Source organism: Pararhodonellum marinum, assembly GCF_015354735.1.
Lineage (GTDB): Bacteria > Bacteroidota > Bacteroidia > Cytophagales > Cyclobacteriaceae > Pararhodonellum > Pararhodonellum marinum.
Window position 1 is genome coordinate 57,672 of record NZ_JACEFJ010000013.1, and the last position, 57,671, is coordinate 115,342.

The 57,671-nt window shown below is 42.1% G+C and carries 55 protein-coding genes and 2 tRNA genes (1 of these 57 only partly in view); 23 read left to right on the plus strand and 34 right to left on the minus strand.

Features of this window, described 5'->3' with window-relative positions; translation table 11 throughout:
* On the minus strand, nt 1-41 hold the start of the coding sequence (locus H1A14_RS19150; protein WP_194777910.1) for a hypothetical protein. It extends 832 nt beyond the left edge of the window; 41 of the gene's 873 nt are visible here — the first part of the coding sequence; its start codon is at nt 39-41; the stop codon falls past the left edge of the window.
* A 230-nt stretch (nt 42-271) separates the two neighbouring features.
* On the opposite strand from H1A14_RS19150, the gene H1A14_RS19155 reads away from it, so the two are divergent.
* A complete protein-coding gene (locus H1A14_RS19155; RefSeq protein WP_194777911.1) occupies nt 272-421 on the plus strand; it encodes a hypothetical protein in 150 nt (49 codons plus the stop codon).
* 100 nt (nt 422-521) lie between these two features.
* On the opposite strand, the gene H1A14_RS19160 is transcribed toward H1A14_RS19155, so the two are convergent.
* The 14 genes from H1A14_RS19160 to H1A14_RS19220 form a co-directional block, all read right to left on the minus strand.
* Nucleotides 522-1,316 carry an acetolactate decarboxylase gene (locus H1A14_RS19160; RefSeq protein ID WP_228527881.1) on the minus strand — a complete coding sequence of 265 codons (795 nt, stop codon included), beginning with the start codon at nt 1,314-1,316 and terminating at the stop codon, nt 522-524.
* Nucleotides 1,317-1,755: 439 nt separating this feature from the next.
* Nucleotides 1,756-3,279, minus strand: a complete 1,524-nt coding sequence (locus tag H1A14_RS19165; protein ID WP_194777912.1) for an ArnT family glycosyltransferase — start codon at nt 3,277-3,279, stop codon at nt 1,756-1,758.
* Nucleotides 3,280-3,352: 73 nt separating this feature from the next.
* Nucleotides 3,353-4,000, minus strand: coding sequence for an AAA family ATPase (locus H1A14_RS19170; protein WP_194777913.1), 648 nt, complete (start codon nt 3,998-4,000; stop codon nt 3,353-3,355).
* 363 nt (nt 4,001-4,363) lie between these two features.
* Nucleotides 4,364-4,888: a DinB family protein gene (locus H1A14_RS19175; RefSeq protein WP_194777914.1), complete on the minus strand. Its 525-nt coding sequence runs from the start codon at nt 4,886-4,888 to the stop codon at nt 4,364-4,366.
* 11 nt (nt 4,889-4,899) lie between these two features.
* A complete protein-coding gene (locus tag H1A14_RS19180) occupies nt 4,900-5,292 on the minus strand; it encodes a hypothetical protein (RefSeq protein WP_194777915.1) in 393 nt (130 codons plus the stop codon).
* A gap of 2 nt (nt 5,293-5,294) precedes the next feature.
* Entirely contained in the window at nt 5,295-5,681 is a 387-nt protein-coding gene (locus H1A14_RS19185; RefSeq protein ID WP_194777916.1) for a VOC family protein, read from the minus strand.
* 338 nt (nt 5,682-6,019) lie between these two features.
* Nucleotides 6,020-6,304 carry a hypothetical protein gene (locus H1A14_RS19190; protein WP_194777917.1) on the minus strand — a complete coding sequence of 95 codons (285 nt, stop codon included), beginning with the start codon at nt 6,302-6,304 and terminating at the stop codon, nt 6,020-6,022.
* A 368-nt stretch (nt 6,305-6,672) separates the two neighbouring features.
* Nucleotides 6,673-7,368, minus strand: coding sequence for a hypothetical protein (locus H1A14_RS19195; RefSeq protein ID WP_194777918.1), 696 nt, complete (start codon nt 7,366-7,368; stop codon nt 6,673-6,675).
* 305 nt (nt 7,369-7,673) lie between these two features.
* On the minus strand, nt 7,674-7,934 hold the full coding sequence (locus tag H1A14_RS19200) for a P-loop NTPase family protein (protein ID WP_194777919.1): 261 nt from the start codon (nt 7,932-7,934) through the stop codon (nt 7,674-7,676).
* Between the two features lie 90 nt (nt 7,935-8,024).
* On the minus strand, nt 8,025-8,675 hold the full coding sequence (locus tag H1A14_RS19205) for a hypothetical protein (RefSeq protein WP_194777920.1): 651 nt from the start codon (nt 8,673-8,675) through the stop codon (nt 8,025-8,027).
* Nucleotides 8,676-8,832: 157 nt separating this feature from the next.
* Complete coding sequence (locus tag H1A14_RS19210; RefSeq protein WP_194777921.1) at nt 8,833-9,501, minus strand: DUF4272 domain-containing protein; 669 nt, start codon at nt 9,499-9,501, stop codon at nt 8,833-8,835.
* 392 nt (nt 9,502-9,893) lie between these two features.
* The gene (locus H1A14_RS23310) at nt 9,894-10,022 is read right to left on the minus strand and encodes a hypothetical protein (protein WP_262893975.1); all 129 of its coding nucleotides are present in this window, start codon (nt 10,020-10,022) and stop codon (nt 9,894-9,896) included.
* Between the two features lie 199 nt (nt 10,023-10,221).
* Nucleotides 10,222-10,296, minus strand: a tRNA-Pro gene (locus H1A14_RS19215).
* Between the two features lie 90 nt (nt 10,297-10,386).
* Nucleotides 10,387-10,459: transfer RNA gene (locus H1A14_RS19220), tRNA-Lys, on the minus strand.
* A gap of 190 nt (nt 10,460-10,649) precedes the next feature.
* On the opposite strand from H1A14_RS19220, the gene H1A14_RS19225 reads away from it, so the two are divergent.
* Entirely contained in the window at nt 10,650-11,267 is a 618-nt protein-coding gene (locus tag H1A14_RS19225) for a hypothetical protein (protein ID WP_317174910.1), read from the plus strand.
* Here H1A14_RS19225 and H1A14_RS19230 read toward each other — a convergent pair.
* A complete protein-coding gene (locus H1A14_RS19230) occupies nt 11,256-11,882 on the minus strand; it encodes an LON peptidase substrate-binding domain-containing protein (RefSeq protein ID WP_194777923.1) in 627 nt (208 codons plus the stop codon). The two genes, H1A14_RS19225 and H1A14_RS19230, sit on opposite strands and share 12 nt — an antisense overlap.
* Before the next feature lie 250 nt (nt 11,883-12,132).
* Nucleotides 12,133-12,807: a hypothetical protein gene (locus H1A14_RS19235; RefSeq protein ID WP_228527882.1), complete on the minus strand. Its 675-nt coding sequence runs from the start codon at nt 12,805-12,807 to the stop codon at nt 12,133-12,135.
* A 198-nt stretch (nt 12,808-13,005) separates the two neighbouring features.
* Between H1A14_RS19235 and H1A14_RS19240 the strand changes: the two genes are divergently transcribed.
* The 6 genes from H1A14_RS19240 (at nt 13,006) to H1A14_RS19265 (ending at nt 18,892) form a co-directional block, all read left to right on the plus strand.
* On the plus strand, nt 13,006-14,115 hold the full coding sequence (locus H1A14_RS19240) for a Gfo/Idh/MocA family protein (RefSeq protein WP_194777924.1): 1,110 nt from the start codon (nt 13,006-13,008) through the stop codon (nt 14,113-14,115).
* A gap of 734 nt (nt 14,116-14,849) precedes the next feature.
* A complete protein-coding gene (gene moaA / locus H1A14_RS19245; RefSeq protein WP_194777925.1) occupies nt 14,850-15,830 on the plus strand; it encodes a GTP 3',8-cyclase MoaA in 981 nt (326 codons plus the stop codon).
* Between the two features lie 38 nt (nt 15,831-15,868).
* On the plus strand, nt 15,869-17,047 hold the full coding sequence (locus H1A14_RS19250; protein ID WP_194777926.1) for a molybdopterin molybdotransferase MoeA: 1,179 nt from the start codon (nt 15,869-15,871) through the stop codon (nt 17,045-17,047).
* Between the two features lie 58 nt (nt 17,048-17,105).
* Nucleotides 17,106-17,336, plus strand: a complete 231-nt coding sequence (locus H1A14_RS19255) for a MoaD/ThiS family protein (protein ID WP_194777927.1) — start codon at nt 17,106-17,108, stop codon at nt 17,334-17,336.
* Nucleotides 17,337-17,346: 10 nt separating this feature from the next.
* Nucleotides 17,347-18,468 (plus strand): HesA/MoeB/ThiF family protein, encoded by a 1,122-nt coding sequence (locus tag H1A14_RS19260; protein ID WP_228527883.1) that lies wholly within the window; start codon nt 17,347-17,349, stop codon nt 18,466-18,468.
* A complete protein-coding gene (locus H1A14_RS19265) occupies nt 18,455-18,892 on the plus strand; it encodes a molybdenum cofactor biosynthesis protein MoaE (RefSeq protein WP_194777928.1) in 438 nt (145 codons plus the stop codon). The genes H1A14_RS19260 and H1A14_RS19265 overlap by 14 nt, the downstream gene beginning before the upstream one ends.
* Nucleotides 18,893-18,939: 47 nt before the next feature.
* Here H1A14_RS19265 and mog read toward each other — a convergent pair whose 3' ends face one another.
* From mog to H1A14_RS19295, 6 genes are all read right to left on the minus strand, one after another.
* On the minus strand, nt 18,940-19,473 hold the full coding sequence (gene mog, locus H1A14_RS19270) for a molybdopterin adenylyltransferase (RefSeq protein WP_194777929.1): 534 nt from the start codon (nt 19,471-19,473) through the stop codon (nt 18,940-18,942).
* A 46-nt stretch (nt 19,474-19,519) separates the two neighbouring features.
* The gene (locus H1A14_RS19275) at nt 19,520-20,422 is read right to left on the minus strand and encodes a sugar phosphate isomerase/epimerase family protein (protein ID WP_194777930.1); all 903 of its coding nucleotides are present in this window, start codon (nt 20,420-20,422) and stop codon (nt 19,520-19,522) included.
* 79 nt (nt 20,423-20,501) lie between these two features.
* Nucleotides 20,502-21,068, minus strand: coding sequence for a gluconate 2-dehydrogenase subunit 3 family protein (locus H1A14_RS19280; RefSeq protein WP_194777931.1), 567 nt, complete (start codon nt 21,066-21,068; stop codon nt 20,502-20,504).
* A gap of 19 nt (nt 21,069-21,087) precedes the next feature.
* The gene (locus tag H1A14_RS19285; RefSeq protein ID WP_194777932.1) at nt 21,088-22,767 is read right to left on the minus strand and encodes a GMC oxidoreductase; all 1,680 of its coding nucleotides are present in this window, start codon (nt 22,765-22,767) and stop codon (nt 21,088-21,090) included.
* 37 nt (nt 22,768-22,804) lie between these two features.
* Nucleotides 22,805-23,686: a hydroxypyruvate isomerase family protein gene (locus H1A14_RS19290; RefSeq protein ID WP_194777933.1), complete on the minus strand. Its 882-nt coding sequence runs from the start codon at nt 23,684-23,686 to the stop codon at nt 22,805-22,807.
* Nucleotides 23,683-24,936 (minus strand): nucleoside permease, encoded by a 1,254-nt coding sequence (locus H1A14_RS19295; RefSeq protein WP_194777934.1) that lies wholly within the window; start codon nt 24,934-24,936, stop codon nt 23,683-23,685. Before H1A14_RS19295 ends, H1A14_RS19290 begins: the two co-directional genes overlap by 4 nt.
* A 286-nt stretch (nt 24,937-25,222) precedes the next feature.
* Between H1A14_RS19295 and H1A14_RS19300 the strand changes: the two genes are divergently transcribed.
* The 4 genes from H1A14_RS19300 (at nt 25,223) to H1A14_RS19315 (ending at nt 28,678) form a co-directional block, all read left to right on the plus strand.
* Entirely contained in the window at nt 25,223-26,383 is a 1,161-nt protein-coding gene (locus H1A14_RS19300; protein WP_194777935.1) for a Gfo/Idh/MocA family protein, read from the plus strand.
* 73 nt (nt 26,384-26,456) lie between these two features.
* Nucleotides 26,457-27,509, plus strand: a complete 1,053-nt coding sequence (locus tag H1A14_RS19305) for a sugar phosphate isomerase/epimerase family protein (RefSeq protein ID WP_194777936.1) — start codon at nt 26,457-26,459, stop codon at nt 27,507-27,509.
* Between the two features lie 21 nt (nt 27,510-27,530).
* The gene (locus tag H1A14_RS19310; RefSeq protein ID WP_194777937.1) at nt 27,531-27,953 is read left to right on the plus strand and encodes a c-type cytochrome; all 423 of its coding nucleotides are present in this window, start codon (nt 27,531-27,533) and stop codon (nt 27,951-27,953) included.
* A gap of 5 nt (nt 27,954-27,958) precedes the next feature.
* Nucleotides 27,959-28,678: a 3-keto-disaccharide hydrolase gene (locus H1A14_RS19315; protein WP_194777938.1), complete on the plus strand. Its 720-nt coding sequence runs from the start codon at nt 27,959-27,961 to the stop codon at nt 28,676-28,678.
* A gap of 59 nt (nt 28,679-28,737) precedes the next feature.
* Here the strand turns inward: H1A14_RS19315 and H1A14_RS19320 are convergent, their stop codons facing one another.
* Together H1A14_RS19320 and H1A14_RS19325 are read right to left on the minus strand one after the other, a co-directional pair.
* Nucleotides 28,738-29,538 carry an alpha/beta hydrolase gene (locus H1A14_RS19320; protein WP_194777939.1) on the minus strand — a complete coding sequence of 267 codons (801 nt, stop codon included), beginning with the start codon at nt 29,536-29,538 and terminating at the stop codon, nt 28,738-28,740.
* Nucleotides 29,539-29,599: 61 nt separating this feature from the next.
* The gene (locus H1A14_RS19325; RefSeq protein WP_194777940.1) at nt 29,600-30,472 is read right to left on the minus strand and encodes an AraC family transcriptional regulator; all 873 of its coding nucleotides are present in this window, start codon (nt 30,470-30,472) and stop codon (nt 29,600-29,602) included.
* Between the two features lie 144 nt (nt 30,473-30,616).
* On the opposite strand from H1A14_RS19325, the gene H1A14_RS19330 reads away from it, so the two are divergent.
* From H1A14_RS19330 to H1A14_RS19340, 3 genes are read left to right on the plus strand one after another with little or no spacing between them, the layout of a single operon-like run.
* Nucleotides 30,617-34,123 (plus strand): PVC-type heme-binding CxxCH protein, encoded by a 3,507-nt coding sequence (locus tag H1A14_RS19330; protein WP_194777941.1) that lies wholly within the window; start codon nt 30,617-30,619, stop codon nt 34,121-34,123.
* Nucleotides 34,124-34,135: 12 nt separating this feature from the next.
* Complete coding sequence (locus H1A14_RS19335; protein ID WP_194777942.1) at nt 34,136-35,002, plus strand: sugar phosphate isomerase/epimerase family protein; 867 nt, start codon at nt 34,136-34,138, stop codon at nt 35,000-35,002.
* A 38-nt stretch (nt 35,003-35,040) separates the two neighbouring features.
* A complete protein-coding gene (locus H1A14_RS19340) occupies nt 35,041-36,153 on the plus strand; it encodes a Gfo/Idh/MocA family protein (protein ID WP_194777943.1) in 1,113 nt (370 codons plus the stop codon).
* Nucleotides 36,154-36,345: 192 nt separating this feature from the next.
* On the opposite strand, the gene H1A14_RS19345 is transcribed toward H1A14_RS19340, so the two are convergent.
* The 9 genes from H1A14_RS19345 to H1A14_RS19385 all read right to left on the minus strand — a co-directional run bounded on the left by H1A14_RS19345 (nt 36,346) and on the right by H1A14_RS19385 (nt 50,615).
* On the minus strand, nt 36,346-37,338 hold the full coding sequence (locus H1A14_RS19345) for a Gfo/Idh/MocA family protein (protein ID WP_194777944.1): 993 nt from the start codon (nt 37,336-37,338) through the stop codon (nt 36,346-36,348).
* Nucleotides 37,339-37,347: 9 nt separating this feature from the next.
* Nucleotides 37,348-38,349, minus strand: coding sequence for a 3-dehydro-L-gulonate 2-dehydrogenase (yiaK, locus tag H1A14_RS19350; RefSeq protein WP_194777945.1), 1,002 nt, complete (start codon nt 38,347-38,349; stop codon nt 37,348-37,350).
* Between the two features lie 11 nt (nt 38,350-38,360).
* Complete coding sequence (locus H1A14_RS19355) at nt 38,361-39,689, minus strand: alpha-L-fucosidase (protein WP_194777946.1); 1,329 nt, start codon at nt 39,687-39,689, stop codon at nt 38,361-38,363.
* 108 nt (nt 39,690-39,797) lie between these two features.
* On the minus strand, nt 39,798-40,373 hold the full coding sequence (locus tag H1A14_RS19360) for an META domain-containing protein (RefSeq protein WP_194777947.1): 576 nt from the start codon (nt 40,371-40,373) through the stop codon (nt 39,798-39,800).
* A gap of 169 nt (nt 40,374-40,542) precedes the next feature.
* Complete coding sequence (locus tag H1A14_RS19365) at nt 40,543-43,479, minus strand: family 16 glycoside hydrolase (RefSeq protein ID WP_194777948.1); 2,937 nt, start codon at nt 43,477-43,479, stop codon at nt 40,543-40,545.
* Between the two features lie 79 nt (nt 43,480-43,558).
* On the minus strand, nt 43,559-44,737 hold the full coding sequence (locus H1A14_RS19370) for a DUF4861 family protein (protein ID WP_194777949.1): 1,179 nt from the start codon (nt 44,735-44,737) through the stop codon (nt 43,559-43,561).
* Nucleotides 44,738-44,754: 17 nt separating this feature from the next.
* The gene (locus H1A14_RS19375; protein WP_228527884.1) at nt 44,755-45,978 is read right to left on the minus strand and encodes a glycoside hydrolase family 88 protein; all 1,224 of its coding nucleotides are present in this window, start codon (nt 45,976-45,978) and stop codon (nt 44,755-44,757) included.
* A 78-nt stretch (nt 45,979-46,056) separates the two neighbouring features.
* Nucleotides 46,057-47,571, minus strand: a complete 1,515-nt coding sequence (locus H1A14_RS19380; RefSeq protein WP_194777950.1) for a RagB/SusD family nutrient uptake outer membrane protein — start codon at nt 47,569-47,571, stop codon at nt 46,057-46,059.
* Nucleotides 47,572-47,597: 26 nt separating this feature from the next.
* A complete protein-coding gene (locus H1A14_RS19385; protein ID WP_228527885.1) occupies nt 47,598-50,615 on the minus strand; it encodes a SusC/RagA family TonB-linked outer membrane protein in 3,018 nt (1,005 codons plus the stop codon).
* Between the two features lie 223 nt (nt 50,616-50,838).
* Here H1A14_RS19385 and kduI point away from each other — a divergent pair, with 223 nt between their 5' ends.
* The 8 genes from kduI (at nt 50,839) to H1A14_RS19425 (ending at nt 57,291) form a co-directional block, all read left to right on the plus strand.
* Complete coding sequence (gene kduI / locus H1A14_RS19390) at nt 50,839-51,675, plus strand: 5-dehydro-4-deoxy-D-glucuronate isomerase (RefSeq protein WP_194777951.1); 837 nt, start codon at nt 50,839-50,841, stop codon at nt 51,673-51,675.
* Between the two features lie 2 nt (nt 51,676-51,677).
* Nucleotides 51,678-52,463 carry a gluconate 5-dehydrogenase gene (locus H1A14_RS19395; RefSeq protein ID WP_194777952.1) on the plus strand — a complete coding sequence of 262 codons (786 nt, stop codon included), beginning with the start codon at nt 51,678-51,680 and terminating at the stop codon, nt 52,461-52,463.
* Nucleotides 52,460-53,506 (plus strand): LacI family DNA-binding transcriptional regulator, encoded by a 1,047-nt coding sequence (locus H1A14_RS19400; RefSeq protein ID WP_194777953.1) that lies wholly within the window; start codon nt 52,460-52,462, stop codon nt 53,504-53,506. Before H1A14_RS19395 ends, H1A14_RS19400 begins: the two co-directional genes overlap by 4 nt.
* Nucleotides 53,507-53,656: 150 nt before the next feature.
* Nucleotides 53,657-55,066 (plus strand): tagaturonate reductase, encoded by a 1,410-nt coding sequence (locus tag H1A14_RS19405; RefSeq protein WP_194777954.1) that lies wholly within the window; start codon nt 53,657-53,659, stop codon nt 55,064-55,066.
* Between the two features lie 254 nt (nt 55,067-55,320).
* Entirely contained in the window at nt 55,321-55,812 is a 492-nt protein-coding gene (locus tag H1A14_RS19410; RefSeq protein WP_194777955.1) for an RNA polymerase sigma factor, read from the plus strand.
* Nucleotides 55,802-56,224: a hypothetical protein gene (locus tag H1A14_RS19415; RefSeq protein ID WP_194777956.1), complete on the plus strand. Its 423-nt coding sequence runs from the start codon at nt 55,802-55,804 to the stop codon at nt 56,222-56,224. The genes H1A14_RS19410 and H1A14_RS19415 overlap by 11 nt, the downstream gene beginning before the upstream one ends.
* Before the next feature lie 10 nt (nt 56,225-56,234).
* Nucleotides 56,235-56,774 (plus strand): DUF4252 domain-containing protein, encoded by a 540-nt coding sequence (locus tag H1A14_RS19420; RefSeq protein WP_194777957.1) that lies wholly within the window; start codon nt 56,235-56,237, stop codon nt 56,772-56,774.
* 34 nt (nt 56,775-56,808) lie between these two features.
* A complete protein-coding gene (locus H1A14_RS19425; protein WP_194777958.1) occupies nt 56,809-57,291 on the plus strand; it encodes a DUF4252 domain-containing protein in 483 nt (160 codons plus the stop codon).
* Nucleotides 57,292-57,671 lie beyond the last annotated feature (380 nt).

The window sequence follows — 57,671 nt, forward strand, 5'->3', positions numbered from 1 at the left end:
AAGGCCAAGAGAAAAGTTGCGAGGGTTGGGAAAATTTTCATCGGAAGGTGGCGGTAGTTTTAATACAAAAACAAAAATTAAAATGTAAAATCCTATTAAAAATCAAGGTATGAACAAACCAAAATAAGGCCGCCTTAAAAAATCGAGCTACTGAATGGATATTTTTGGAATAAGTACCAATATGGCGAGTATAAACTCTAGCAACGACTGGACTGAAGGAAAAAACCATTTACGAGTGCCGGGCGGTGCTGGTTGACATATAAGTAAGATCGTGGCTTCCAGTCCAGATCCATTTCCTTTTGACAGGATTCAGAGACGCAAAGAAATCAAGTCTTTAATCAAAACGACCCGAACGTTGATCGAAGTGGATCTGGTGGATGATGCCCGGGTGATGTGCAGGTTTTGGAGGGGTATGGGGTGAAGATTTAGTTTGCCTGACTTCATATACCAAATTCTTGCATTCAAATTTTTTTTGCTCCTCGCCCTTATAAATATACAAGGGTCGGGTTTTCGTTGTTATCTCATTCTGTTGGCAAGTAAAGTTTCACAGTTCCTTTTTTAAACAGCACTTCGTCCAAATGTCCCATTTTTTGTCGGTCATTTGTCATTAAGTGCATATGGAGATAAGTGTCGTGATGTGTGAAAATTGCCTTATGATCTGTTGAGAAGAAACCGATTAATTCCGATTGTTCATTGTTAACTTGATAATTCACTTGTCCTTTATGTGCTTCATCTGGAGAACTAACTTTTGAACCTTCCGGTAAATTCACGATATGGATTGTCGCCTGTTCAACTATTCCGTCCATTTTAAACATATAAGGTCGAGTTAGATTTTTAGTCACTTCGTCGAGATATATTTCTAGTTGTTTAATTGTCTGAATGCTATCGGGTAGGAACTGCTCTTTCCACTTGGAAATGTTGGCGTAGCCAAAAAATGGGGCTTTAATGTCATAAGTTTCTTCAATTTTCATTGTCTTGTCTGAAACAACTGTTGATTTATAAGATTTACCGTCTATAATTATGATTTCTCCTGCTAGGTATTCGACTGGTCCAAGTCCGTATAAATTTGTCTTGTTGGCAATGGTATCAAGGTTAATGTTTCCATAAAGTTGTCCTTTCAACATTACTTTTTTCATCTCTCCAACAATTTTTACTTCGTTTGTTGAATGTTGGGCCTTGTTTATGCAATTTGTTAAAGTCAAAATAGTCAGACCGAGAAGCGCTTTTTGGAAATTCATTTTTTTCGTTTTGTTTTTTTTACTTGTCTTGAAACAATGAAGCATGTACAGCTTCCCCGAGTTTGGAATGGTGGTCATGTTTGTGGGTTCTTTCGGTATGATTATGCGCTGTGTGTTCCCTGTTTTTTGTTTGCTACTCTATCGTTTGAGTTGCCGTCTTAGCATTCTGACTAACGTCGGTTATTCAAAAACCTCCGTTGATTACAGGCTAAATATAGCTCTGTTACCTTGGATTTAAGCGGAAAACTGAAAAATGAAAATTCAGCAACCCTAAAATATCAGAGAGCAGTATAGGTGGATTTTCAAAGTAGCCTTTAAAAATATCACCCTATATTTCCCATAGTTGAAGTGCGAAATTTAATCTCCTCTTGAGCAGGGTTTTTAGACATTCTGACGGTTTCCAGCTTAGAAATGTGGGGATTTCAAAATACTGTCCTATCCGTCCGTGACACAGACAGCCATGAAGTGACAAACCTTTCTGAATCCACTGTTCGCCCCATGGTTTCTCGGGTGCTGTTTAGCGAAAGTTTTTGACTTCTTCTATCTCGATTTTTATTCTTTCATTAATATCAACCTTGGTATCGATAAATGCAAAAATGGTTGTTCCGTATTCACGTGCAAAATGATTGGTTACTGAGTCTGCGATCAGTGCGGTATGGAAATAAGGACTTGTTTTTTCCCATTCCATTTCTCTTTCTGAAGACCTCTTGATTCTTATGAGGTTAATATATTCTTGGTCAAGGTTAAACCAGTTGATGTAATCTGCATTGAAAGACACTGCTCTTATTCCTTGGGTTGAATAATAATTTATCGCACCGGCTTGTCCATAATTATCGCAAAGAATTAGGGTCATTTCCTGGTTAGGAAGACTTGAGTAAACTTTATCAACTTTGTATGCCAACTCTTTCCATCCTAACATATCTGCATAATCCTGAGGCAATTCATAGTCATTTCCATCCTCCCAACGTAGTAAGCCCAAAGTCTTCAATCTTTGTCCATTTTCAGCAAAGTATTCAGGACTTTTATTGGGAAAGGCTACATGGTACATCGGGATGAAAAACAATATGGGAACCGCAATGGCAATTGGTTGTAAGATTTTTATCCGACGTCTTTCAAATAAGTCCGCCAGATAAACAGCTCCAAAAGCAATATAAATCGGATAAATGCCAACCGCATAATAGTCCTTTGCCCTAAAATACATGAATACGATAAGTGTAAAAATGATTGACCAAAAAAATGGCCTGTACTTTCCATAGGGTTCATAAGACCATAAAGCAATTAATGCTGAAATGATTACAAACAGTGAACCCGTAAAAAACAGCAATTGTGACTTTAAGAAATCCCATCTGTTGACATTTACCAATTGAAGTTCGGACAATTCTCTCAGATGATTAAAAACAGGGAACTGATTATTGTATTGCCAAATCAGATTGGGTAGAATCAATAACAGGAACAATGATATTGCAATTAAAAAATTTTTGTTTAACAACAGTTTACGTTGCGCTGTCATCATAAAGGCAGGAAATAGCCCGATAAGCAAAAATACAATATTGTACTTGTTCAGGAAACCAATGGCTAACACTACAGCGCCTACATAAAGCCATTTGGGTTTTTCCGTATTGATATACTTGATGACAACAAAATAAAAAGCTGTCCAACATAGCACGTCCAATGAATTGGGCTGGTAAAGCGTATTGAGTCTTAACAAAATGGAAAACAGTACGCAGGTAGCTCCCAAGGTTAATGCAAATAAATTTCCCCTAAGTTCTTCAATGGTTTTCCAAACCACTAAAATTGTCATGGATCCAAAAAATGCAGGGAAAAATTTAATCCAAAATACTGAATTGCCCAAAAACTTAATTATATATGATATCCAAGAAGTAACGGGCGGAACGGACAAATATCCAAATGCCAAATGATTTGCCTGATCAAGATAAAGGTACTCATCTCGCTGTAAATCATATGCAGGGCTAATCAGAATGTATTGCAATATAAATTTTAGAACAATGAATCCTGTTAAAATCAAAGTTTTCTTTATCATATGGTTTCGATTCTAAAATTATTGCTAACATGATTCAACTACCCTAAGGTTGCGATTTTAGATTACTTCACTGTCAACCAAGCCCAAACTTTGATAGGTTCAAAAAGCTTGTTTGAACCATTGAACCATCACTTTTGGATAGATGCTGTAGTTCTCGTCTTTTGTCAAGTGTCACTATCTTTTTATTTACTAGTTCGTCCAATATTAGATTTAGTTTCTCGTCCAATGTTTTGTTTCCAATAATTTTCAAGACAGGATTTTTGGCCTGTGCTAACCAAGTATTGTGAGCATCTAAAGTTCTGTTAGCAAGTCCTGTGTTGTGGTCATAATCTGTTGCCCAGGCAATAAATTCAGTAAATTGTTTTGCTCTTTTTGGATCTGTGTATATGGTGTCACCATATCTTTCTAATTCACGTTTTTTAAGCCTTTCAATTCTTATTTCATTTGGTAGGTATAGAAATATTATTAAGTCAAAATCTGGGAAAAAATTTTCTCCCCAATTAATGATTGAACCGCCCAATATCCAATTTTCTATTTCACTTATATCTTTGGCAATAAGATGGTTTCTTTCGTTTGGATCTCGTCTTTGGGTGAAAGGTGGTTCTGTTTTAATCCAAAAATAGTCATCACTGTCAAAATATTTCAAGCCTAATTTTTTAGCCAAAAATTTTCCTAACGTTGTTACCCCACTCCCTGATGCTCCAAAAATATGAAGTTTCATTGTCTTAGCTGTTTTGCCAAAATTACCAGGACATTTTAAAGTTTAAAAACCCCAATCACCGGGTAGGGGATTTTATGTCCAAAATAGAAATTATTTACCATAAACCAGCTTATCAAACGAACCAAAAAACATAGATGTCTATCAGCTGGCATACTCATCCACCTAGCAGCCGTTTCACCATGCGGATGTCAATCAACAGCCTAGACAAATGCAAAGCATTCATGGGTCCCTAAAAAACAAATTCTATATCCATAAAAAGCCCTGAAAAATGAAAGCATCAATCAGGGCTTTTTTTCTGGGGCTTTTCTCTAGTGGGCTAAATGTTAGCGGGTCGTTGTTTTTCTTCTCCTACGCTCATAATCTTCATATTTGCATGTCTCCCGCTCTAAATGACCATTCCAAATGTTTGTCTATATCTTGCCTTAATAGCATATTCAATTGTGCTGTATGATGTTGGGTATGTCTCATATTGTAAAGCAAAATCTCTAAAACAGGATAATCCATATCATTTGGTTCGTTTCCTTCTTTAAATCTTTTATTTTGATTTTCGTACGTCAATGAGTAAATAAGTTGTTTACATTTTTCACGACTTTGTCTAAGGTATTCCACAATTTCTTGCTTGTTATAAATTTTTTTGGGGATTAAATCATCAATAGCCTCCTTTGGTTTGTCTTTCTCGTCCTTATGAGTAAAATCAAGTATCGGCTTAAAATCTTTTGGCGGAATTGTCAAATAGTAGTCCAAAAATATTGCACTGTGAAAAGCGATATAATAAAATCTCCGATTTTGTTCTAAATAGTTGACGGGGCAATTTGAAACCACATTGATAAGCATATCAATGCTTGCACCAAATTGGTTCCACACTATTGCTTTTGTTGATTCGTCCATATTTTGCCCTTTTAATTTACTGAATTGGTCGTTGTCTTCCTTTCTTCAAATTCTTTTAATCGTTTCTTGGTTGCAAGCCCTTTCCAACTGAGTTCAAGGACTTCCATTAAAAGTTTCTTATCGTAATTATGTATCCACATACAGATATATGGATAAGATTTGAAATGCTCGGGCAAATGAAAAATCTCTGGGTGACTGTCCAAATATTTGTCTCGTAGTTCGAAGTCAAGTCGTATTGGGATGAATTCTCCACTGTCGTGAAGTCTGCACATCAATTTGCCACGAACTTTTACCGATGGTGTTCCTTCGTGGGATACGCTTTCTTCTGTATCGGGGAAAGTTAAAGCAATATTCTTTACTGCTTCAAAATCCGAGTAGTTAAAGTTTACTGCTTTGTTATTCATTGTCAATTGGTTTGAGTGCTTACTGCCCAATAATTTCCTGCAAAATCATAGAAAGAACCCCTTGTATCTGGGTCGCCTTGTTTGTTAACTGGTTTTTCAATCAATTCACAACCGTTCTCAATAGCTTTGTTAAAAGTCTCGAATACATTCGGCACATAAATATGAAGCATTGTCTTATTAGCTTCATAACCTTCATTACTATCACTAATCATTATCACAGAATCATCTAATTTCAATTCGATATGAGAAATTTTCCCGTTTTCGTGGTCAAATCTCCTTAAAGTCTTAGCTTCAAAAATAGTAGTCAATAAGTCCACTAATTTTTGAGCATTGTCAACAATTAGATAGGGTGAAAGCGAATTGTAATTTCGAGGTTTATATTGTTTCATTTTCTTGTCTGTTTTTTTTGTTGAGGTTTTCGTTACAATGCCCGCTAACTAGTAAATAACTCGAACACATTGAGTTTATATCACTTACAGCATTACCTAATATGAAGGAAAAAGGCGTAATAGGCAATTTTTTGGTGTTTGGAATATCCATCCGTTAGAAAATGGTTGTAAGGGATTGAAAACTGATTCCGCTGGTATGTTTGACAAAGGCCTGATCACTGATTCCAGTGAGTGTTAGCTAAACTCTGTCTGGGTATACCCATTTCCAATCGTGATTGATTGGCTGTGATTCTGGATACTCCTTATTCCTACAGTCTATAAATTCGTTTTGGGTCATTTTAATTCCAACTTATTATGACGTCTGCCATTATTTTCAAAGTTTGTTCATTGACTTCTTTGATATCAAAGCGCTTTCCAACTTCTTTGAATTTCATTAAGTCCTCAGCTTCAACAATCATTATAACTTCATTCTGTAGCTTCCTCATTTCTTCTTCTCCTTCATAAGTTAAATAGTTCTTAACTTGCTCTTCAAATCCTTTCTCTGAAAACTCCGTATTCATAGTTGAAAGCATAACTAACCAATGTTCGAAATATGCTTCTGGGTATTTGTCTTCCAGTTTCATTTTTTAATGTGCTACAACTAGTGAATTATCCCAACCCATTGAAATTACATCGCTGATATCATTATCCAATATGAAGTAAAAAAGCGGAATAGGCAATTATTTGGCCTTTTGGATGATCCGGGAGGAAATGGTTGTAAGCGATTGAAAACTGATTCCACTGGTATTTTTGACAAAGGCCCAATTTCTGATTCCATTTAACACCCCCCTAAAATAAACCCTTATTTAATTAACAAAAAATACTCATTTCAAATCCACCGAAATTCCGACTCAAACCCCATAAGCACTTCAACGTTCCGGATGCTTTCGGGATGAGTTTTCATACTAGGCTTTACAAGTTGCACAAAAACTTAGTTGTTTTAGCCAGTTCTTTATTTATGGCGAATAATATCGTTTATATAATTCCAAAGAGAAATTACTTTCAGGGAATTTATTTTTGTACCATAACTGTAATCCATACCATGTAATATCTCGTGTCTATTTAGTCGGATGGGAAATCTCGAAATATTATCCGTCTTTTCATTTATTCCAGTTGGTTGATTCAGAGGAATTTCAAACCCTTTGATGATAAATTTTTCTTTTTCAGAAATTTTTTCTTCTATTTCTGGTTTGTAAATTTTTTTAGTGCGTTGTAATTGGATATTATTTTTAAAATAAAGCTTTTTTGCTTCATCATAACACAAGCCGTCTATTTGCGTCAGTGATAAAACGATGGATGAAAAAAATCTCTTATTTCTGTGATTTTCAAAGGCTTCTTCAATGATAAGTTTTCGATTTGGATTTCTGTTTACAATTCTTTTCTCCATGTTATCCAATTCTCCTTCGTAGTATTCAATTAAAATCTCATCAACTTCTTTTGAATTGCCTTTTTTTAGTTTTCGACCAAGTTCTACAGGGGCTGTTGGAATAGAATCATAACCTAAATACCAACCATAATTAGATAATTCTAAAATTCCTGAAGGAGTTTCTTTTTCTAAAATTTTCAATGATCTTGCTAGTCTTTCAGGAAAGTTTTTAAGAATCTCTCTTAGTTCATCTGATGGAAAATTTTTGGTTTTACTATTCATTCCATATTCAGTTTTTTTAAAATTGGTTTAACTAGTAATTAACCTTAACATTTGACGATACATCGGTTAATATCATTACCCAATATGAAGGAAAAAGGCGGAATAGGCAATTATTTGGTATTTTGGATGATCCGCTCTTTTACAAATAAAAAAATCCCATAATAGGGTATTTTACCAAAATAGGCCCTGATAACTGTAAAACCTGAGGCGATTCAGTTCTGGTTCGGTGAAAAGAGAGTGGATAAAACGGTTCGATTTGTGCCACCTGTTTCGGTTCAAACAGTGCCAGTTTTCTGATTTAGTTTTCACTTCCTTTTATCCCCCGGGAGAAAGCAGATCGGGTTCATCATTTCGCGCATGCGGGAGCGGATGCGGTCGCCGTAGCGTTTTTCGATTTCGTCGCCGGTGAGGTGGGTGGTGATGTGGGTGATCATTCTTTGGTTGATGAATAGTTCATAGCGGGTAAGGAGGATTTCCGCCATGACGTTATATTCGGTGCCGAAGTATTTTTGGGATACCTCCACCCCCAGGTCATCGAAGCAGTAGGCTTTGGGATGGTATGCCATCAATGTAGGTTCGTCGAAATCAAGCTCCTTTAATACCTGTGGCTGAATGGGAAAGCAAAGAGGTTTGATCTGATTAGGAATGCAATCAGCTTAATTCTTTTTTTCAGTTATTAGAAGTCCTATTTGATAATGAAAGTTAATGGCAATTATCAGCCGAGTTAGTCCGTCATTTAGCTCCTCAGTGGATAAGCTATCATATAAAACCTTAGCAACAAGTCCCGGACTAATATCAATTCCGGTTTTAACAACTTCAAGGTAGTCATTCATGGCCTTGCTGTCATTCTTGTTTAAAAGACAACTGACGTAATTGCCTGTTGGATCAAGCACAATTGGGTCGTATACTTCTTGCTTTTGGATTTCACCGTTCCACGCTGTTAATGGCACTTCAATAAGAGCTTCTTTATCAAAGCTTGAGGTTTTAACCCATGAATTTTGATAGAATTTAGAATTTCGAAATTCATGCATATCTTCCTCAAATGTTGAGTATTTGAAAAAGGTCTGTGAGAAATTGCCTGTTGCTACACTACCTAAATATTGTTTGTAGGATTCGGTTAAGTTCGATCCATAACTATTGATTAAATGTTTTTCAAATTTCTCACTAAGCGAGTTTAAGAGTTCGATATCAGAGGATTCCAAACAGTCTTGGAGTTCGTTTGCATAATTACCGGTTGATTGCGATTGACAACTCGATACTATTCCAATAGTCAATGCAAGAGACAATATTTTAAAGACTAATTTCATTCTGTGCAATTTTGCGGATAACGGTACGGCATATGGCTTGTGGCGCTTTCGAAGATAAATCTTTCATCTCAGGATAATATTGATCCGAAGATCATTTTTCCAATGTAAGAGAATCCCGACATAAGCTATATGCAATGTTGGCAGCTGGCTTCTTTTTTTAAGTAGATGTGTCAGTTTCGTCCCATTCTTCAATGTCCATGAATCTTCGCAACCAATTCAAAGTTTGATGTCTTAGAAACGAAATATTTCGGTCAATATCGGAATTATCCTTTTTACCATTGAACATAAGGTCTCTAAAGTAGGTGGTTGCAAGTTCATGAAATAGGTTTTCATCATAAATTTCAGTTGTATCCCTATAGTTCAATTCGTTCAGAAAGTCACCCAATTCTTCACCGAGAGCAGGAATCACATTCATAAAATCGTCAAGTTGCTGGTCATTTACTTGCTCAGTCGGAGTTGGTGTCTCTTTGATTAAGTTTAGAGCCCAAGCAAGAATGTAAGCACACTCTCTTTGCCAAGAAAAGTCAATTATTTTTTGCTCGTTTTTCAATTTTCCTTCAAGCAGTTCCCGCTCGTCAGGTGAAACATGGCTCAATAACTCTTCTCTTTTCAACCATTTTGTTATTGCTTCTCGATCGTCAAGTTCTGATGCTGTGTATGCAACCGCATATAATATCATCATTCTGCATCCTGTCACGTAAGGAGTTGAAAATTTCTTTTCATCAAACTCTAAATAAGGTAAGTATTGAATATGATACTCCTTAATTCCATGTTTCACCAATCTTTCTTCAAGGCGTTTCTTTCTATTATTAAGTTCTGTCGTCATATTTTTAGCTTGCTGCCAACTACTAAATAACCTCAACCCATTGAGGTTACATCGCTTATATACATACCTATGTTTTTATCAAAATTGCGAATACGGCAATATTAATGTTTGGAAGTATCCGGAAAGAAACGTTTGTAAGCGATTGAAAACTGATTCCGCTGGTATTTTATACAGAGGGAATCTCGGATTACACTAAACAAAACCCCCTAAAGTAAACGCTTATTTATTTAACAAAAAATACCCATTTCAAGGTATTTTTACCGAAATAGGCCCTGAAAACCGTAAAACCTGAGGCGATTCAGTTCTGGTCCGGTGAAAAGAGAGTGGATAAAAAAGGTTCTATTTGTGCAACCTGTTTCGGTTCAAACAGTGCCAGTTTTCTGATTTAATTTTCACTTCCTTTTATCCCCTTGGAGAAAGCAGATCGGGTTCATCATTTCCCGCATGCCGCAGCGGATGCGGTCGCCGTAGCGTTTTTCAATTTCGTCGCCGGTGAGGTTGGTGGTGATGTGGGTGATCATGTTTTGGTTGATGAATAATTCGTAGCGGTGAGGAGGATTTCGGCCATCACGTGGTATATGGTATTTTTGGGATACCTCCATACCTCCTCTCTCCGGTCGGATTTCGAACCCCCGGTTCTCATCCTGCCACCCTGGATTGGCTTTCCGTTTTGGACATAAAAAAACCTGTCTCCAGAAAGACAGGCTTTGTGACCTTAAGTCGGGGTGGCAGGATTCGAACCTGCGACCTCCTCGTCCCAAACGAGGCGCGATGACCGGGCTACGCTACACCCCGAACTTTTAAGCTTTTTGTGATTCCGATATCGAAACCAGTCGGTTTCTCATCGGGACAGGCTTCTCGCCCTTCACGCTTTTTCACTACTTGTGATCCCGCTGGGGCTCGAACCCAGGACCCATACATTAAAAGTGTATTGCTCTACCAGCTGAGCTACGGAATCATAATTTTTGGTATCTTTGATTGTTTTTAGAACAATCTTTCCCGTAATTGGACTGCAAATTTAACCTACTGAATTGAAAATGCCAAATATACCCCGCATCTTTATTGCAAAATTAATTATATTTTTTTTGACCTTTTTACAAAGCTTTAATTGTCAGGCAAATACTGACCAACTGAATTTAGCAGATTCTTTGTTTAATCAACGAAGTTACCAAGAAGCATTGGGCATTTATGAAGATTTGCTTCAAAATGAGCAAGTTTACTCCCCTGCGATGCTGATCAAAATGGCCTATATCTCAGAAGGCATCGGCGACTATCCCAAAGCCAGTTTTTACCTCTCCAAATACTATGACTACAACCCTTCTCCAAGGATAACCGATAAAATCAAATCCCTGACCCAACAAAACAACCTTCAAGGTTATCAGCTTTCTGATAGGGAACAGTTTTTCAAAATTTTGGTGGATAGGCAATCAGACATCACCACTTTACTGGCCATTTTGTTGGTCACCTCACTTATCCTGTTGATCACGCTTCGCCAAAAAGCCAATCACCCCAAATATTTGATCCCCAGCTTTGTTTTGATTTTTCTGCTGTTTATTTCCAATAATTTTCTTCATGTTCCTGAAAGGGCCATCATCATGAAAAACCCCACACTTATCATGGATCAGCCCACAGCCGCAGGAAATCTGGTGAGAAAAGTCAATATCGGACACCGGGTAATTCTCAAATCCAAAAAAGACATCTGGTATGAAATTGAATGGAACGACAAAAAAGCCTACATCAAACAGGATGACATTTCAAAAATTTAAGGGATCCATGTGTTTGAAATGACCATTCATTTTGATTTTTTCCCTGGCATTTTCCACTTCCTTCATAATCGGAATCATTTTGATGAAATGCTTGATTAAAAATCCCAATCGTTCTGTTTCGGAAGACATGATTAACAATTCATACTCTTCCTCTATTTTTAACCCCAACTTATGGGCAAACGTGTATGAGGTTATGTCCTTTTCATTGTATTCCACTTGATAATTTAAGAGCCTAAGCATTTCTTTCAAGTAAAAAATAAATTCTCTGAATACATTTTCAGGTACCTTCATGTCGTCCTCCAAATGCCGGACGTTTCCTCCGGCATAAAGCTTATTTTGTAGTGGGTTTTCGAAACTTAGGATCTCAAACACTTGCATGGCCTTGGTTCGGATATCCATTCTACCATCTTCATAGATCTTATGGACCTCCAATAGTTTGACTTCTGTGCCGTACGTCATCAATTTGTCAAGGTACACACAGACTCCAAATGAAAGCCCTTCCTTCTGGCAATCGTTTACCAATTCCTTGTATCGAGGTTCAAAAATATGAAGATTCAAATCTTCACCTGGAAAGGCAACTAACTTAAGAGGAAAAAAAGGCATCGCAGCATTCATACATTTGAATTTTCAAATTAATAACCCAATTGCCCTTAATTAGTTATCAAAATCCCTATTCATGAGACCATTTCACCAGAAAACAACCATTAAATTCCTACAAACCAATTTTTTTCCAAATGAGTTGTCTATCCCAGTCATGAAGGAATCATAGAAATCAAATTGAGATAAAACTTTCGAATGAAAGAACTGAAGGACCAAACGTAGAAACGATCTAAAAAAATCAATTTTCCTAATCAAATATTGACCATCATTCCTCCTCTACTAAAGACAAAATCTCGCCGGGGGTAGGATATAGACTTCTGATTTTCTGTTTATAGGCTTGAGGCAGTCGCTTGTGATTGAGGATATAATTTTTTACCGCCACGATTTCGTTTCCTAAACCAGCATTGACAGCATACCGGTCCGCAGCAAATTCTGCCTCAGACAGGTGTTTGTGGGACATGTAATATTTGGTACCGAAGGCCATCATCCCAATGCTTCCCCGGTTTAAGTAATCCATCACGTGACCGAGTTCATGACCCAACCAGCCCAATAAAGCTGATTCTGGAACTTCCTCAATAGGTATTTGGCCATCGATCAGCTGAAGATTTCGACTGATTTTGATCCTGTAATTTCGGTTTTTCTTACTTTTTAGCAGCAATGATCCTAGCCTAGGTTGTGCCTGCATGACAGAACCCTTTATGTTATGGATATATTTAAATTCAATATGGACTTCCTTAAGTTCAGGAAAATGAGAAAGGGCTTTTAAGGCTACATCCCTGATTTCATCCGGAATAATTTTATTGACTGCAAATTCCTCTAAATCAGCACCCTTCTCATCCACCGCTACAACCTCTTGGGCAATAGTTGCCTCCACTTGTTCTTGAAAAGGAACAGGTAAGAAAATCAAATGAACAAAAACAATCAAGTGAACAAAATACATGGGGTAATTAAGCTTTATTAGTCGAATATGGAAAGTAATCAATTAATCACTTGAATGCAAATTATTTCCTAATATTCTTTAAATATTTAAATTATTTATTTATAAAAAACAAATTTATTCTTTTTAGCTACTCAAGATTTGACATTGGCTTTTTCAAGTGCAATTGCTAATTTGCTTTTAATTTAAAAACGATAGCGTATGAGATACATTGTTTACTTCATCCTGTTACTGTTCATTTCGCTTTCACCTCGCCATGGCTATGGACAGGGAAAAGAACCAATCATCATGGCGATGATGGGACTATCGCATGGACATTCCTCTTGGATATTTAATCGGGAAGATTTGGGTGATTTGAAGATTAGCGGAATCTACGAACCTGATGTGGAATTGGCAAAACAATTTCAGGAAAGGTATGGATTGGAAGAAAAAATTTTTTACACAGATCCTGAGAAAATGTTGGATGAAGTAAAACCAAAAGCCGTCCTGGCTTTTGGAAGCATCCAAGAACACCTTCAGGTAGTGGAATGGGCTGCCCCCAGGGGCATCCATGTGATGGTGGAAAAGCCCCTTTCGGCATTTTTGGACCAGGCCATCAGGATGAAGGAACTTGCGGAGGAACACCAAATCTTTCTTTTGACCAACTATGAAACCTCTTGGTACCCCAGTACAGAAAAAACCAGACAGCTGCTTCTAGATGAAGAAAGTTTTGGTCCCATCAGAAAAGCCGTGTTTCATCATGGGCATAGGGGACCCAAAGAAATCGGTGTTGGGCCTGAGTTTTTGGAATGGTTAATCGATCCGGTCAAGAATGGCGGCGGGGCATTGATTGACTTTGGCTGCTACGGGGCAAACATCATGACTTATCTCATGAAGGGGGAAAAGCCTTTGTCGGTCACAGCCATCACCCAGACCTACAAACCGGACGTCTATTCCCAGGTCGATGACGAAGCCACCATCATCCTTCAGTATCCTGAAGCTCAGGCCATTTTGCAGGCTTCTTGGAACTGGCCTTTTGACAGAAAAGACATGGAAGTCTATGGAAGCAAGGGATACGTGATTTCAAAAGACCGATCAAACATGAGTTGGCGGAAAGAGGGAGACAAATCGAAAACAGCATTCGAGGCAGAAGCAAGCGCTCTGGGCGTGTACACAGACCCATTTACTTATTTTGTGGATGTGATCAACGATAAGGCAACCATAGAACCCTTCAGCTGGTATTCCTTAGAAAACAACATGATCGTGGTGGAAATCCTTGATGCAGCAAGGGAATCCGCCCGTTTAGGGGAGACGGTTTTTTTGCAGCCATAATTCGGAGATGATAGGCAGGTTTACCCCTTTTGCGGTTAAAAGTAAAAGGTCAGAAGTAAAGAAGAAAGAAGAGCTCAATGCCTGAAGCTGAAAGCTGAAAGTAGAGATCAACTGTCATTACGGGAAAAATAGTGCCGTAGGCATGAACGATTTAATAGCCCGGTAACTTATTGCCGGGACCTAAAGAGGCAAATATTTTTGAGCGTGCCGTAGGTATGGTAGGTTGATAAACAGAATAACAGAAAACAGGGTAGCGGAAGAGCTCAAATGTGAAAGTATTTAATACAAAGCGCACATGTCCAAAGATCTATAATAATAAGAGAGACTATCTTGAAGTCCCCCATGTGGGGGATTTAGGGGGAAAGCCATAAGCTGAAAGCTGAAAGTAGAGGTCAACTGTCATTGCGGGAAAAATAGTGCCGTAGGTACAGTAGATTGATAAACAGAATAATAGAAAACGGCTCGAAGCTCAAAGGAAAAAGCTGAAAGTAGGCTAAAACTGCACAATTGTAACTTGTCATCTAGTCAATTCTGGAAATTCTGGTTTAGAAAGGACATCTTTTTTGTGTAGATTTAAACCATTATGAAATAAATATTGGTTGTTAATATGTAACTCTTGCCCAGTGCTTCACTAGTCTCCATTTGGGAGGTGAACTCAAAAGTAATTTGCCCTTTGGAATATTATAGATAGATGTTGGGGCCTGTCTCCAATATACAATCGCAAAAAATTATACATGCTCAAAGACCAGCACAACAGAATCCATGATTACCTGCGAATATCCCTCACGGATAGTTGTAATTTCCGTTGTACATACTGCATGCCTGAGGAGGACATTGCCTGCCTTCCCCAAAAACACCTGATGCAGCCTGAGGAAATTGAAAAAATTGCCGAAACTTTTGTAGCCTTAGGGGTCAATAAAATCAGACTTACCGGAGGGGAACCGCTGGTGAGAAAGGAAGTGGCTGATATCCTTGACCGCCTGAGTCACTTACCGGTAGAATTGACCATGACCACCAATGGTGTCTTTTTGGATAAATACCTAGCAAATCTTAAAAATGCGGGTCTCCGCTCACTCAACATCAGCATAGACACTTTGGACAGAACGAAGTTTTTTCTTCTGACCAAAAGAGATCAGCTGGAAAAAGTGTGGACCAACATCCAATTGATGATTAGGGAAGGCTTCCGGATCAAACTCAATGTGGTGGCCATGAAGGGCATCAATGATGATGAGATCCTAGACTTTATCAAGCTTACAACAGATCAGCCACTCCATGTTCGGTTCATCGAATTTATGCCTTTTACCGGCAACCAATGGGAGAAAGGCAAGGTATTGCCCACTGCAGATATGTTGGCTATGGCTGAGGCAGCACTTGATTTTGTCAAACTGAAAGATGCCAAACATGACACTTCGAAAAAGTACAAGATCAAAGGGGCTGCAGGTACTTTTGCCTTCATCACCACGATGAGCCAGCCGTTTTGTGGGGATTGTAACCGCATGAGACTTACCGCTGACGGGAAAATGAAAAACTGTCTGTTTGGCAAGGATGAAATCGACCTCTTAAGTGCCCTGAGAAATGGTCAAGAAATTGCTTCTTTGATTCAAAAAAGCCTCTTTAGTAAACATGCAGTCATGGGCGGTCAGTTTAAGCAGTCCTACGAAGAGACTGATGGAAAAAGCATTGAAAACAGAAGCATGATCAAAATCGGCGGTTAACTTGTTCCCCGAACCATCTTAAAAATTCTTCTTACAACATGATATCCGTATCAGAAGCCAAAGCCATATTATCTCAAAACCTACCAGAACCCATAGTAGTTACCTCACCTTTGGATCTTTGTCTCGGAAAGGTGCTCGCTGCTGACCTTTATTCTCCTATTTCAGTTCCTTTGTTTGACAATGCTGCTATGGATGGGTATGCTTTTGCCTTTGCAGATTATGAGGAGAAAAAACCACTTAAGGTTTCCCATGTCGTTCAGGCTGGAGCGCCGTTTTTACCTGAAGTCAAAAACGGAGAGGCTGCACGCATTTTTACAGGTGCACCTGTACCTCCTGGGACAGATACAGTGGTGATGCAGGAAATCTGTGAAATTGACCAAGGCCAATTGAAAATCTTGTCAAAAGATATCAAAAAGGGTGAAAATATCAGGCTAAAAGGTTCACAAACTAAAACCGGAGAGCTGATCATGGAAAAAGGTTTGCAACTAAATCCTGCCATGATCGGTTTTTTGGCCGGTTTGGGACTTTCCGAATTGCCAGTTTACAAATTCCCAAATGTGGTGGTCTTGACTTCAGGCAAAGAATTGGTCTTGCCCGGTAAACCCCTATTACCGGGTCAGATCTATGAGAGCAATTCTTATGCCTTGCGGGCCACCTTGGCGGAGCTGGGCATCACTGCTACAAAATGGCCAACGGTAGATGATGAACCGGAAAAAGTCCGCTTGTCCATCAAAGAAGCCTTGGTAAATTGTGATGTGCTATTGATCACGGGCGGCATATCCGTGGGAGAATACGATTTCGTCCAAGCTGCTTTAGAGGATCTGGGAGTGGAAAAACTGTTCTATAAGGTCAAACAGAAACCAGGGAAACCACTTTATGCCGGAAAAAAGGGAGACAAGCTGGTGTTTGGATTGCCTGGAAATCCAGCCTCTACCTTGACTTGCTTTTACCAATATGTAAAACCAAGTTTGCTACAAATGATGGGAAAGAAGCCTGAAGATCCCATTTCGGCGGCACTGAAAACTACTTTTCAAAAAAAAGAAGGGCTTACCCAGTTTATGAAAGGCCGATTGACCGACGGACTGGTCCATCTCCTAACAGGACAGGAATCCTATAAAATGAATTCTTTCGCAGTCAGTAATTGTCTCGTTGAACTGCCGGAATCAGATACTGACCTCGCCAAAGGCACCTTGGTGAAAGTCCATCTATTGCAATAAAACCCATTCATCTGAAACCGACAGCCATAAATTGTTGTTGGTTTGAAAAAATAAGCAAATGATCAAGGTAAAGGCATTTGGAAAAATCACAGAAATCCTGGAAAACGAAAATCTGGAGTTTTCAGGAATTTCAGATACTGTTGAATTGAAGGAATTTTTGGAACAATCCTATCCGGAATTGAAAAATCTGACGTATCAAATTGCGGTCAACAGACAAATTGCTCTTGACAATACCCGATTGGAGGAGCATTCAGAAGTAGCCTTATTGCCTCCTTTTTCCGGTGGATAAAGTATATGTGATGGACTACCAAAGATATAGCAGGCAAATGATCCTGCCTGGTTTTGGGAAGGAATCCCAGCAAAAGCTCTCGCAAGCCAAGGTGCTGGTAATTGGAGCGGGGGGTTTGGGCTGCCCTGCTTTATTGTACCTCACCGCAGCGGGATTAGGTAAAATCGGGCTTGTGGATTTTGATTTTGTTGAGCTTTCCAACCTGCACAGGCAAGTTATTTTCACCGAAAAAGATGTAGGCAGGCCCAAGGCATTGGCAGCTGCAGAAAGGTTACATGCCCGAAATGGTCAGGCTTCCATCATCCCATACCAAACATCCCTTAATCCTTCAAACGCGGAAAAGCTGGTAGCAGAATATGATTTGGTATTGGATGGATCAGATAATTTGGCAACCAGATATTTGGTGAATGATGTTTGTGCCCTGCTTGGTAAACCATTGATTTACGGAGCCATTTATAGGTATGAAGGACAGGTCGCCATCTTCAATCAGGCTGATACTACCGGTAAAGTCACACAATACCGGGATTTGTTTCCAGAGTTACCGGATTCCAATCAAATACCAAATTGCGCTGAGGCAGGGGTAATAGGTTTGTTGCCCGGCATCATAGGATGCCTTATGGCCAATGAAGTGATCAAACTGGTTACAAAAATAGGCAGGCCTTTGATCAACCAACTTTTGACTTTTAATGCACTTAATTACGAAACCTATATCATGGACATCATCTCCCACCCCTCTGGGAATGAAGCGCTACCCAAAGACTTAAATGAATTAAAAAATCGGGATTATGGAGAGATTTGCCCTATGGAATTGACAGGTGTGGTAGTGGCAGAGGAACTTGAATCCTTTTTGGCTAACCATCCCGAGGTGCAGCTCATTGATGTTAGGGAAGAGGCCGAAACACCAAAATTGACTGCTTTTTCCTATAAATCATTTCCCTTATCCCTACTTGAAGAAAAAATGGCTGACTTGGCAGAAAGCAACTCAGTATTGGTTTTCTGTCAATCAGGAATCCGAAGCGCACAGGCTGCAACCCATATTTCCAAAAGCTTTCCGAACAAAAAGATCTTTCAATTGAAAGGAGGAATCAACAGTTGGCTGGCTTTTCAATCCCACACGCATGAAGAAAAATGACATAGAGTTCCTTGAAGGTCCCATCCCCCCAACACTGGTTGCTGAAGTGATCGGGGAATTTAACAATGCCCATGAGGTGGGTGCTCATGCATTATTTGTAGGTCAAATCAGAAATGATACAGTAGAAGGCCAACAAGTGCAAGCCATCGCGTATACGGCCTACACAGCAATGGCATTGGAAACAGGCTTAAAAATTCTAAGCGAAATTGTGGATAAGTATCAACTTCACCAGTTAAGGGTGTACCACAGTTTAGGAAATGTTGGTGTAGGTGAGATAAGCCTTTTTGTCATAGCCCTTTCCAAACACAGAAGAAGTGCTTTAGATAGCTGCAGCGAGGCTGTGGAACGAATAAAAAAGGAATTGCCGGTATGGGGGAAGGAAATTTTGGAAGGTGATAGCCACCATTGGAAAAAAAACACCTGAAACCAATCGCAGGACAGATGAATCTAGCTGTGAATCTATTTTATCGATTATTTTTTCTTTGGACGAAAAACTTTGACCACCTCTTCGTTACATTTCAAATAAGGCCCCTCAATCAAGTCAATGCAATAAGGCACTGCGGGAAAAACCGCATCAAGACATTGCCGGATGGCTGAAGGTTTACCTGGCAAATTGATGATCAGGCTCTTTTTTCTGATGCCTGCAGTTTGCCTGGAAAGAATAGCAGTGGGTACATATTGCAAGCTGACCTGTCTCATCAGTTCACCAAAACCAGGCAGCATTTTTTCACAAACAGCTTCAGTAGCCTCGGGGGTTACATCCCGTAATGCGGGGCCGGTTCCTCCCGTAGTTACGATCAGACAGCAATTCTCCGTATCACTCAGTTCGATCAGGGTTTTTTCCAAAAGATCCTGTTCATCCGGAACAACTCGGTAAACAGGAATCCATTCACTGACCAAAAATTCATTCATGGTGCGAATGATTTCCTTGCCGGAAATGTCTTCATAAACCTGGGCAGCAGCCCTGTCAGATGAAGTCAGAATTCCAATTTTGATTGCTGGCATAATAAAAAAGCAGGGCCCTCATCAAGGGCCCTGCAGAAGTTAGTCATTAAAATGATAGATTTTTCATGAATTCGGCATTCTTTTGGGCGGCATCCAAGGGATTGGTACCTTCAAATTTTTCCTGTTCTACTATGAAATATTCCATACCATTGTCCTTGGCAGAGCGAAGGACAGAAGGATAATCTATGTCTCCTGTACCCAATACCGTGGATGCATCTCCTTTTCCAAGCGGAGTACCATGTTCTCTATCCTTGACATGCCCTAATTTGAAACGGTTTTTGTATTTTTCGAAATAGGCTTTGGGGTCTGCCCCAACGTTGATGGCCCAGAAGATATCCAATTCAAAATCCACCAAATCAGGATCTGTGTTTTCCAACAACACATCGTGTGGAATTTTGCCCTCCAGTTCTTCAAAAGTATAGCCATGGTTGTGATAGGCAAACCTGATGCCGGCATCTTTACATATTTTTCCGGCTTCATTGAATCGATCGGCTTGCTTCTTATATTCATCGATCGACTTTTGAGGCCCGATCCAAGGACTTATCAGGTATTTCATATTGATCGCTGCAGCTTCTTCAGCCAATTGTGCTGTATTTTGAAACACATTGCAATGTGAGGCGACAAAATCCAAACCTAAGTCTCCTGTGAAGGACTTGAATTCTTTATTGTCCATCCCCCAAAAGATTCCTTTTCCGCCATCAAAACCTTCAATTTGGGTATAGCCATAGGAAGCGATTTTCTCAATGGTGGACCTGGCATCCACAGCCATGTCTTCTTTAACGGAATAAAGCTGAATACCAAAATCCGAAAGGGTTCCCTTGACTGATTCGGCCACAGATTCCTCCAAGTCCTCAGATTCCCTTCTTGGGCTGGTGCAAAATTGTAAGGGAACGAAAGCTCCTGCTGCTACAAAAGCCCCAAGCTTGATGAATTTTCTTCTATTGTTCATGGTGATTGGGTTAGGTTAAATATAAAAGGGTTGGAACAGAATAACAACGCTGTCCAACCCCGATGTAGTAAGATCAATATCAGCCAAGCGCAAATGCCCGGTCTCCTTTTTGGTAAGGAACACAACCTTCATATTTTCCTGGCGTTTCCACATATCGCAAGGCTTGGGTGGCCCCTATTTCAGATGTGAAATATCCCAATACAGTCAAATCCCTGAGCATACTGATGTAATGTGGCCCTTCCGGATCTTCAGGATTGTTCATGGATTGAGATTTGAGCTGATTTAGGTACGCCGTTCTGTTTTCTGGTGAGGCTTTTACAAAATCCTCTCCCTTGTCGGATTTAAAATTCTTTCTTAAGGAATTTAAACCATTGACGAAGGTTTCCTGCTGCCCTTTATCGTAAGTGGCTTTTACCATTTCCACCATAAAATTGCCAATCTCTGTCGCTTTTGCCCCAGGAGTGTCTGTGGTAGGAATGATGGCTTCTCCTATTTCATCCAAAAAAGCAATGTCATCCGGGGAAAAATCAAGCCCTTCAATTTGGGTCTCAGGGGCACAACCTGTCAGGATTACATTGGCTCCCACCATGGTACCGCCCATCATCACCACAAAACTCTTGAGTGCATCTCTTCTGTTCATTGTCATGTTTGCTGCTATTTAATGCTTATAAATTTCTCTTTTTCAATTCTTCTACTGCAAAATTTGCGGCTCTTGCAGTCATGGCCATATAAGTCAGAGAGGGGTTTTGGCAGGCCCCTGAGGTCATACAGGCTCCGTCTGTCACAAAAACATTTTTGGCATCCCAAACCTGGTTGTTGCCATTCAGCACGGAGGTTTTGGGGTCTCTGCCCATTCTGGCGGTTCCCATTTCGTGGATGCCTTGTCCAAAGGTGTACCCTCCATCATAGGCGCTGACATTTTTAAGCCCGGCTGCTTCCAACATCTCTGCGGCATCATTCATCATATCCACCCGCATTTTTTTCTCATTGTCCCTAATTTCACAGTCCATTTCCAATACAGGCAAACCCCATTTGTCTTTTACTTCTTTGCTTAGCTTGACCGTATTGTCGTGATAAGGCAGGATTTCTCCGAAAGCGGTCATCCCTATGCTCCATGGTCCAGGTTCTTGTAAGGCTTCTTTCATGGGAGCACCAAATTCCATCTCCGCAACATTCCTACTCCAACCGCTCCGACTGGCAGCTCCTTGATAGCCAAATCCCCTGATGTAATCTCTTTTTTCACCTTCCAGGTTTCTAAATCTCGGGATGTAAAACCCGCCTGGTCTTCGACCAAAATAGTATTTGTCATCAAACCCTTCCACTGTCCCGTTTGCTCCTAATCTGAAGTGGTGGTCCATGGCATTGTGACCCAATTCCCCGGAACTACTACCCAAGCCTTCTGGCCAAACATCTGTGGCGGAACGCATGAGTATGGAGGTTGAATTGAATGCTGAAGCACATAAAAATACGACCTTGGCATTGAATTCCATGGTCTCGTTGGATTCACCATCTACGATCTCTACCCCTGTTGCTTTCTTGCTGTCTTTGTCGTAAAGCAACCTGGTCACGATGGACCAAGGCCTCAAGGTAAGGTTTCCGGTAGCAACTGCAGCAGGTAGTGTGGAGGACTGCGTACTGAAGTATCCCCCAAAAGGACAGCCCAGCGAACATTTGTTTCTGTACTGGCAACCTACCCTTCCAGGCAATGGCTGGGTGATGTTGGCCACTCTGCTATGAAGGATGTGCCTTTTGCCGCCAAAAGCCTCCTTGACCCTTTGGCTGACGGATTCCTCCACACAATTTAATGGAATAGGTGGCATAAACTCTCCATCTGGAAGGTGCTTGACCCCATCCCTATTGCCAGAAATACCGGCAAACTTTTCAACATAGCTGTACCACGGGGCCAGGTCTTTGTATCGGATCGGCCAGTCCACGGCAATTCCCTGTTTGGCGTTGGCCTCAAAATCTATATCGTCAATTCTGTAACTGTGCCTTCCCCATAATAGAGACCTTCCTCCTACTTGATATCCTCTAAACCATGTAAAAGGTTTTTTCTCTACATAAGGGGAATCACTTTCGTGAGCCCACCAATCAATATTTTGGATATTTAAGACATAATCCCTTCTCAGATTGGGATGCTCTTCCAGCATCTGTTGTGTTCTTCTTCCCCTATATGGGGTTTCCCAAGGCGGTTGGGTAGCTGTCTTGTAATCCTTTACATGTTCCACATTAGGGCCCCTTTCCAGCAACAATACCTTTAGCCCTTTTTCAGTCAATTCCTTCGCTGCCCAGCCTCCGGAGATACCCGAGCCTACAACGATCGCATCAAATTCTTGATTCGCCATAATTACTATTTTTGTTCACTTCCTTATTTACAAACTATTAAATATCACAAATGGCAATCGCCTCTCTCAGTGATGCCTCCTTATCTTCAGCTTTTGGAATAAATTCCTGTGCCACATAACCAGTAAACCCTGTTTGCTGAATGGCCTTCATGATGGACCTGTAATTTAATTCCTGGTCTTCACCGATTTCATTTCTTCCGGGATTGCCTCCGGTATGGTAATGGGCAAAGTACTGATGGTTGTTTTGAATGGTGCGGGTCACGTCACCTTCATCGATCTGCATGTGGTAAATATCAAAGAGCAATTTAAAATGCTCGCTGCCTACTTGCTTGCAGAGCTCTATGCCCCATGCACTCTTGTCAGCCATGTAGTCCTTGTGGTCGATTTTGCTGTTCAGCAATTCCATGACCAAGATCACATTATTCTTTTCAGCCAGGCTTACTACTTTTTTGATTCCTTCAAGGCTGTTTTTCAGACCGGTTTCGTCATCCATCCCATCTCTGTTGCCACTGAAGCAAATCAGGTTCTTATAACCTGCTTTCGATACCAAGGGTATCATTTCAGTATAATTTTCAACTAGCTTGGGGTGGTATTGTTTGTTGTTGAATCCATGCACCAAATTGATCTCTGCCCCATTGCACATGGAACTGTCTATGCCGTGTTTTTTAAGGATGGGCCATCCTTGTGGCCCTACTAGGTCTATGGCGCTGAACCCGATGTCCTTGATCAGCACACACAATTCCTCTAAAGTAAGGTGGTTATATGTCCAAGCACAGACCGAGTGGTTGATGTTTCCTTTCAGCATTTCTAGGGGTTGGCTTTCTGCCTTACATGAGAGATAAGTACCGGGAGTTGCTAGGGCTGCAGAGCCCATCATCATTTTTTTTAGCGCTTTTCTTCTTTGGTTCAAATAGGTCATTTTATCGCTTCTTTCAATTGTTTTTTCCCTTTTTTAAGATCCTGTTCTTTGAAAAAGACCAGGAAAAAGATCACTACAGCCATAGCAATGCCAGCCGGAATCAACCAAATCGATTGCCAGTCATTCAGCCCATTTTGGGAAAGAAAGGCATCGGAGACCAATCCTGCCACATAATATCCGATCAGCATCCCTACCCCATAGGTTGCGAGTGTGATCATCCCCTGAGCAGCGCTTTTGAATTTGATGCCTGCCTTGGAGTCCGTGTAAATCTGTCCTGACACGAAAAAGAAATCATAGCATATGCCGTGTAATCCTATACCTATAAGCAGCATAAACATGCCAGATCCGGCATCCCCGTAAGCAAAGAGCACATACCGTACTACCCAAGCAAACATGCCAAACAGTAAGGTCTTTTTGATGCCGTAACGGGAAAAGAATAAGGGTAGCAAAAGCATGAAGAGGACTTCAGAGCCTTGTCCTATGGTCATCAGACCGGTGGGATTGGGGACTCCAATGTCTGCGAGAAAAGGGTTGGTAATTTGGTAGTAAAACGAAAGTGGTATGCAAATCAATATAGAGGTAATGAAAAAGACTGCGAAATTCCGATCCTTCAGCAAACCCAATGCATCTAAACCGAGAATTTCGGAAAGGGTCAATTTTTTACTCTTATCCGCTTTTGGGGGATTTGGTGGGAGAGTAAAACTATACAATCCCAAAATCAAAGCGGCAATGGAGGCCATTAAAAAGGTGTTTCTCAACATGCCTTCATCTAGTCCTACCTGACTATCCCAGAAAAACACATAGCTTATGGTAAGCCCTGCTGCAATCCAACCAATAGTACCCCATACACGAATCACAGCAAAATCTTTGGCCGGGTCCAACATCTGATTGAAAGACACGGAATTGACCAAGGCAAGGGTAGGCATAAATAATATCATGTAAGCCAGCACAAAGGGATAAAATGCTGTAAAATCAGCCGCATTGTACATCATAAACATCATTACGGCCCCCAATAAGTGAAGCAAACCAAGGATTTTTTCGGCATTGAAATACCTGTCGGCAATCAGTCCTATGATAAATGGGGCAATGATCGCACCGAGGGACTGGGTGGAAAATGCAGCAGAAATCTGCGTTCCGGATGCGCCAAGGTTACTGCCCAAGTAGGTCCCAAGTGTCACAAACCAAGCCCCCCAAATAAAAAATTCTAGGAACATCATGAAAGACAACCTGACTCGGATACCGTTACTCATTTGGGCCTTGGGGTTATTGTTTATGGCAAAATAGGCTTAAGCGAAGAGCAAACTAATCAATTTTAGATTTATTTTTAATTCTTTTTCGCTTAATTTTAATTTTGGAGACGCTTTACTGGAATTACTGCGTATGGCAGTTGTCAAGCTTTACCACTCATAACATCAATATACAATTGGTAAATTAAAACGTTTGGGTGATCAGCAGAAACATTTGGATAAAGTATCTTACTTGAAATTTAAGACAAAATATTAAGCTTTAAAAATCCCTAAACCAAAGAACAAAAGAATGGTAAACAAAAAACTCAAAATAGGTATGATCGGAGGCGGACCGGGATCTTTTATCGGGGCCATTCACAGAATGGCTGCAACCATGGATGGCCTGATGGAAGTAGTCGCCGGAGCCTTCAGCAGCAATCCCGAAAAATCCAGACAAACAGGAGAAGAACTTTTTTTAGATCCCTCGAGAGTATATGCCAATTATGATGATCTCTTGGACAAAGAAAAAAACCTCCCGGAATCTGAGCGGATCGATGTGGTCTGTATCGTCACTCCTAACCATGTACATTTTGACCCTACCATCAAAGCCTTAAAAAGTGGCTTTCATGTGATTCTGGACAAACCGATGACTTTTACCCTAGAGGAAGCCAAAACCCTCTATGATGCCATCAAATCTTCCGGGAAGCTTTTCTGCCTTACCCATACTTACACGGGCTATCCCATGATAAAAGAAGCCAAAAGCCTGATTGAGAAAGGGGTCTTGGGAAAAATCAGGAAAGTGTATGTGGAGTATCCTCAGGGCTGGCTTTGGAAAAAACTGGAAACCGAAGACAACAAGCAAGCCCAATGGAGAACTGACCCGAACCAAAGTGGCAGTTCCAATTGCATGGGAGATATTGGTACACATGCTTTTAACCTCGCCGAGTATGTCTCAGGCCTCCAGGTAAGCCACCTGTGTGCCCACTTAAACATAACCGTGGAAGGAAGGGTTTTGGATGATGATGGGGCAGTGCTCTTGAAATTCAACAATGGAGCCCATGGGATTTTGACCGCTTCCCAAATCAACACCGGAGCTGAAAACAACCTTAAGATCAGAATTTATGGCGAAAAAGCCGGGCTGGAATGGGAACAGGAAGACAACAATTCTCTGAGGTTGAGGTGGCCGGATAAGCCCGATGAAATCTATCGGGCTGGGACAGGCTATCTCTCTTCCCTTGCCAATGAAAATACGAGGACACCCGCCGGTCATCCGGAAGGATACATTGAAGCTTTTGCCAACTTGTATAGAAATTTTGCAAGAACATACTATGCACTGGAAGCAGGGAAGGACCCGAAAAAAGAATGGTTGGATTTCCCTGGAGCTGAAGATGGCTTAAGAGGAATGGCTTTTGTCAAAAATGTACTGGCCAGCAACCAATCAGATAAAAAATGGACACCTTTTGAGGTTTAGCGCTCAAATTGATTCCAATTCGTTTAAATTGAAGTTTTAAAATTCAAATCCTAAAAAACCAAAAAATAAACCTATGAAAACCATCAAAGGACCAGCACTATTTTTGGCCCAGTTTGCAGATGACGTGGCCCCGTTCAATAACCTGAAAAACATATGTGAGTGGGCAAAGGGCATCGGCTACAAAGGCGTTCAGATTCCCTCTTGGGATTCCCGACTTATCGATTTGCAAAAAGCCGCAGAAAGCAAGACCTATGCGGACGAAATAATGGGTACTGTAAAGGAAGCGGGCTTAGAGATCTCAGAACTTTCCACCCACCTACAGGGGCAACTGGTAGCGGTACACCCTGCCTACAATGAACTCTTCGACGGGTTTGCTCCAAAACAATACCATGGAGACCTGAAAGGGAAAGCCGAGTGGGCTACCCAACAGCTAAAATATGCGGCCAAAGCCTCTGCCAATATGGGTTTAACAGCCCACGCTACCTTTAGCGGTGCTTTGCTTTGGCAAACGGTATATCCTTGGCCTCAAAGACCCGCAGGTCTTGTAGAAACCGGATTTGCAGAATTGGCCAGAAGATGGATGCCGATCCTGGATGAATTTGAAAATCACGGTGTGGACGTTTGTTATGAGCTTCACCCCGGGGAAGACCTTCATGATGGAATTACCTTTGAGATGTTCTTGGAGCATGTCAACAACCATCCACGTGCCAATATCCTCTATGACCCAAGCCACTTTGTCCTTCAATGTTTGGACTATGTGGAATTCATTGATTTTTACCATGATCGGATCCGGATGTTCCATGTGAAGGATGCTGAATTCAATCCAACGGGAAGACAGGGAGTTTATGGAGGTTATCAAAGTTGGATCAATAGGGCGGGCAGATTTCGCTCTTTGGGGGATGGACAAGTTGATTTTAATGCTATATTTAGCAAATTATCCCAGTATGATTTTGACGGCTGGGCGGTACTGGAATGGGAATGCGCCATCAAACACCCTGAGGCGGGTGCGATAGAAGGAGCCAAATTCATTTCAGAAAAAATTATCAGGGTTACAGAGAAAGCTTTCGATGACTTTGCCGCAACCGGTAAAGACGAAAACTTAAATAAAAAGATATTGGGAATTTAACCATTGTAAATCAGTGTAATTATGAATATTTTAAAACCATTTTCCTTAGGCTTGATTGCCTTTTCAGTTTTGGCGGTCTCCTGTGGCGGAGGATCTGACAGCAGTACTTCAACCACCACTACTACACCACCGCCGAGTGCTCCTGCGGAGCTTAGTTTAGAAGACAGATACAAGGATGATCCTGATTATATCAAAGGCCTGGCCTTGATGAAGGAATCAGATTGTCCCAGCTGCCACATGGTAGAAAGAAAAATTGTTGGACCTTCATACGCAGAAGTAGCTGCCAAATATGAGAACACAGAAGAAAACGTGAATTTGCTGGCTGGAAGAGTGATATCCGGTGCAGTGGGTGTCTGGGGAGAAATACCAATGCCTGCACATCCCACGCTCTCTGAAGAAGATGCCAAGCAAATGGTGAAATATGTATTGTTGTTGAAAAAATAAAAACCATGACAAAACCATCAATGATAATGGCCCTTGCGGGCCTTTTCTTATTTAATTGCAGCAGCCCAAATGAAAGTTCAACCGTGGAGATAGAAACAGTTTCGGATTTAGGTTCTGGATCTTGGATCAATCTTTTGGAGGGTGATAACCTCAATAGTTGGTCAACTTTTAAAAAAGACGGCATAGGCTCGGCCTGGAAATTGGAAGACGGAGTACTCCACTTGGACCCAAGTGAGGGTCAGGGGGGTGATCTTGTTACCAAACAGTCATTCGGTGATTTTCACCTGAAAATGGAATGGAAAATATCCGAAAACGGTAACAGTGGCGTCATGTTTTATGTACAGGAAAGCGAAGAATACAACTACCCTTGGGAAACCGGTCCTGAAATGCAGCTTTTGGATAATGACGGCCATCCTGATGGAAAAATCATCACCCATCGAACTGGAGATCTCTACGATTTGATAGAATCCTCAGCAGAAGTGGGTAAGTCGGTTGGTGAGTGGAATGAAGCTGAGGTGATCTCAAAAGATGGAAAATTGGAGTTTTACCTCAACGGTACCCAAACCATCTCCACCACCCTTTGGGATGACAACTGGGAAGCCTTGGTAGCTGGCAGCAAATTCAAAGACATGCCTGGTTTCGGAAAATTTAAAGAAGGAAAAATTGCCCTTCAAGACCACGGGGATAAGATTTGGTTTAGAAACGTTCAGATTAAAGAACTATAATATTTTGTATATAAAGCGAGTAAAAAAACCTGTCTGAAACCATCGACAGGTTTTTTTAATTAATCACTAAAAATCTCTTTGATCTTTTGGAGATATATTGGATGATAGGTCATGCCATTGTGTCCTTGGTTATCCAGTAGGATCAAGTCTTCCACATTTTCCCCTATTTCGTTGAGTTGCATGGTAGCCTCCATAGGTATGATGTCATCTTCCCGTCCATGGAACAGCACTACCGGAGACCTAATTGCTTTCAAATAGCGGTGATTTTCAAATGGGTACCTCAACAAAAAGGCCGGAAAAATAGGGAAATGTTTTCTGACCAGTGAATTTAGATTGAAAAACGGTGCCTGAAGAATCAGCATGTTGGGTTGGTTGCCTGCGGCAAGCTGGGTAGCCATACCTGTTCCGATAGAATACCCCAAAACAGTGATGTTCTCTTCGCCATACAGCGCTTTCGCCCAATCATAGGCTTGCTGTGTATCCGAAAAAAGCTGGGTTTCACTTTTGATTTTCCCTTCGCTTTTCCCATATCCCCGATAATCCAACAAAAACACATCCTGCTCCAGGTCTGTGAATACAGAAGCCACCTCCCCCCAAGACCGAAGTGAACCTGCATTTCCATGTAGGTAGAATACCAAACCTTTGGGATCCTTTGTCTTAAAAAGAAGGCCGTGAAGTGTGATTTGATCATGGGTAGGAATCCATATTTCTTCAAAATCCCCATCAAACCCAAATTCAAAGTCCGAGGGCAGCTGTTCAGGGAAAAAAATGAGTTTTTCCTGAAAGTAATAGACCAATCCACAAACGATGAGGTAGATGGGAACCAAAAATTTCAATAAGCCCAGTAGAAGCGTTTTCATAGTTTGCTGTAATTTGATGTATTTTTTTCATGCCTACGATTTAGCATGAAAAATGGGTAGGTTAAAGAAAGACAGTTAACTTTTTTTTGTAAGCCATTGGGGTATTGCCCATTTGGTCTTTGAACTGCTTGTTGAAATTGGATAAGGTATTGAAACCACATTCGTAACAGATCTCACTAATGTTCATATCCGCCTCATGCAGTAGCTTACAGGCATGACTGATTCTGACGCCGGACAAAAATTCCGAAAATGTTTTGTTCATACGGGAAGCAAAATACCTGCTAAATGCACTTTCAGTCATGTTGGCCAAAGCGGCTACATCAGCCAAAAGAATTTTTTGCCTAAAATTTTCAATAACATATTCATACACTTTATTCATTCGGTCTTTTTCAGACTCCTTGTTGTTGTTGATGTAGCCTGACCCGGTGACCGGCAGGCATTCATCAGATTCAGAGATGATCTTCAGAATCTTCAACAACACCAATACGCTATCCACACCGCTCAACCTTAAAAGTTTTCTCATCAATTTCCTCACAACCAGATTAGTACTTCCCGCAATCTCCAACCCCCTGTTGGACTGTTCCAAAAGGACTTTGATGGCCTCAAACTCTTCTTTCCTAAAAATGGTATCTCCCAAAAACCCTTCGTTGAAATAAATCACAATACCACGGGTAATCAATTGACTGTCTTTTTCAAAATAAACCTGGTCGTTGCGCCATAAATGGGGTAGGTTAGGACCTGTTAACACCAAATCATTCTCCTTGAAGGCTTGCATTTGATCTCCAACAAACCGGGTGCCCTTTCCTTCCAAAACCAAAAAAAGCTGGTATTCTTGATGGAAGTGCCAGTTTTTGTCAAAATACGGGGCAACCAATTCTTTTACGACGAAGGCCTTTGATTCGGAAATTCTTGTTTTTTCTAAAGCCTGCTTCATGAATTAAGCTAATTTTGTTATTAATGTAGCTAAAAATTAATAAATACATCAAAATACAGTCACTTTTGAGCAAAAAACAGGAGGAATAAGTTTTGAAAATTGGCCAAATTGAATGCTATAACCTTTTGATACAATTTTCCCAAAATGACAACATTTAAAAATCTACCAGTGATCATTTACATTTTGGTTTTGGTAGGATGTGGGCAAAAACCTGCATATCAAGCACTGTCAGACGAGCCCAGAAGAGCTGAAATTTTATTTTTGGGACACGGTAGCCGACACCACAACAGTGAAAAACTCTTCCCTTTTTTGGCGAAACCTCTTTTTCAAAAAGGTATCAATTTCACCTACACCAACGATCCGGATGATTTAAATGAAACAAATCTCAAGAATTTTGACGGGGTGGCTATTTACGCCAACCATGATGAAATCACATTGGAACAAGAAAAAGCCCTGAAAGATTTTGTGGAAGGCGGAAAGGGATTGATCCCGCTACATAGTGCTTCCTTCTGTTTCAGAAACTCCGATTGGTTTGTTTCCACAGTGGGAGGACAATTCAAATCCCATGGAACGGAAGAGTTTACCGTAGATATCATCGCATCAGAACACCCCATCATGGATGGAATAGAAGAATTTGAAACATGGGATGAAACCTATGTACATTCCAAGATCAACCCGGACATGACTGTCTTGATGGAGAGGGCTGAAGACGATCACCGGGAACCTTGGACCTGGATAAGAACGCAAGGCAAAGGGAGGGTATTTTACACGGCATATGGCCATGATGAACGCACTTGGTCCCAAGTTCAGTTTCAAAATCTGGTGGCCAACGGCATCCTGTGGGCTGTTGGTGATAAGGTTGCCGGGCAGGTTGCTGCCTATGGTATTCCCCAGCCTCGATTTGAAGAAGCGGTGATTCCAAATTATGAAAACAGAGAGCCCGCTCCAAAATTCCAACATCCTTTGTCCCCTGAAGAATCCATGAAATTGGTTCAGGTACCTGTAGGCTTTGAATTGCAATTGTTTGCAGCCGAACCTGACATTGTCAATCCAATGGCCATGTGTTGGGATGAAAAAGGAAGACTCTACGTGATAGAAACCGAAGATTATCCAAATGAGGTAAGAAAAGAAGGGGGCAATGACAAAATAAAAATTCTGGAAGATACCAATGGAGATGGTAAAGCGGATAAAATTACTGTTTTCGCTGACAATCTGAATATCCCTACCAGTTTAGTGGCAATTAACGGTGGAATATTGATTTCCATGGCTCCTGATTTTATTTTTCTCAAAGACACCAATGGAGACGGAAAGGCCGACCTTAGAGAAGTGGTCATTACTGGCTGGGGAAAGAGTGACACACATGCCGGTCCATCCAATTTGAAATATGGATTTGACAATAAAATCTGGGGCGTACTGGGTTATGCAGGGTTCAATGGTGAAGTGGATGGCAAACCATTTCGCTTTTCCCAAGGTGTTTACCGATTTTCCCCGGAAGGAAAGGATTTTGAATTTCTGGGATCGACAAGCAACAATACCTGGGGCTTGGGGTTCACTGAGGATTTCAATGTATTCATCTCTACCGCCAATGGCCAACACAGTGCTTATCTGGCCATGAACAACACGTTCGTGCCAAGGGCAATTGCCGGAGGAATGAACAATGCTGTATTCGGTATCGACAGTCATTTTGATATGCCCCATCTTACTCCGGCACTAAGGCAGGTAGATTACCATGGTGGCTATACAGCAGCAGCAGGTCACAATTTTTATACGGCAAGAAATTTTCCCAAATCCTACTGGAACAGGATTGCCTTCGTCGCGGAACCCACTGGTAGGGTGTTGCACAACGCCATCATTGAAAAAGAGGGGTCTGGCTTCATCGAGAAAAACGGGCACAATATTCTGGCTAGTTCCGATGAGTGGTTTTCTCCGGTTCATGCAGAAGTAGGTCCTGATGGGGCTTTGTGGATTGCAGACTGGTACAATTTCATCATCCAGCACAATCCAACGCCCAAGGGATTTGACAATGGCCCGGGAAATGCCTACATCAATCCCATGAGGGACAGCAAACATGGAAGAATTTATCGCCTTGTATACCGAGGAGGACCAGAATATACCACGCTGTCAGTCAATCCCAGCAAAAACAAAGAATTAATCAAAGCGCTCAAAAGCGATAATATGTTTTGGAGGATAACTGCGCAGAGACTGATAGTAGAAAACCAAAATACCACCATCAAAGGCGAGCTCTACAAACTGATCGACAACAATCAGGTGGATGAGCTAGGGCTCAATCCATCCGCTATCCATGCACTTTGGGCTTTGCACGGCTTAGGCTTATTGGATGGCTCTGACAAAAATTCCATTCAGATGGCCACCAAAGCCCTTCAACACCCTTCCGCAGGAGTAAGAAAGAATGCGGTGGATGTTTTGCCTAATACGGCAGATACCTATAAATCGATCACTTCCTTCAACCTTCATCAAGATTCAGATCTGACCGTCAGAAAAACAGTGTTCAAAAAACTCTCCCAAATACCTGCTTCCAAGCAAATAAGCAATCTTTTGTACGAGTCGAGTCTGGAGGAGTCCAATGCAAATGACAAATACCTTCCTCAGGTAATCTTTGCGGGAGTGATGAATCATCCTGCATATTTCGAGGAAAACATCAGCAAACTTTTTCCTAAGGAAGGTCCGGATTCTTTGTACTCTTTGACAGAGCGACTGGCCAAAAGCTTGATCGAAGAGGAATATTATCTGGACAGAAGGTCCGGAATCAGCAGTCCCCCGGATGTAAGAGGAAAGGAAATCCGAATAAGAACACAGTTGTCAAAAGGTAATTCGGAGTTGGAGGGGGTAATCATCGCCCAAGGGAACAGCGAAGACGGTTATTCATTGTTTGCCAAAGACAATGCCTTGACCTGGGTGGTCAAACAAGGGGGCAAGACTTATCGGGTTACTTCTCCTAAAAACCTTCCCAACAGTTTGTTTGTCGTCCACGCCAATCTATTGGAAAATGGTGAAATGAACTTACTCATAGATGGTAAAGTAGTTGGCAAAACTCAAGTTCCTGCTTTGTTCCAACAAACCTTAACACCCGAAAGAGTCAGGGTGGGCAACGACATGGAAGGTGATGACCAAGTGGGTGATTTCGATGGACCGGCCTGGTTCAGGGGAAGGATGGGCAGAGACAGTTACCTCAGTTTAAAGGATCCTAGCCTTGGGCTGGAAAAAATGCTTTCCCAAACTGCTGATGTGGATGGCCCAGCCATTTCCAGGGAGCGTGCTACAGTTATAAAAGTGGGGGTAATCCCCCATGAAATGAAATTTGACAAAACGACCTTTAAAGTAAAAGCGGGTCAGCCCATCATCATCGACTTTGAAAACAAGGACTTTATGCAACACAACCTTCTGATCGGTACATTGGGATCCCTAGAGATAATAGGAAAGGCAGCGGACGAAATGGCAAGGGACCCACAGGCAGTGGAAAAAAATTATGTGCCTGATATTCCTGAAATCCTGGTGGCTTCCAGATTGGTTGATCCTGAAAACCTGGAATCCATCATGTTTGTGGCGCCATCCCAGCCCGGTGAATATCCTTTTGTCTGCACAGTTCCAGGTCACTGGCTGATGATGAATGGCATAATGGTCGTTGAATAAACCGAAAATATAATGTCATTAAATGTAACCTTTGGGGTGAGCACATGGCTTTGGACTTCCCCTTTTCAAAGCAAAACTTTGGAGCTCTTTCCAAAAATCAAGAAAATGGGGTACGATGTGGTGGAAATTCCCGTGGAAGACCCTCAGCTCATCGATGTCAGTGAGGTGAAAAAAGCCTTGGATGACCATGGACTAAAAGTGGTCATTTGCGGGGCGTTTGGGCCTACAAGGGACTTGACCCATGACGATCCCAAATACCATCAAATCTGTTTTGATTATTTGGATGCTTGTTTTGAAATCAGCAATGCTTTAGGTGCTGAATTTGTAGCAGGGCCCATGTATTCAGCTGTAGGAAAAGCAAGGCTGGTTTCAGAGGATCAGCGGAAGACTGAATGGGAAAGGGCGGTCAACAACCTCTTCAAGGTCTGCCAAAATGCCGAAAAATCAGGGCAGAAAATTGCCTTGGAAACTTTAAACCGCTTTGAAACAGACTTGATCAACACCACTCAGGAACTGATGCGATTGATAAAGGACATAAACCACCCCGCTGCTAGGGTGCTTTTGGATGGGTTTCACTTATGTATAGAGGAAGCAGACATGGAACAAGCTTTTCACAATGTGAGAGACAAATTAATCCACGTACAGGTCTCGGAAAACCACCGGGGTATCCCAGGCACTGGTCAGACAGACTGGAAAGCTTTGAGAAAAGGCCTAGAGGCCACCAATTATTCCGGGGTGATTTCCATAGAAAGTTTCACTCCCAATGTGCAGGAATTGGCTGGAGCGGTATGTATATGGAAACCGCTGGCACCTAGTCAGGATGAATTTGCTGCTCAGGGATTGTCCTTCTTGAAAAAATGGATTGCAGGAAACCCATAATGAAAATAAACAAAATTTATAACCCAATTAAAGATAACATGACCCAGAAAAAAATCAACATCGCTATCATCGGCCTTGGATTTGGGGCGGAATTTATCCCCATTTACCAAAAACATCCCATGGCCAACATGTATGCCATCTGTCAGCGCAACGAAGCCAAGTTGAATGAAATTGGAGATGCTTTTGGAGTAGAGGAAAGATACACAGATTACGATGAACTGCTTAAGGATCCCAACATTGATGCGGTCCATATCAACACTCCCATCCAAGCCCATGCTGAACAATCTTTGAAAGCCTTGAAGGCAGGAAAACATGTCGCCTGCACAGTACCTATGGCCACCACGGTGGAAGAATGCCGGCAAATCGTGGAAGCCTGTGAAGAAACCGGCCTGACCTATATGATGATGGAAACAGTGGTTTATTCCAGGGAATTTCTTTTTGTCAAGGAAATGTATGAAAAGGGAGAATTGGGGAAAATCCAGTTTCTCCGAGCCTCACATCAGCAGGAGATGGCCGGATGGCCGGGTTACTGGGAGGGGTTGCCTCCCATGCACTATGCCACCCACTGTGTGGGACCGGTATTGGCCCTACCCAAAGCACAGGCGGAATATGTTTCCTGTTTTGGATCAGGTAGAATCGATGAAAACCTGATTGAAAAATATGGGTCTCCCTTCGCCATTGAGACCTGCCACATCAAATTAAAAGATTCCGATCTTTCGGCAGAGGTGACTCGGTCTCTATTCAACACAGCCCGACAGTATAGGGAAAGCTTTGATGTTTATGGATCCAAAAAATCATTTGAGTGGACTTTGATTGAGCATGAGGATTCCGTGATCCATATCGGAGAAGCGCCTTCTAGGGTGAAAATACCCGATTATGCCCATTTATTGCCTAGTGAAATTGCCTCTTTTACCACTGCCGGTGTATATGATTCGGATGACAATCAGCACCTCTCCTTTATTCAGGGTGCAGGACATGGTGGAAGCCATCCCCACTTGGTGCATGAATTTCTAACTGCTTTGACCGAAGGTAGAGCACCCTATCCAGATGCAAGGGAATCTGCCAACATTACCTGCGTGGGTATTTTGGCCCATGAGTCTGCGATGGAGGGCGGTAAGATCATTAAGCTGCCGGAGTTTACATTGAAATGAGGGATTGATAAATTTTAAATGGATTTATCGCCAGAATTCCCTAAAACGACCTTTAAATCCGTTTTTTGATATTAAAGATATTGAAACTTGATACTGGATATTAATGGATATTTTGCTAATTCCAATTAATATTTTGTGCTTTAGGAACACCTGAGAGAATATGATTTTTACTCAGGTGTTTTTTTCATTATCTTACCCTTTCATTATCTCCTCCAATACCCAATTGGTTCTTGCAGCAGTTATTCCGGTGCTGGGGCATTTTCCTTCTCCCCTTAATTCCTGCACAATACTGCTGATCAGGTCAAATTGGATATGGGGATGCAAATCATACTGAAATAATTTCTCGCCATCTTGATCTGTTACCATCCTAAACTCCCCTTTGCCGAAGGTTTCATAACTGATGAAACCCTTGTCTCCATGAATCACAGTTTGGTCAATTGAACCTGACTTGGAACTGCTGAAACACCAATTTCCGGTGCCATGCACACCGCTCTCAAAAACAAAATTGCCTACTACCATGTCCTCGGCGAGATATTGTCCGGCTTGATTGGCGTGGTGGCCTGAGGCTGATATGACGGGTCCGAACAAAAAATCAAGAAAATCCAATTGATGAGAAGCCAGGTCATAAAAATACCCCCCACCCGCTATTTCAGGATTGACCCGCCAGTTGTCCTCCTTCTTACCAACAAGCTGCGGGACAAGGCTTTGATTCAGCTGAATATGTACTGACCGAACCTCTCCAATTTTCCCCGACTCAACCATTTCTTTGATTTTTACAAAATGAGGCAACGCCCTTCTGTAGTAAGCGACAAAAAGTGGTTGGCCTGCCAAATCACAGGCTTGGATCATGGCTTGGCACTCTTTCAGATTCCTGGCCATGGGCTTTTCCACATACACAGGTTTCCCGGCAGCAGCGGCTAGCTTCGTATAGCGTGCATGGGTATCGGGTGGCGTAGCGATGTAGATGGCATTGACTTCTGGATCTTCGATCAGCGCCTGGGCATCATCATACCACTTGGGTACCTTGTGCCGAACGGCATAATCCGCTGCTTTCTCCCCATTTCGGCGCATGACGGCTACCAAGCTTGAATGGGGAATCAACTGCATGGCCGGGGCACTTTTTACCTCACAGACATTGCCCACGCCTATGATTCCCCATCTGATGCTTTCTAACTTTTTGTTCATGAATAAAAATTACCCCTTTGATAATTCCAATACCTGTTGCCAGATTTCAGGGTCTACTGGCACGCCCTTTTCCAAATTTTCCTTTCTTGTTTTCAAGGTACCTTCACCCGGATACCTTACCTCCTTATCATCAAAAACTTCCGTTTGGGAAAAATTATCAATCAAACCATCCAGGATTTCATCTGAAAAATCCAAGCCTAGCTTTGGTAGGTAAAAACAAAGAAAAAACTGCGAAAGTCCCGTTTCCTTTTTTCTTTTTCCAACCTGATAGGCAGCCTGACCTTCAGAAAGCAAAGCTGCCAACACATCCAGCATCAAGGAAAGCCCTGCTCCTTTCCAAAGCCCGATGGGCAAGGCGAGGTGACGGTCAATGATTGTTTTAGGGTCTTTGGTCAGGTTACCTGCTTCATCAAAGCCTGCTTCAAAGGGCATTTCCTGACCGGCCCTTGCATAGGCCTGCATTTTCCCATAGGCAAATTGAGACATGGCCATGTCCAAAACCAAAGGCCCGGCTTTGCGGGGTACGGCTATGACAAGGGGATTGTTCCCCAACAGCGGCTGAGAACCTCCCCAAGCAGGCATATTGGGTATGGTATTGGAAAAACAGATGCCTATGCAACCCGCTTCCACCGCTTGCCAGCCATAATTCCCAGCCCTCATCCAATGGTTGGTTTGCCGAAGGGCAACTGCTCCCATGCCAAAGTTTTTGGCCATCTTGATGGCTTTTTCCATGGCAAAGTGTGCATTCAGGTTGCCGGGACCAAAATGCCCATCAAATCTCTCAAAAAATCCATTGGACCATAGGGATTCCGGCTTGGCCCTAGGATCGATATGCCCTTCCTGAACAAACTTAAGGTAGGTGGGAAAGCGATTCAATCCATGAGAAGCTACCCCGTCCAAGCTGGCTTTGGCAAAAAGAGTCGCACTTAACTTTGCTCCCTCTTCGTCAAAACCAAATTGGCTCAATATGGATTCAAAAGTTTGGCACAACTCCACATAGGATATCCTCATGATAATTCCAGTTAAAACTCCAAGATCACAATGGTATCAATTTCCTCCCTCTGCTTTCTAGGTATGCTCAACATGACTCCCAGATCATTCTCTTTGAATGTAACCTTGGAACCATCTTTCATCAAAGAGGCTTTTTTTATTTTTTTGTCCAAAACAGGCATCAAAATGGTCTCGTCTTCCGCATCCATCACATGGACAAATACCTTGTTGTCCTTGGCGGTGGTCACACCCCAATTTCTCGGAGAAACCGGGCCTCCTCGCGTACCATAAATGGATTCTCCGTATTGACCGAGCCATTCGGCCATGACCATCAGGCTGTCCACGTTTTCGGGCTGTAATTTGCCATTGGGGAGTGGGCCTGTGTTCAGAAGAAAGTTGGCATTGGCTCCGGCTGCTCTGACCAGGGTCTGCAGCAGTTGTTTGGTGGTCTTGAACCTCCGGTCTTTGATGTTGTAGCCCCATGAACCATTCATGGTTTCGCACATCTCAAGGGGCAATTCCGAAATGGCACCGGTATGGTTGAATCCCATGGTATTTTGACCGGGCAGGTCCCTTTCAAACATCTGAAAGTCCTCTCCCGGAAATGGCATCAAATGGTGGTTGCTCCCGATCAGCGCACCAGGCTGAAGTGCATGGATCATGGAATAGGTTTTATCCAGTTGCCAGTCTTCGTCCAGTTTGTCCCATTGTCCATCAAACCAAATTCCCCCAATGTCCCCATAATTCGTCAAAAGTTCGGTGAGTTGTGCATTCATATATTCGATGTATCGGTTCCAATCCCCGCTTTCAGGCCTGCCGGTATAGTCCCTGCCCGTCCTGCCCCGTGGAAAATAATCCGGATGGTGCCAGTCCAGCTGGGAATAGTAAAAAAACAACTTGATGCCTTCCCGGTCACAGGCTTCTTTCAACTGCCGGATGACATCTTTACCATAGGGAGTGGCTTTGACAATATTGTAATCTGATACCTCTGAATCGTACATGGCGAAACCATCATGGTGTTTGGAAGTGATAGTGATGTATTTCATGCCTGCCTTTTTGGCAATGGACACCCATTCCTCTGCATCAAATTGAGCAGGATTAAAAAAATCAGGTAAGTTTTCATAGGCATGTATGGGGATCTGTTTCTGGTTCATGATCCATTCTGCAATGCCCATGTCTCCTCCCCCTCCCATCACACTGTAAACCCCCCAATGGATAAAAAGCCCATACTTGGCATCCTGAAACCATTCCCGGTTTTCTAAATTTTCAGGACTGGGAGTGTAATCTTCCTGGGCCTGCAAGCATGGAGAAGCAAGTATCAAAAGAAATCCAATTAGTGTAAGGCAAAGTTTTGTTTTCATGGTTATGGGGTTTAAACAGGTTAATGATAAACCAATTTAACCCGTTTTACCCAATACAAAAAACCTGCGCCAAAGATTCTGCCCGGAATGGATCCGATGTCAAACAAATTATTCCGATTCCAGTCCCGGTATGGCTTGCAGAAGCATGGATTCTCCTTCCTCCCCAAAATAAATGACCAAAAGGTTGAACACGACCTTGTAGGTATGGGCAGCCAACAGTGCCTTATAATAGCGGGATTCATATTCCATCAACTCATTGGGACCTGCGACCAGTGTAGTGCCCACATTCCCAATCAGGAGGGAGTCTCCTTTTACAGTATACCCTCCACCAAAAGCATTGACCGGAGCCACTCCAGAAAAAATATAAGGGAACTGATCTCCATTGGGGGATTGGTTGGGCTCATCAGTGAGCTGCAGTGTAATCTGAAAGTCTCTGGCGGCCCCTCTCTCCGATTCATAGAACCTACATGGTGGGTAAGTGAGTTGTGTAGAGCCGGCCTCCCGAAAGCCAATAAGTTTCCAATTCCACTTTAATGGAAAAACTTCCCCTGTCACTTTGTAGGAGATGGGACAATGGTTGGATTCCTCATCTACATTGCAGGAAACGAGCAAAGCCAGGCAAAAGAGTCCAAAAATGGTATTGGAAAGAATATTTGATGGTCGCAATGGAAATATATCGGTCATGGTATTGACAAGACGCCAATTCCTTTGGAAATGTTTTTTAAACCCAGCAAATTTATTTTTGGGTTGGGGAATTCGGAAAAGTTCCTTTCACCAGATCATTCAGGTACCTTTCAAGATTGGAATAATTGGGACTTAGCTGAAAGCTTGCGGCATCGGCTGGATTTTGGATTCATTTGTTGGTAATAGGCCGAATTTTTAAATTCCGAAATTTCATATCAAAGGGCCCTTTCCCTTCCACTCCATGAACCTGTAAACCGATGAATCCTTTTGGATGGGTTTGAAATACCGCCTCATTGGTATGGTCTTCTATCTGATATCCATTGACCCAAGTCTGTATTCTAGGACCTTCAGCAAGGATACGAAGTTCATTCCAACCTTGATTATTATAATATGGATGCCCTTCTTTCATCAATTTTTCTGAAGATAGCCATCCTGTCCCCAGTGCCTCCCCATACAAAACACCGGTAGTAGGAGAATATCCTTCAGGGGTCAACATTTCCTGCCCATGATTTTGTCTGATTTCTATTTGTGGTCCGTACACCCTACCTGCACTTTCATTGTAATGATCACCATGTTTGAGCGATTTGGCAGAGGATCTGATTTGGATTCCCGAATTGGTTATGCTGTCAATCTTTATTTCCATCAATAATTCAAAGTCCCCGAATTCCTCTTTTGTACAAAGGAAGGAATTCTTGCTCCCCTCAACAGTCCGACCTATAATGGCATTATCCTCAACATAAAATTTATGGAAGCCATTCAAGTGAACCCAACCGGCTAAAGATTCCCCATCAAAAAGAGAAATCCACTCATCACTACTTTTCTTTTGAATAGGTGCTGATGCTGATTGGGAAGATTCAGGCAAAGCAAAGGCAATTACCGAATCTCCTGACTTGGTTGCATTTTTCCCTCCTCCACCAGCTGTAACCACCAAGTATTGTTTCCCTTTGATCATGTAAATACTGGGGATGGTATAGCCTCCGGCAGGCAATTGATATTCCCATAAAATTTTCCCGGAATAGGATTCAAACGCCCTTATCTTTTCATCCGGAGTTGCCGCGATGAAAACTACTCCACCTGCGGTAGTAACGGGGCCTCCAAAATTGACTGAACCGGTATTGCGAATGCCCTTGGAGACCAATTCCGGATATTCCCCCAAAGGCACTTGCCAAAGTATTTCTCCCTCATTCAGGTTGATTGCGCTGAGCGTTCCCCATGGAGGGGATATGGCAGGAGCCCCATATTGATCACGCAGGTATTTGTATCCGTCAATGACAAATTTTGTTTTCCCGGCATCTTCCATTTTCAATTCTTTTCCACTGATCAGTTTTTCCTGTTGCGTTTGGTCGCCTTTAAGAAATGTCACCAATGCTTTGACCTCTTTATCAGAAAGATGATTGAATCCAGGCATCAGGTTTCTCCCCTGACTGATGGTCCTGTAGATCTCCCCATCTTTTAGAGAAAGACTAAGAAGCGGAGGATGGGTAGGTGGGTTACCTTTCAAATCAGCCCCATGGCAGACTGTGCAATGCTTGCTGTACAAAGCTGCGCCCAATTCTATGGGTTCGGAATAGGTGTCTTCCAATTTGTTCCTTACTTCGATAAGTTTGTTGATGCTGGGAAGTTCATTGGCATTCACGTACAAAACATTCAAAAATGGGTCATAAGCACCTCCTCCCCATTCCATTCCTCCTAGGTGCCCCGGCATGGAAATGGTACCACGAAGTGAAGGCGGGGAATAAATTCCTCCAAGATCATACTTCTCAAACTGCTCTGTAGCATATGCGTGGGATTCAGGGGTGACATCGCTGATATCTGCCTCTGTCAAGGTTTGCCTGACCAATGGCAACGGTTTTACTGGAAATGGTTGTGTGGGCCAAGATGCTTCTCCTGGAATATCAGAGGAAGGTATGGGGCGTTCTTCTACCGGAAACAAAGGCTCGCCAGTATCTCTGTCCAAAATAAATGTCAAGCCCATTTTAGTCATTTGCACGACGGCATCCTTTTGCTCACCATTCATTTTTAAGGTTACAAGTATTGGGGCAGGAGGATTGTCATAATCATAAATATCATGTCTCACTGTCTGATAATGCCACTTTCTCTCACCAGTTTTGGCATCCAGGGCAATGACACAATTCCCAAACAGATTATTTCCTTTTCTGAATCCACCATAAAAATCGTTGGCAGGAGAGCCGGTAGCAAAAAACACCCAACCTCTCTTTTCATCAAGTGAAAATCCACCCCAGGGATTGGCTCCACCGTAAATTTCCCCTTCCACCCACTCCCAAGTGTCATGCCCAAACTGGCCTTCTTGCGGAATGGTATGGAAAACCCACTCCAATTCCCCAGTGACTGCATCGTAGGCGCGGACATGTCCAGGTGTGGAATGATAATCCTCAGGAACCTTTGAACCTATAATCAATAGATTTTTAAAAATGATACCGGGAGAGGTCACCTCTATATAAGCTTTGTCCTCATCCATTCCCAGTTTTTGGGTCAGTTGGATATGTCCTCCGTCACCGAAAGAAGGAATAAGTTCGCCTGTTTTCGCATCCAATGCATATACACGGTCTCTAACAAATAGAAATATGCGCTGCCCTTCCTTTCCTTCCCAATACGTAACCCCCCTGTTTCTGCCTCGAAGTACTTTTTGACCTTTATTGTATTTGGAGGATTCAAAAAGCCAGATTTCTTCCCCGGAAACCGCATCCAAAGCTACCGCATTAAGTGCCGGGGTGGAGAGGTACATGATCCCATCTACGATAATGGGATTGCTGTACATATTTGAATTTTCATCCGCATCCCCGGTATGGTATTCCCATACCGGTTCTAGCCTATGTACATTGGCTGCATGGATCTGACCCATTTCCGCATATTGATTGGCCTTCTTATCCCCTCTGTATATTCCCCAATCTATATAATTATCAAGTCTGTCTTGCTCTGGATATTGGGGGGTCAGATCACTTTTTTGATTAAAACTGCAGGCTGCTAGAATGGATAGAAATAAACCAATGGAAAAAGAAGGGATGCATTTTTGGTATGTAAAGAACAAAAAGAAACTATTTAAATGAGTCTGATGATCTGAAGGGAAATCAGGTGTAAATTTCATTTTTCTATACATGCTGAACGCTACCTTTTTTTAAGATATGAAGTGCAAATTTCTTCGCTGAAATCTCTTCAAATGACTATTATTTGTACCTGACATGAATCGGGCTGTTTAAACGATTGGAAAAACCTTGGAGATAGGTCTCCCATTCCTTTTGATTCACGATTTCTCCTGCTTGATCCCAGGCAAACCCAGCAAAGAAAACCACCGTGTTTTCCGAATCCGGGATCAGGTTGACTAAAATATGGCTTTGGTCCCGATGGGGGCTTTCGTGTTTCCTATGGCTTTCTATTTTTGAAGGATCCACCACCATCCCCGTCCCAATAAAGGTACCTTGCATAGGTTCCCAATAACCAAAAAATCCTTTTTGCTCATCCCAAAAAGCCTGCCCTTCATTTTCATGCATGGTCAGACCAACTGTCAAATAAGGCAAAGGTTCTGAACTGTCGATTTTGATTTCGTATTTGGTCAGATGGCTTCCCAGATCCAACTTTATGTGTTTGGTTTCTTTGATAGACATTCCATCTATGGTGTAAGGGGCATAATCCAATTCAAAAACCGTCCTCAGAGGTCCCTCAGCCAAAGTCCTGTAGTTCACAAAATTATCCGCAGCATAAAGGGTGTCACCATCCCAGAAACCGGTTCCACCAATGCCTCTGCTGATTCCGACGTGATAAAAGTCGGCACCTTCGCCAGTGTCTTTGTGGTAGGAGCCTGCACCTGACAGTTCTTTCTCATACCACTTATCAATGATGGGATAAGGTACTTTTTTATGCCAAGCATCGATTCCGCTTGAAAATGTGCCTCCTGGCTCTCCCTCTTTGATCCTTCGCAAAGCGTCCGGGCCATAAGTTCTGAAAGCAACTTTATCATTTTCCCAGGTATAGTCATCTGTCCTTTCCGGTACAAACCTGGAAAATGTCCTGACGTCCGGTGACGAATACGGCCCTGCTGCTTCCACAATTTCCAAGTGCACTTCTTCGTCTTTTTCCAGCTTGACCCCGACCAGCAGGTTTTCCCTATTTCCTTGATCATCCATCAGCCATTGATGGTCCAGCAGTGTTCCGTTGCTGCGGTTTCTAATCCTGAGGTGATCCCATTTTTGATCATCCAGCCCCATATTTACTGATTCAAGGGGCAAATTGACAATTGCATATTCATGGTCAACTCCTGAAACCACCACAAAATAGGAAGGAGCTGCTGGCTCACAGGCCGTGAAGATTAGAAAGAGGATCAAAAACCGAAATACATGAAAGTTCATGGGACTTGGGGATTGATTTAAAATTTGTTTTCTGAGGTAAATCTCACTTCATGCTTTCTATGCAAAGCCTCAAGATAATAATAATCGGCATAAACCAAAGGCACATCAACTTCATGTTCTCCCGGCAAATGACCAGTACTGTGATCCAGGATAAACCCCTTGTTCGCACCCAGATCAGATCGGTAGGAACTGGTTAGATTATCCAAAACCTGTATGGCTGTCCGTCTGTAGTAATGATCATTCCCTGGCAAATATCCGTCGAGTTCGAGCATGGCAGAAGCCATGATGGCTGCCGCTGATGCATCCCTGGGCGCATAGGGAATATCAGGTGCATCATAATCCCAATAGGGCACCAAATCCTCCGGCATATTGGGATGATCCAGCATCAGCTTGGCGATTCTTTCCGCCATTTCCAGGTATTTCACTTTTCCCGTTTCCCGATAACACATCACATATCCATACAATCCCCAAGCCTGTCCTCTGGACCAAGCAGATTCATGGGCGTATCCCTGATGGGTGTGTTTGTTCCTGACCTCACCAGTCAGGGTGTCATAATCAATGACATGATAAGAACTGAAATCGGCTCTAAAATGATTGGCTAAGGTAGTCTCAGCATGGGCGTCCGCTACTTTGTAATAGGAGGAATCCCCGGTCGCTTTTGTGGCCCAAAACAAAAACTCAAGATTCATCATGTTGTCAATGATGACAGGAAACTGCCATTTATCCCTATTGTGGTCCCAAGACCGAATGGCTCCTACTCTTTCATCAAATCTCGATATCAATGCATCCGCCGCATCTAACATGACTGCGTGATACTCCTTATTACCGGTCAGCTGAAATCCCTTTCCAAAACTATTGTATATCATGAACCCAAGGTCATGCGTCCCCCGGTAATTTTTAATCGATTCAAGAGGCGCGGTGAATTCCATGGCCTTCTGTTTCCAAAAATCTTCTCCGGTGGCTTCGTACATCCACCACAGGTTGCCCGCAAAAAACCCACTTGTCCAATCCCTCGGCTTCACCAAAAACAAAGTATCTGCCCTCAGCGATCTTGGGCTGACCAGTTCAGGATAATTAAGTCTAACTTTTTCTATCTCCTCAAAGGCTGTTTTTAACTGTTCACCTGCAAATTCCATTTCATCCAGATTGAAATCCCGACTTTTGCAGGACAGAAAAAAGATGAAGAAACAGGGCATCCAAAAAACAATGGATTTTAAAGGGCGTTTTTTTAATCTAATCATGATTTGGCTGGTATAAATGATCCATATAAAAGCCTGGGAGATCTACTCTCCCAGGCCTTAAAATTTTTTTTTATGCTATTAATACCCTGGGTTCTGTGGAGCCAAGTTCGGATTGGTTTCCAATTCCTGGCGGGGTATTGGCATCAGATAATCTCTGGATTCAGAAAAGTTGGGCTGAGGTTCAAGGGAATCAGGACCAAGAAAGGCCTGATTTCCAAGTCTCCTTCTCTTGATGTCATACCACCTTTTGAATTCAAATGCCAGTTCCAACCTTCTTTCTTCCAAAACCAGTTCGATAAAGGCATCTTTACCCATGCCGGGCATCACATCTTCCGGAAATGCATTCATGACACCTGCCTCATTTCTGGCTCTCTCCCTTATCAGGTTCACATAGCCAACAGCTTCTGGATTTCCTCCTCCACTGATTTCTCCCAATGCTTCAGCTGCAGTCAACAAAACCTCCGCGTATCTCATCGCAGAATAGTTGTGATCACTGAACTGCATCTCCCCTTGAGCCCTTCCGGGAAATCTGGAATATTTGGCGATGTGCGGTCTTTGGGTGTTTACAAAATTTTGAAATGGTTGTAAAGTTCCACCCATCATGATTTCAGCATCGAAGCTCACTCTTTTTCTGTAATCCCTGTCATCCCAGGTATCATACACTTTCATGGAAGGCACCAAAACACTCCACCCGGATATGTCTGCTCCCCTGATACCGGTCATAGAGGCATTGTAATCCACATTGACATTACTGGGACCACTTTGTAATCCAAGAAAATCCACTGCAAAAACATGTTCGATAAGACCATCAGCGGCACTTGCGATATACAAATCCTGGAAATCCTCCACCAAACCATAGCCAAACCGGTCTTTGTTGTCAATCACCCATTTGGCTTCTTCGTAGGCTTGTTGGAAATTTTCCAATGTAAGGTGCAAGGTGGCCAAATAAGATGCTGCCGTCCCTTTGGTGGCCCTGGTCCTCACCCCATTGGCATGTTGGTCAGGCAACCATTCCTTGGCAAATTCAAAATCCAATTGGATATTGTTATAGATTTCGGGTACACTGGTTTTTTCCAATGTTTTTACCAGTTCAGGATTACTGATGAAGAAGTCTATGTAGGGTATTTCACCAAAATTTCTCACCAAATGGAAATAAGCGAAGGCCCGCATGAACCTGGCTTCAGCTATCAATGGATTGAGGACAGATTCCGCCGCATCGACGCTTTCAGCTCCAGCTATGGCAGCGTTGGCAGCACTGATCACTTGGTACCAGACTGGCCAAAAAACCGTCACCATACCATTGTTATCGTCCATGTTGAAATCATTCATTTGCTGCCTGGCTGCAGGAGTACCCCGGTCCCCGATATCCACCATGTCGCCTCTCAACATCAATGCTGATACAAACTGCCTTCCGTAAAGAGCTTCTGTGGCCAATAAACCAACAGAACCTAATACTGCAACTTCCACATCATTGGGTGTATTGAAAAGACCTTCCGGAGCCAATACCCCCACCGGTCTTTCCTCCAAATCCGTGCATCCCCAAGTCATTGCAAAGAGGCAACAAAAAGAGCATATTATATTTATTTTTTTCATGATCTTATTGAGTAAAATTAATGTAATTAAAATCCTATATTCAAACCCAAGGTATATGATTTGGCATTGGGATAACTTCCGTAATCCAAACCTAAATTCCTGTTTCCATTGGCAGCGCCTCCCGAATTGTAATTCACTTCAGGATCATATCCCTCATAATTGGTGAAAGTCAGGATGTTTTGAGCTGAAGCATAGATCCTCAATCGCTGTACTCCGATTTTTCTGGTCATGTTGAAAGGCAGGTTGTACCCAAGTGCGAGGTTTTTCAACCGAACAAAACTTCCGTCATAAATGAATCGTGTGGAGACCCGTCTTGTTCTTCCTATTGAAGCCCTAGGTACATCTGTATCGGTATTTTGAGGAGTCCACCTGTTCAGGGCATCCGTAGTGGCATTGTTAATACCTGACAACAGGTTCAATTCCATCAAGGTATAACTTAAAATATCATTTCCCTGGGAGCCCTGGAAAAAGATGTTGAGGTCAAAATTCTTCCACCTGAAATCATTGTTCCAGCCAAAAATGAAATCTGGATGAGGATTTCCGATGATTTCTCTGTCATTGGCATTCAAAACCCCATCTCCGTTCAGGTCCGCGAATTTTTCTCCTCCTGCAACTTGCTCAAAACCACCTCCTGGAATAAACGTGTCCCCTTCTTGATAAACCCCTTCATAAATCCATCCGAAGAAACTACCCACAGGAAATCCTTCTCTTAAGATTTGGGTCTGTCCAAGTCCTACCATGTGTCCTGGTCCGGAACCATATAGAATATCATTCCCTCCCGGAAGGCTAAGGACTTTATTCCTGTTTCTGGAAAAGTTGACATCTGTATTCCACTGAAAGGCTCCCGTCAGAATCCTGGCTCCCAAAGTGAGTTCAACACCTTTGTTCTCTACTTTTCCCACGTTTTGAAGCTGATTGGAAAATCCGGAATACTGAGGCAAGGGAACTTCAAATAACAGGTCACTGGTCACCATTCTGTAGTACTCAAAAGTAGCATAAATCCTATCTGACAGGATGGCGATATCCGTACCTATATTGAATTGGGCAGTAGTCTCCCAAGTCAGGTCATTGTTGGCCACAGTTGTGGGCCTGATCGCATTGACCGGCAATCCATTGACAATGGTAAATACATCAGAAAATCTAGCCAAGGTTTGAAATGGCGCGATGGCTTGATTACCCGTAAGCCCATAACTGGTTCTTAGTTTCAATAAACTGATGGTCTGATTATCCTTTAAAAATGCCTCATTTCCCAGGTTCCAGGCCACAGCCCCAGATGGGAAGAAGGCCCATTTGTTGTTGACACTAAAGGTGGATGAGCCATCATACCTGGCATTTAATTGAACCAAAAAACGGTCATCAAACCCATAATTGACCCGCCCGTAAAAAGAGGCCAAGGTCCAGTCTTGCAAAGAGGAACTTGGCCTGAGCCAAACTGATGCCGCACCAAGGTTCCAGAACTCAAAGGCATCTGTGACAAAATTCTGCCCGGCCCCTCCCCAATTTTCATTGGTTTGGCTCTGGTAAGAATAGCCACCCATCACGCTCAGGTTATGCTTTTCGGCATAGGTTTTACTGAACGAAAGGTAATTTTCGTTTAGCAATAAGGTACTTCTTGAGCCGTTGACATTTCCCTGACCCCCCACATTCCGGCCTGCATTTAGGGTGGTGGGGGTATAAGTCCCTATTCTTCCGCTGTTGGTAGTCGCTCCAAGTGTAGTCTTAAAGCTCAAATTCTCAGTGATCTGATATTCCGCAAAAAAGTTGCCTTGAACCCTGTCATTCACGGATTCGTTTTGATATTCCCTTGCCACTGCGACAGGATTATCATGCGGATCATTCATCCTGGCGATGGTATACCGGCCATTTTCATCAAAAATTGGTTGATCCGGTTCAAATTTGAAAGCACCTGCCACTACCCCGGTATTATTGGATCCGCCAGAGCCTTCCTGGGTTCTGGTTCCTTCTTGACTTGATCGCTGCGCAAATATATTCAAACCAAGTTTCAACCTATCAGAAGCCTGGATATTGACATTACTGGTAATGGAAAACCGATTAAATCCAGAACCGATTATTACCCCTTTTTGATCAAAAAATGCACTGGAAACGTAGTAATCCACATTGTCCGCACCCCCTGAAATAGAGAGTTGATGGTTTTGGATATGACCTGTCCTGAATATTTCATCCTGCCAATCTGTATTTGCTCCCAAAGAGGAAAACTGAGGACGGATTTCAGTAATATAGTCCATGAATTCATTGGCATTCAAAAGATCCAATCTGCTGATTTCCTCCTGACTGGAAAAAGCTGTATTGAGTTCGATCCGTGGCGCACCTTTTTTACCCCGCTTGGTGGTGACCATGATGACACCATTGGCTCCTCTGGATCCATATATTGCTGTGGCAGAGGCGTCTTTCAAAACCTCTACAGATTGAATATCTTCAGGTGGAGGCATAGCTGCACCAATAAAGCCATCCACCACGAAAATAGGGTCACTGCTTGCATTGATGGAGGTCCCTCCACGTATCCTTACCTTAAAACTTGCTCCAGGCTCCCCGTTGTTTGCCTGAATCTGCACACCCGCTGCCCTGCCCTGTAAGGCCTGAACCACATTAATGGCTGGAAAAGCCGTCAATTGTTCAGCCTTCACAGAGGAAACGGAACCGGTTAAATCACTTCGTTTTTGGGAACCATATCCGATCACCACCACCTCATCCAATGAGGCAAGGTCACTTTCCATGGTGACATTGAGGATGCTCCAGTTTTCCAAGGGTACCTCTTGGGTCTTGAAACCCATGGATCTGAACACCAAAACGGGATCAGAACCACTGACTTCCAAGGTATACCGACCTTCAAGGTCGGTCACGGTACCTACACCGGTACCTCGCAGCTGAACGGTGACTCCGATAATGGGTTCCCCGTTTTGCTCAGTCACTGTGCCTGATATGCTGCCTGCCTGGGCATACAACGTTTGGCCCGACAGCAACAAACACAGTGAAAAAACCAGACTTAACGCTGGCTTTAAGGTTTTTGATAAATTTTTCATCATGGGTAAATTGTCTAATTGAAAATTTTTGTGCAATCGATTGTACAAATATAATGGTTTAATTTAATTTCAAAAATTTTACATCAAATAAATTTTAAATTCGTTAATTCATCCCATTATAGTTTTATATTGTGTTATATAGCCTATTGACTTGAAGATATTTCGATTTTTTAATTGGCATAAAGTTCAAATTATTATATATTTGTGCAACCGTTTACATAAATTTATGAAATACTATACCCGATACGCTTCCCATCCGCAAGATGTGAAAAGGTATGACACCCAAAAATTAAGAGATCATTTTTTGATCCAAAACCTATTTGAGCCTAATGAGATCAACATGGTCTATACCCATGAAGATCGATTGATCATAGGCGGAATTCAACTCTCAGAAAAGACGGTCGAACTGACCACCTTCGATCAATTGAAGAGTGCGTCATTTTTAGAAAGGAGAGAAATTGGACTGATTAATGTCGGAGAGCATGAGGCTGAGGTTATTGCAGATGAAGAAAAGTATACTTTGCTTCCAAAAGAAGCCCTTTACATTGGAAAAGGGGTAAAAAAGGTTTATTTTAAAGGAACAAATAAGGGTCAAACCCGATTGTATTTCAATTCCGCACCTGCCCATCATGCCTATCCCACGACAAAAGTAGGCAAAAAGGAGGCTGAAATTGTTGAATTGGGCAGTTTGGAAAATTCTAACCACAGAATCATATATAAACTATTGGTGAATTCCGTTGTCAAAACCTGCCAGCTCCAGATGGGCATGACAGAATTAAAATCCGGTTCGGTCTGGAATACCATGCCGGCTCATACCCATGACCGCCGGATGGAGGCGTATTTTTACTTTGATCTTGCTGAAGACCAAACAGTCTGTCATTTCATGGGACAACCCGAAGAGACACGTCACATTTGGGTACATTCCCATCAGGCAGTGATTTCACCCCCTTGGTCCATTCATAGTGGAGCAGGAACTTCGAACTATACCTTTATTTGGGGCATGGCGGGAGAAAACCTGGATTATGGAGACATGGATGTCGTTGACCCAATAGCCTTAAAATAACAATGGACAATCTTTTCGATTTAAGCGGAAAAGTTGCCTTGGTCACAGGCGCCACCCATGGCCTTGGAATGGCCATGGCCACAGCCTTGGCGCAATATGGAGCCACATTGATCATCAATGGTCATACACCTTCCAAAATGGATTCAGCCATTAAGGCCTATGCAGAGATGGGCTTAAAAGCCCATGGGTATATCTTTGATGTAACGGATGAAGAGGCTGTGGAGGAAAACATCACGAAAATTGAAAAAACCCATGGCCTTATCCATATTTTAATCAATAATGCAGGCATGATCATGCGGGTCCCTGCACTGGAAATGGCACCAGCTGATTTTAGAAAAGTCATAGATGTCGATCTGGTGGCTCCATTTATCCTGTCCAAAAGGGTCGCCAAGAGCATGGTAACCAACGGCGGTGGAAAAATCATCAACATCTGTTCCATGATGAGCGAGCTCGGCAGAGATACCGTTTCCGCCTATGCAGCTGCCAAAGGTGGGCTTAAAATGCTGACCCGAAACCTTGCGACTGAATGGGCCAAATACAACATCCAGGTCAATGGTATAGGCCCGGGATATTTTGCCACTGATCAGACTGCACCCATAAGAATTGATGGGCACCCTTTGAATGATTTCATCATACAAAGGACACCTGCGGGGAAATGGGGTGATCCACAGGATTTAGCTGGAACTACTGTTTTTCTAGCCAGTAAGGCAAGTGATTTTATCAATGGACAGATTATTTATGTTGATGGAGGCATCCTTGCCACAATCGGTAAACCACGGGAATCATGATCAAAAGCGGAAGAATTACCATTCATGATATCGCGGAAAAGCTGAACATCACAGCTTCTACGGTTTCTCGGGCTTTAAATGACCACCCCAGGATAAGTGATCTGACCAAAAAGGCTGTCCATAAAATGGCCAAACAACTCAACTATCAACCCAATCACATTGCATCTGCATTAAGAAGTGGGAAAAGTAGATTGATCGGTGTCATTATACCTACTGCCAACAGAGCTTTTTTTTCATCTGTAGTGAGAGGGGTAGAAGAAATAGCAAACTCCCTGGATTATAAAGTTATCATTTGCCAATCTTATGATGATCCGGAAAAAGAAATAGAGACCATTGATGCATTGCTGAGTGCAAGAGTGGATGGAATTGTTGCCTCCACAGGTAAACAAACATTCACCTTTGATCATTATCAAAGAATTATAGACAAGAAAATTCCTTTGATCTTATTTGACAGAGGAAACCAGGATCTCAAGGTAAGCCAAGTTGTCATCGACGATTACAGGGGAGCTTACCAAGCCGTTAAACACCTGCTGGATCAAGGCTGCAAAAGAATTGCACATTTTACAAGTGTGAGTAAAATCAGCATTTATACGGACAGAATGAGGGGGTATTTGGATGCCTTAAGAGATGCCAATATCCCCATTGACCATAAATTGATCATTGAAGGTGACCTTCAGCTAGAAGATGGCAGAATCAGTATGGAAAAATTGCTCCGGTTAAAAGTACGGCCTGATGCTGTATTTTCATCCAGTGATTTTGGCGCAATGGGCGCCATGCAGGTTCTAAAAGAACACAAAATCAAAATACCGGAGGAAGTCGCTTTGGTCGGTTTTAGCAATGAACCGTTTACTGCCTATACAGATCCTCCTTTGACCTCAGTTGATCAGATGAGCATCACCATGGGCAAGATTACAGCTGAAGCATTCTTTGATGAGCTAAAAACAGACAAGTCAAACTTTATCCCCCAAAAAACAGTGCTTGCTCCAGAACTAATCATAAGGGGATCTTCATTAAAATGTATCCCGGAACCTAAAGCAATTTAGGCCATTTTCTGAGCGGATTGGATTGAAATTTTTTTAACTTTTTTACCATAAGCATGGAAAAAGAACAATAAATTCTGAAATTGGTTGATTATATCTTAATAAACCAATCTTCATCCTTCTATCCTTCGTTGAAGGGTAATTCATTAATTTATGCAAGCCCTCAACAGAACCACCGTCACCAAAATACAGGAGCGTCCCATAAAAATCATTCAGTTCGGAGAAGGGAATTTCCTCCGAGGCTTTGTGGATTGGATCATCGACGTGATGAATGAAAAAACTGAATTTAATGGGGATATTCAAGTGGTTCAACCCATATCTGAGGGATTGGGAAAGCTTATCAACCAACAGGATGGACTGTACCATGTCAGGTTGGAAGGTTTACTAAATGGGGAAATAAGTGAGGAAAGTCGCCTTATAACCTGCCTCAGATCGGTAATGAATCCTTATGAAGATTATAATGATTTTCTCAAACTGGCTGAAAACCCAGATCTGAGGTGGATGATCTCGAATACCACAGAGGCAGGCATTGCTTTCGATGCGGATGACAATGAGATGAACTACTTACCCCAGCAGTTTCCTGGCAAGCTGACGGCTTTGCTATACCATCGATTTATACATTTCAAAGGGAGCCCGGAAAAAGGAATGATCCACATCCCCTGTGAACTGATAGATAAAAACGGGGAAAAACTAAAAACCTGCATTTTACAGTATGCCGAGGTTTTTGAGCTTCCGGAAGCTTTTGGAAAATGGATAGAGGAACATAATATTTTTTGCAATACTTTGGTAGACCGAATCGTACCTGGATTTCCCAAAGATAAAATAGGCAAGATTCAAAATGAACTCGGCTTTGAGGACAATTTAGTCGTAATGGCTGAACCTTTCCACCTGTGGGTAATCGAAGGTCCCGATACGGTCCAAGAGGAATTTCCCGTAGAAAGCGCCGGCCTACAAGTGAAATTTGTCAAAGACCAAGCTCCATACAGAACCAGAAAAGTCCGTATCCTCAATGGGGCACATACCTGTTTGGTCCCCATAGCTTACCTACGTGGTCTCCGCACGGTCAGAGAAAGTGTCGAAGATGTATGGGCCGGTGATTTCATCCGTAAGGCTGTTTTTGAAGAAATAATCCCAACACTGGATTTGCCCAAAGAGGACTTGGAGTCTTTTGCTTCTGATGTGATGGATCGATTTCGAAATCCATTTATCCGGCATGAATTGATTTCCATCGCCTTAAATTCCATCTCAAAATTCAAAGTAAGGGTTTTGCCTTCACTTTTGGTATATCATGACAAAGAAGGCGCTTGGCCGGAAAAACTTACCGCCTCAATGGCTGCCTTACTGGTGTTCTACAGAGGCATTGACCTCAACAATGAAGCAATTCCCTTAAAGGATGGTGAGGAAATCCTAATTTTCTTCCAAGAGGCATGGAAAATACCCAACACACAAGAGATGGTGGAGAAAATCTTGGGTAACACTGATCTATGGGAAGAGGATCTCAGTTCCCATCCTGGGCTGGTCGAAAAGATTTCCTTTCAAATCTCCAAAATCCTGCAGTTGTAAGGATCACTTCTTTTTTTTGAATCCAAAAACCCACTAGCCAACCAAGCAATGGATGGCTATTAATGATTTTTGATTCTTCTCGATCGTTTTCATCATCAGAAATTTTTATTCTTTGGCAAACGGGAGGCATTTTTACCGCATCCTATATGTTACTTAAATAGTTATCATTCGGTAAAATCATTTTTTCAAAATACCCAAGGATTTTTTTTACCTTGATCTGTAACATTTGTATTACAACTGCATCACCTACATACATGCAATCCTTTTTTGAATCCCACATATGGCCATTGAAAAACAAACTATACCGGATGGCCTTCCTGTGGGTGAAAGACAGGGATGTTGCACAGGACTTGTTGCAAAATGTATATGAAAAAGCATGGAAGCTAAGGGTGGAACTTCAAAACATGGAAAACCCCACAGGATGGATGGTCAAAAGTCTCAGGAATGAAAGCTTGCAGCATTTTAGGCAAAGCAAACGGTTCGAAAATCTGGATCATCTAGAAGCTGGCTACATGCCACAGGACCATGAAAACAACCATGAAGATACCATAAAAAGGGTATTTCATTTTCTTGAAAGCTTACCGGAAAAACAACAGGAGATATTTCAATTGCGGGAAGTAGAAGGATTGACCTATGAGGAAATCGCCCAGTATATGGACATCTCAGTGGATCAGGTAAAGGTAAATTTATTCAGGGCAAGGAAATCCCTACGCGATCAATTAAGACAAAAAATCAATGAAAGATAAAATAGAAGCACTTCTAGACAAGTATTGGGCAGGAGAAAGCAGCCTGGAAGAGGAGCAGGAACTTAGGTCTTTGATTTCAAAATCCTCCGACTTTCCTTCGGAACGATTGTTCTTCGAAGACTTGGCAACTCTTTCCCAAATTGAGCCAGCCCCTTTGCCCGCACCAAAAAACAAGCCTGTTTGGCTCCGGCCCATTTGGCAATCCGCGGCGGCTGTCTTACTCTTCTTGGCCGCAAGCTTCCTGGTCTTTCAGAACCAAGAAAAACAAACGGAAGCAGAGGCCTACGAACAGGTGATGCAGGCCCTTTCACTGATTCAGCAAAACATGCAAAAAGGCACAGGTCAATTGGAACCTATCAGCTCGTTTCGATACCTCAATACCTCTCACGAGATTTTTGACTTAAAAGAATAAAAAAAAAGCCATGAAAAAATACATGATGATCTTCCTATTCCTGATGCTTGCTTCAGGATTACAGGCACAGGATGATGCCATAGTACGTTTCTTTTCCAAATACATGGAAGATGACCGCTTCTCCAGGGTATTTATCAGTCCTAAAATGATGCAGATGGCCGGTGGGTTTTTGAAATCCAATGCAGTGGAAAGCCAGCTGAACAAAGATGAAAAAGACCTTGGGGAATTGATAGCCAAAGTAAGAGGCATCCGCATCCTGACCGGTGAAAATGTTCAGGGACAAAAATTGTTCAAAGAAGCCATGGCTACCCTAAACAAAAATCAATATGAAGACCTGATGGACATACATGACAAGGGATCTGATGTGAAGTTTATGGTGAGAGAGGAAAATGGCATGGTCAAGGAATTGCTCATGCTCACTGGTTCTGAGGGAAACTTCACCCTTTTAAGTATGCTCGGGAACTTTACCTACCAGGACCTAAATATCTTAGCAGAAAATACCAGCATCCCCGGAATGAAAGAATACCAATCAGGCCAAAAGAAAAAATAATCCAAACCTTGAAAACTCATAAACCAAAATGAAAATGAAAAAGATAATATTATTTGGGCTACTGATGACCATAGGAATTATGGCACATGCCCAAAGCAAAAGTGTGGCTGAACTTTATAACAAACACAAAGCCAATGAAAATTTCTTCCACCTGGACTTGGCAGGGAATTTCATGAATTTTGCGAAAGGTTTCGACCTCAAACTGGATGAAGCCAATCTGGATCACTTGACCAGTTCCGTTGACAAGGTTAGACTGTTCAAGTTGCCATACGGAGGTCAAGCAGCCAAAGCTGATTTTCAGGCTCTGCAAAAAGGACTTCAAAAAGAAAAATTTGACTTGATGATGGAAATGACTGAAAAGAGCAATGGAATTATGCTGTACAGTAAAGGAAGCAGTTCCATCAGTGATCTGATTCTATTGATCAATGGAAAAGAAGGTGATTATATGGTAGTGGAATTGACCGGTAAATTTGATCCACAAGCCTTGGAGGAGGCGGGAAACAAAGTGGGTTATTAACCTAAAACCCACATGAATATTTTTTATTCCAGTTAAAAAATGGGTACAAGCCTCTAATTTCGGAGGCTTGTACTATTTTATTTTTATGTAATATTTTAAGAGGAAAAACATAATTACAATTTGATTTTTTGAAATTTTATTACAGAATTTTGATCAGAAACCATCGGTTTAATGTTCTTGATATCGTTTGCGACCAATTTTAATTTCATTTATAGATTTGTTAACAATAGTTTATATTTGTTACCATATCGTTATCAAAAATGATATTTTATTAAATTATTTGGAATTTAATATTTGATGTTTTACATTTGAGTCAAAATCATACTTGATTTTTTCCCCGCCCAAAATAATTAAGCTCAACTTATCAAAAAAGCTATGCT

Coding starts and splice junctions, on each gene's coding strand:
- H1A14_RS19370 (WP_194777949.1), bottom strand. CDS start 44,737: ATGAACTTTCATGTATTTCGGTTTTTGATCCTCTTTCTAATCTTCACG.
- H1A14_RS19285 (WP_194777932.1), bottom strand. CDS start 22,767: ATGGCGAATCAAGAATTTGATGCGATCGTTGTAGGCTCGGGTATCTCC.
- H1A14_RS19205 (WP_194777920.1), bottom strand. CDS start 8,675: ATGAAATTAGTCTTTAAAATATTGTCTCTTGCATTGACTATTGGAATA.
- H1A14_RS19300 (WP_194777935.1), top strand. CDS start 25,223: ATGGTAAACAAAAAACTCAAAATAGGTATGATCGGAGGCGGACCGGGA.
- H1A14_RS19415 (WP_194777956.1), top strand. CDS start 55,802: ATGAAAGATAAAATAGAAGCACTTCTAGACAAGTATTGGGCAGGAGAA.
- H1A14_RS19295 (WP_194777934.1), bottom strand. CDS start 24,936: ATGAGTAACGGTATCCGAGTCAGGTTGTCTTTCATGATGTTCCTAGAA.
- H1A14_RS19235 (WP_228527882.1), bottom strand. CDS start 12,807: ATGTATTTTGTTCACTTGATTGTTTTTGTTCATTTGATTTTCTTACCT.
- H1A14_RS19200 (WP_194777919.1), bottom strand. CDS start 7,934: ATGGCATACCATCCCAAAGCCTACTGCTTCGATGACCTGGGGGTGGAG.
- H1A14_RS19185 (WP_194777916.1), bottom strand. CDS start 5,681: ATGAAACAATATAAACCTCGAAATTACAATTCGCTTTCACCCTATCTA.
- H1A14_RS19410 (WP_194777955.1), top strand. CDS start 55,321: ATGCAATCCTTTTTTGAATCCCACATATGGCCATTGAAAAACAAACTA.
- H1A14_RS19260 (WP_228527883.1), top strand. CDS start 17,347: ATGGACTACCAAAGATATAGCAGGCAAATGATCCTGCCTGGTTTTGGG.
- H1A14_RS19375 (WP_228527884.1), bottom strand. CDS start 45,978: ATGATTAGATTAAAAAAACGCCCTTTAAAATCCATTGTTTTTTGGATG.
- H1A14_RS19175 (WP_194777914.1), bottom strand. CDS start 4,888: ATGGACGAATCAACAAAAGCAATAGTGTGGAACCAATTTGGTGCAAGC.
- mog (WP_194777929.1), bottom strand. CDS start 19,473: ATGCCAGCAATCAAAATTGGAATTCTGACTTCATCTGACAGGGCTGCT.
- H1A14_RS19305 (WP_194777936.1), top strand. CDS start 26,457: ATGAAAACCATCAAAGGACCAGCACTATTTTTGGCCCAGTTTGCAGAT.
- H1A14_RS19165 (WP_194777912.1), bottom strand. CDS start 3,279: ATGATAAAGAAAACTTTGATTTTAACAGGATTCATTGTTCTAAAATTT.
- H1A14_RS19275 (WP_194777930.1), bottom strand. CDS start 20,422: ATGAACAATAGAAGAAAATTCATCAAGCTTGGGGCTTTTGTAGCAGCA.
- H1A14_RS19420 (WP_194777957.1), top strand. CDS start 56,235: ATGAAAAAATACATGATGATCTTCCTATTCCTGATGCTTGCTTCAGGA.
- H1A14_RS19195 (WP_194777918.1), bottom strand. CDS start 7,368: ATGAATAGTAAAACCAAAAATTTTCCATCAGATGAACTAAGAGAGATT.
- H1A14_RS19230 (WP_194777923.1), bottom strand. CDS start 11,882: ATGAATGCTGCGATGCCTTTTTTTCCTCTTAAGTTAGTTGCCTTTCCA.
- H1A14_RS19330 (WP_194777941.1), top strand. CDS start 30,617: ATGACAACATTTAAAAATCTACCAGTGATCATTTACATTTTGGTTTTG.
- H1A14_RS19160 (WP_228527881.1), bottom strand. CDS start 1,316: ATGACCACCATTCCAAACTCGGGGAAGCTGTACATGCTTCATTGTTTC.
- H1A14_RS19395 (WP_194777952.1), top strand. CDS start 51,678: ATGGACAATCTTTTCGATTTAAGCGGAAAAGTTGCCTTGGTCACAGGC.
- H1A14_RS19325 (WP_194777940.1), bottom strand. CDS start 30,472: ATGAAGCAGGCTTTAGAAAAAACAAGAATTTCCGAATCAAAGGCCTTC.
- moaA (WP_194777925.1), top strand. CDS start 14,850: ATGCTCAAAGACCAGCACAACAGAATCCATGATTACCTGCGAATATCC.
- H1A14_RS19400 (WP_194777953.1), top strand. CDS start 52,460: ATGATCAAAAGCGGAAGAATTACCATTCATGATATCGCGGAAAAGCTG.
- H1A14_RS19315 (WP_194777938.1), top strand. CDS start 27,959: ATGACAAAACCATCAATGATAATGGCCCTTGCGGGCCTTTTCTTATTT.
- H1A14_RS19210 (WP_194777921.1), bottom strand. CDS start 9,501: ATGACGACAGAACTTAATAATAGAAAGAAACGCCTTGAAGAAAGATTG.
- H1A14_RS19345 (WP_194777944.1), bottom strand. CDS start 37,338: ATGAACAAAAAGTTAGAAAGCATCAGATGGGGAATCATAGGCGTGGGC.
- H1A14_RS19310 (WP_194777937.1), top strand. CDS start 27,531: ATGAATATTTTAAAACCATTTTCCTTAGGCTTGATTGCCTTTTCAGTT.
- H1A14_RS19255 (WP_194777927.1), top strand. CDS start 17,106: ATGATCAAGGTAAAGGCATTTGGAAAAATCACAGAAATCCTGGAAAAC.
- kduI (WP_194777951.1), top strand. CDS start 50,839: ATGAAATACTATACCCGATACGCTTCCCATCCGCAAGATGTGAAAAGG.
- H1A14_RS19335 (WP_194777942.1), top strand. CDS start 34,136: ATGTCATTAAATGTAACCTTTGGGGTGAGCACATGGCTTTGGACTTCC.
- H1A14_RS19365 (WP_194777948.1), bottom strand. CDS start 43,479: ATGAAATTTACACCTGATTTCCCTTCAGATCATCAGACTCATTTAAAT.
- H1A14_RS19250 (WP_194777926.1), top strand. CDS start 15,869: ATGATATCCGTATCAGAAGCCAAAGCCATATTATCTCAAAACCTACCA.
- H1A14_RS19290 (WP_194777933.1), bottom strand. CDS start 23,686: ATGACCTATTTGAACCAAAGAAGAAAAGCGCTAAAAAAAATGATGATG.
- H1A14_RS19180 (WP_194777915.1), bottom strand. CDS start 5,292: ATGAATAACAAAGCAGTAAACTTTAACTACTCGGATTTTGAAGCAGTA.
- H1A14_RS19355 (WP_194777946.1), bottom strand. CDS start 39,689: ATGAAAACAAAACTTTGCCTTACACTAATTGGATTTCTTTTGATACTT.
- H1A14_RS19170 (WP_194777913.1), bottom strand. CDS start 4,000: ATGAAACTTCATATTTTTGGAGCATCAGGGAGTGGGGTAACAACGTTA.
- H1A14_RS19265 (WP_194777928.1), top strand. CDS start 18,455: ATGAAGAAAAATGACATAGAGTTCCTTGAAGGTCCCATCCCCCCAACA.
- H1A14_RS19240 (WP_194777924.1), top strand. CDS start 13,006: ATGAGATACATTGTTTACTTCATCCTGTTACTGTTCATTTCGCTTTCA.
- H1A14_RS19405 (WP_194777954.1), top strand. CDS start 53,657: ATGCAAGCCCTCAACAGAACCACCGTCACCAAAATACAGGAGCGTCCC.
- H1A14_RS19280 (WP_194777931.1), bottom strand. CDS start 21,068: ATGACAATGAACAGAAGAGATGCACTCAAGAGTTTTGTGGTGATGATG.
- H1A14_RS19380 (WP_194777950.1), bottom strand. CDS start 47,571: ATGAAAAAAATAAATATAATATGCTCTTTTTGTTGCCTCTTTGCAATG.
- H1A14_RS19320 (WP_194777939.1), bottom strand. CDS start 29,538: ATGAAAACGCTTCTACTGGGCTTATTGAAATTTTTGGTTCCCATCTAC.
- H1A14_RS19340 (WP_194777943.1), top strand. CDS start 35,041: ATGACCCAGAAAAAAATCAACATCGCTATCATCGGCCTTGGATTTGGG.
- yiaK (WP_194777945.1), bottom strand. CDS start 38,349: ATGAGGATATCCTATGTGGAGTTGTGCCAAACTTTTGAATCCATATTG.
- H1A14_RS19190 (WP_194777917.1), bottom strand. CDS start 6,304: ATGAAACTGGAAGACAAATACCCAGAAGCATATTTCGAACATTGGTTA.
- H1A14_RS19360 (WP_194777947.1), bottom strand. CDS start 40,373: ATGACCGATATATTTCCATTGCGACCATCAAATATTCTTTCCAATACC.
- H1A14_RS19385 (WP_228527885.1), bottom strand. CDS start 50,615: ATGATGAAAAATTTATCAAAAACCTTAAAGCCAGCGTTAAGTCTGGTT.
- H1A14_RS19425 (WP_194777958.1), top strand. CDS start 56,809: ATGAAAAAGATAATATTATTTGGGCTACTGATGACCATAGGAATTATG.
- H1A14_RS23310 (WP_262893975.1), bottom strand. CDS start 10,022: ATGATCACCCACATCACCACCAACCTCACCGGCGACGAAATTGAAAAA.